Annotated in this window: 53 protein-coding genes and 3 tRNA genes (2 of these 56 cut by a window edge); 19 read left to right on the top strand and 37 right to left on the bottom strand. The window is 68.2% G+C overall.

From position 1 onward, the window contains the following. The 14 genes from FPY90_RS02365 to FPY90_RS02300 form a co-directional block, all read right to left on the bottom strand. Positions 1–174 carry the start of a DUF898 family protein gene (locus FPY90_RS02365; protein WP_498683616.1) on the bottom strand. The gene continues 195 nt to the left of window position 1, outside the view, so 174 of the gene's 369 nt are visible here — the first part of the coding sequence; its start codon is at positions 172–174; its stop codon lies off the left edge, out of view. 157 nt (positions 175–331) lie between these two features. Then, positions 332–1,846 carry an FAD-dependent oxidoreductase gene (locus FPY90_RS02360; RefSeq protein ID WP_498683615.1) on the bottom strand — a complete coding sequence of 505 codons (1,515 nt, stop codon included), beginning with the start codon at positions 1,844–1,846 and terminating at the stop codon, positions 332–334. A 74-nt stretch (positions 1,847–1,920) separates the two neighbouring features. Then, on the bottom strand, positions 1,921–3,183 hold the full coding sequence (gene cobA, locus FPY90_RS02355) for a uroporphyrinogen-III C-methyltransferase (RefSeq protein ID WP_498683613.1): 1,263 nt from the start codon (positions 3,181–3,183) through the stop codon (positions 1,921–1,923). A gap of 71 nt (positions 3,184–3,254) precedes the next feature. After that, positions 3,255–4,229 carry an ABC transporter permease gene (locus FPY90_RS02350; protein ID WP_498683611.1) on the bottom strand — a complete coding sequence of 325 codons (975 nt, stop codon included), beginning with the start codon at positions 4,227–4,229 and terminating at the stop codon, positions 3,255–3,257. Then, positions 4,219–4,941 (bottom strand): ABC transporter ATP-binding protein, encoded by a 723-nt coding sequence (locus FPY90_RS02345; protein ID WP_498683609.1) that lies wholly within the window; start codon positions 4,939–4,941, stop codon positions 4,219–4,221. The genes FPY90_RS02350 and FPY90_RS02345 overlap by 11 nt, the downstream gene beginning before the upstream one ends. Then, positions 4,938–6,065, bottom strand: coding sequence for an ABC transporter substrate-binding protein (locus FPY90_RS02340; RefSeq protein WP_498683607.1), 1,128 nt, complete (start codon positions 6,063–6,065; stop codon positions 4,938–4,940). The genes FPY90_RS02345 and FPY90_RS02340 overlap by 4 nt, the downstream gene beginning before the upstream one ends. An 88-nt stretch (positions 6,066–6,153) precedes the next feature. Next, on the bottom strand, positions 6,154–7,548 hold the full coding sequence (locus tag FPY90_RS02335) for a sulfate adenylyltransferase subunit 1 (protein WP_083411487.1): 1,395 nt from the start codon (positions 7,546–7,548) through the stop codon (positions 6,154–6,156). Beyond that, positions 7,548–8,507 (bottom strand): sulfate adenylyltransferase subunit CysD, encoded by a 960-nt coding sequence (cysD, locus tag FPY90_RS02330; protein ID WP_498683606.1) that lies wholly within the window; start codon positions 8,505–8,507, stop codon positions 7,548–7,550. The genes FPY90_RS02335 and cysD overlap by 1 nt, the downstream gene beginning before the upstream one ends. Positions 8,508–8,568: 61 nt before the next feature. Beyond that, entirely contained in the window at positions 8,569–9,291 is a 723-nt protein-coding gene (locus FPY90_RS02325; RefSeq protein WP_498683604.1) for a phosphoadenylyl-sulfate reductase, read from the bottom strand. Then, a complete protein-coding gene (locus tag FPY90_RS02320) occupies positions 9,288–11,012 on the bottom strand; it encodes a nitrite/sulfite reductase (RefSeq protein ID WP_498683602.1) in 1,725 nt (574 codons plus the stop codon). The genes FPY90_RS02325 and FPY90_RS02320 overlap by 4 nt, the downstream gene beginning before the upstream one ends. 77 nt (positions 11,013–11,089) lie before the next feature. Further along, on the bottom strand, positions 11,090–11,827 hold the full coding sequence (locus tag FPY90_RS02315; RefSeq protein ID WP_498683601.1) for a sirohydrochlorin chelatase: 738 nt from the start codon (positions 11,825–11,827) through the stop codon (positions 11,090–11,092). After that, complete coding sequence (locus FPY90_RS02310; protein ID WP_498683599.1) at positions 11,824–12,594, bottom strand: SDR family oxidoreductase; 771 nt, start codon at positions 12,592–12,594, stop codon at positions 11,824–11,826. Before FPY90_RS02310 ends, FPY90_RS02315 begins: the two co-directional genes overlap by 4 nt. Positions 12,595–12,684: 90 nt before the next feature. Next, a complete protein-coding gene (locus FPY90_RS02305; RefSeq protein ID WP_498683597.1) occupies positions 12,685–13,050 on the bottom strand; it encodes a DUF488 domain-containing protein in 366 nt (121 codons plus the stop codon). Positions 13,051–13,154: 104 nt separating this feature from the next. Beyond that, complete coding sequence (locus tag FPY90_RS02300; RefSeq protein ID WP_498683596.1) at positions 13,155–14,354, bottom strand: ROK family protein; 1,200 nt, start codon at positions 14,352–14,354, stop codon at positions 13,155–13,157. 138 nt (positions 14,355–14,492) lie between these two features. Between FPY90_RS02300 and FPY90_RS02295 the strand changes: the two genes are divergently transcribed. The 6 genes from FPY90_RS02295 (at position 14,493) to valS (ending at position 24,219) form a co-directional block, all read left to right on the top strand. Further along, positions 14,493–16,640: an alpha-galactosidase gene (locus tag FPY90_RS02295; protein WP_498683595.1), complete on the top strand. Its 2,148-nt coding sequence runs from the start codon at positions 14,493–14,495 to the stop codon at positions 16,638–16,640. Positions 16,641–16,649: 9 nt separating this feature from the next. Continuing rightward, positions 16,650–17,945 (top strand): ABC transporter substrate-binding protein, encoded by a 1,296-nt coding sequence (locus FPY90_RS02290; RefSeq protein ID WP_498683594.1) that lies wholly within the window; start codon positions 16,650–16,652, stop codon positions 17,943–17,945. Positions 17,946–17,947: 2 nt separating this feature from the next. Continuing rightward, positions 17,948–18,862, top strand: a complete 915-nt coding sequence (locus tag FPY90_RS02285; protein WP_498683593.1) for a carbohydrate ABC transporter permease — start codon at positions 17,948–17,950, stop codon at positions 18,860–18,862. Next, positions 18,859–19,758 carry a carbohydrate ABC transporter permease gene (locus tag FPY90_RS02280; RefSeq protein ID WP_498683592.1) on the top strand — a complete coding sequence of 300 codons (900 nt, stop codon included), beginning with the start codon at positions 18,859–18,861 and terminating at the stop codon, positions 19,756–19,758. Before FPY90_RS02285 ends, FPY90_RS02280 begins: the two co-directional genes overlap by 4 nt. Beyond that, on the top strand, positions 19,758–21,446 hold the full coding sequence (locus FPY90_RS02275; RefSeq protein WP_498683590.1) for a glycoside hydrolase family 13 protein: 1,689 nt from the start codon (positions 19,758–19,760) through the stop codon (positions 21,444–21,446). The genes FPY90_RS02280 and FPY90_RS02275 overlap by 1 nt, the downstream gene beginning before the upstream one ends. 145 nt (positions 21,447–21,591) lie before the next feature. Then, entirely contained in the window at positions 21,592–24,219 is a 2,628-nt protein-coding gene (gene valS / locus FPY90_RS02270; RefSeq protein ID WP_498683589.1) for a valine--tRNA ligase, read from the top strand. Between the two features lie 439 nt (positions 24,220–24,658). On the opposite strand, the gene FPY90_RS02265 is transcribed toward valS, so the two are convergent. From FPY90_RS02265 to FPY90_RS02215, 11 genes are all read right to left on the bottom strand, one after another. Then, positions 24,659–25,306, bottom strand: a complete 648-nt coding sequence (locus tag FPY90_RS02265) for a mycothiol-dependent nitroreductase Rv2466c family protein (protein ID WP_071216423.1) — start codon at positions 25,304–25,306, stop codon at positions 24,659–24,661. A gap of 71 nt (positions 25,307–25,377) precedes the next feature. After that, positions 25,378–26,670, bottom strand: a complete 1,293-nt coding sequence (clpX, locus tag FPY90_RS02260; RefSeq protein ID WP_071216422.1) for an ATP-dependent Clp protease ATP-binding subunit ClpX — start codon at positions 26,668–26,670, stop codon at positions 25,378–25,380. A 164-nt stretch (positions 26,671–26,834) separates the two neighbouring features. After that, on the bottom strand, positions 26,835–27,497 hold the full coding sequence (locus FPY90_RS02255; RefSeq protein ID WP_071216421.1) for an ATP-dependent Clp protease proteolytic subunit: 663 nt from the start codon (positions 27,495–27,497) through the stop codon (positions 26,835–26,837). Between the two features lie 44 nt (positions 27,498–27,541). Next, on the bottom strand, positions 27,542–28,135 hold the full coding sequence (locus FPY90_RS02250; protein ID WP_071216420.1) for an ATP-dependent Clp protease proteolytic subunit: 594 nt from the start codon (positions 28,133–28,135) through the stop codon (positions 27,542–27,544). A gap of 275 nt (positions 28,136–28,410) precedes the next feature. Continuing rightward, complete coding sequence (gene tig / locus FPY90_RS02245; protein ID WP_498683588.1) at positions 28,411–29,793, bottom strand: trigger factor; 1,383 nt, start codon at positions 29,791–29,793, stop codon at positions 28,411–28,413. 81 nt (positions 29,794–29,874) lie between these two features. Continuing rightward, positions 29,875–29,949, bottom strand: a tRNA-Pro gene (locus FPY90_RS02240). A gap of 334 nt (positions 29,950–30,283) precedes the next feature. After that, positions 30,284–30,357, bottom strand: a tRNA-Gly gene (locus FPY90_RS02235). Between the two features lie 319 nt (positions 30,358–30,676). Next, positions 30,677–31,645, bottom strand: coding sequence for an Fpg/Nei family DNA glycosylase (locus tag FPY90_RS02230; protein WP_498683586.1), 969 nt, complete (start codon positions 31,643–31,645; stop codon positions 30,677–30,679). Between the two features lie 17 nt (positions 31,646–31,662). Continuing rightward, positions 31,663–32,136 carry a ribose-5-phosphate isomerase gene (locus FPY90_RS02225; RefSeq protein ID WP_307580776.1) on the bottom strand — a complete coding sequence of 158 codons (474 nt, stop codon included), beginning with the start codon at positions 32,134–32,136 and terminating at the stop codon, positions 31,663–31,665. Positions 32,137–32,205: 69 nt separating this feature from the next. Continuing rightward, positions 32,206–33,246 (bottom strand): DUF1648 domain-containing protein, encoded by a 1,041-nt coding sequence (locus FPY90_RS02220; protein WP_498683583.1) that lies wholly within the window; start codon positions 33,244–33,246, stop codon positions 32,206–32,208. A 99-nt stretch (positions 33,247–33,345) separates the two neighbouring features. Continuing rightward, positions 33,346–34,197: an aspartate dehydrogenase domain-containing protein gene (locus FPY90_RS02215; protein WP_498683582.1), complete on the bottom strand. Its 852-nt coding sequence runs from the start codon at positions 34,195–34,197 to the stop codon at positions 33,346–33,348. A gap of 185 nt (positions 34,198–34,382) precedes the next feature. On the opposite strand from FPY90_RS02215, the gene pepN reads away from it, so the two are divergent. From pepN to FPY90_RS02195, 4 genes are all read left to right on the top strand, one after another. Beyond that, positions 34,383–36,941: an aminopeptidase N gene (gene pepN, locus FPY90_RS02210; RefSeq protein WP_498683580.1), complete on the top strand. Its 2,559-nt coding sequence runs from the start codon at positions 34,383–34,385 to the stop codon at positions 36,939–36,941. 68 nt (positions 36,942–37,009) lie between these two features. Then, on the top strand, positions 37,010–37,483 hold the full coding sequence (locus FPY90_RS02205) for an OsmC family protein (RefSeq protein WP_071216790.1): 474 nt from the start codon (positions 37,010–37,012) through the stop codon (positions 37,481–37,483). Between the two features lie 3 nt (positions 37,484–37,486). Then, positions 37,487–38,179, top strand: coding sequence for a DNA alkylation repair protein (locus FPY90_RS02200; RefSeq protein WP_217641949.1), 693 nt, complete (start codon positions 37,487–37,489; stop codon positions 38,177–38,179). A gap of 275 nt (positions 38,180–38,454) precedes the next feature. Further along, entirely contained in the window at positions 38,455–38,883 is a 429-nt protein-coding gene (locus tag FPY90_RS02195; RefSeq protein WP_498685489.1) for a globin, read from the top strand. A gap of 34 nt (positions 38,884–38,917) precedes the next feature. On the opposite strand, the gene FPY90_RS02190 is transcribed toward FPY90_RS02195, so the two are convergent. Continuing rightward, positions 38,918–39,577, bottom strand: coding sequence for a DUF8185 domain-containing protein (locus tag FPY90_RS02190; protein ID WP_071216789.1), 660 nt, complete (start codon positions 39,575–39,577; stop codon positions 38,918–38,920). A 165-nt stretch (positions 39,578–39,742) separates the two neighbouring features. On the opposite strand from FPY90_RS02190, the gene FPY90_RS02185 reads away from it, so the two are divergent. Further along, entirely contained in the window at positions 39,743–40,630 is an 888-nt protein-coding gene (locus FPY90_RS02185) for an acyl-CoA thioesterase (protein WP_071216788.1), read from the top strand. A gap of 129 nt (positions 40,631–40,759) precedes the next feature. On the opposite strand, the gene ettA is transcribed toward FPY90_RS02185, so the two are convergent. The 3 genes from ettA to FPY90_RS02170 form a co-directional block, all read right to left on the bottom strand. Further along, positions 40,760–42,442, bottom strand: coding sequence for an energy-dependent translational throttle protein EttA (gene ettA, locus FPY90_RS02180; RefSeq protein WP_071216787.1), 1,683 nt, complete (start codon positions 42,440–42,442; stop codon positions 40,760–40,762). Between the two features lie 150 nt (positions 42,443–42,592). Beyond that, positions 42,593–43,087, bottom strand: coding sequence for a single-stranded DNA-binding protein (locus tag FPY90_RS02175; RefSeq protein WP_071216786.1), 495 nt, complete (start codon positions 43,085–43,087; stop codon positions 42,593–42,595). 121 nt (positions 43,088–43,208) lie between these two features. Beyond that, positions 43,209–44,144 carry a CPBP family intramembrane glutamic endopeptidase gene (locus FPY90_RS02170; RefSeq protein ID WP_498683575.1) on the bottom strand — a complete coding sequence of 312 codons (936 nt, stop codon included), beginning with the start codon at positions 44,142–44,144 and terminating at the stop codon, positions 43,209–43,211. A gap of 307 nt (positions 44,145–44,451) precedes the next feature. Here FPY90_RS02170 and FPY90_RS02165 point away from each other — a divergent pair, with 307 nt between their 5' ends. After that, entirely contained in the window at positions 44,452–44,679 is a 228-nt protein-coding gene (locus FPY90_RS02165; protein ID WP_139195001.1) for a hypothetical protein, read from the top strand. A gap of 250 nt (positions 44,680–44,929) precedes the next feature. Here FPY90_RS02165 and FPY90_RS02160 read toward each other — a convergent pair. Together FPY90_RS02160 and FPY90_RS02155 are read right to left on the bottom strand one after the other, a co-directional pair. After that, positions 44,930–45,005 (bottom strand) — tRNA-Arg (locus FPY90_RS02160). Positions 45,006–45,100: 95 nt separating this feature from the next. Then, a complete protein-coding gene (locus tag FPY90_RS02155; RefSeq protein ID WP_175475561.1) occupies positions 45,101–45,478 on the bottom strand; it encodes a hypothetical protein in 378 nt (125 codons plus the stop codon). Here FPY90_RS02155 and FPY90_RS02150 point away from each other — a divergent pair. After that, positions 45,477–46,448 (top strand): MFS transporter, encoded by a 972-nt coding sequence (locus FPY90_RS02150; protein ID WP_175475560.1) that lies wholly within the window; start codon positions 45,477–45,479, stop codon positions 46,446–46,448. The two genes, FPY90_RS02155 and FPY90_RS02150, sit on opposite strands and share 2 nt — an antisense overlap. Here the strand turns inward: FPY90_RS02150 and FPY90_RS02145 are convergent. Further along, complete coding sequence (locus FPY90_RS02145; protein WP_498683573.1) at positions 46,445–47,236, bottom strand: aldo/keto reductase; 792 nt, start codon at positions 47,234–47,236, stop codon at positions 46,445–46,447. The genes FPY90_RS02150 and FPY90_RS02145 overlap by 4 nt on opposite strands. Before the next feature lie 111 nt (positions 47,237–47,347). Then, on the bottom strand, positions 47,348–47,794 hold the full coding sequence (locus tag FPY90_RS02140; RefSeq protein WP_498683570.1) for an Lrp/AsnC family transcriptional regulator: 447 nt from the start codon (positions 47,792–47,794) through the stop codon (positions 47,348–47,350). A gap of 184 nt (positions 47,795–47,978) precedes the next feature. Between FPY90_RS02140 and FPY90_RS02135 the strand changes: the two genes are divergently transcribed. Further along, on the top strand, positions 47,979–48,755 hold the full coding sequence (locus FPY90_RS02135; protein ID WP_498683568.1) for a LysE family translocator: 777 nt from the start codon (positions 47,979–47,981) through the stop codon (positions 48,753–48,755). Between the two features lie 87 nt (positions 48,756–48,842). Continuing rightward, positions 48,843–50,291: a DUF5129 domain-containing protein gene (locus FPY90_RS02130; RefSeq protein WP_498683566.1), complete on the top strand. Its 1,449-nt coding sequence runs from the start codon at positions 48,843–48,845 to the stop codon at positions 50,289–50,291. Positions 50,292–50,404: 113 nt separating this feature from the next. On the opposite strand, the gene FPY90_RS02125 is transcribed toward FPY90_RS02130, so the two are convergent. The 3 genes from FPY90_RS02125 to soxR all read right to left on the bottom strand — a co-directional run bounded on the left by FPY90_RS02125 (position 50,405) and on the right by soxR (position 52,164). Beyond that, complete coding sequence (locus FPY90_RS02125; RefSeq protein ID WP_498683564.1) at positions 50,405–51,034, bottom strand: superoxide dismutase; 630 nt, start codon at positions 51,032–51,034, stop codon at positions 50,405–50,407. 56 nt (positions 51,035–51,090) lie between these two features. Then, positions 51,091–51,609, bottom strand: coding sequence for a flavin reductase family protein (locus tag FPY90_RS02120; protein WP_498683562.1), 519 nt, complete (start codon positions 51,607–51,609; stop codon positions 51,091–51,093). A 75-nt stretch (positions 51,610–51,684) separates the two neighbouring features. Then, a complete protein-coding gene (soxR, locus tag FPY90_RS02115) occupies positions 51,685–52,164 on the bottom strand; it encodes a redox-sensitive transcriptional activator SoxR (protein WP_498683560.1) in 480 nt (159 codons plus the stop codon). 122 nt (positions 52,165–52,286) lie between these two features. On the opposite strand from soxR, the gene cls reads away from it, so the two are divergent. The 4 genes from cls to FPY90_RS02095 all read left to right on the top strand — a co-directional run bounded on the left by cls (position 52,287) and on the right by FPY90_RS02095 (position 55,896). Continuing rightward, entirely contained in the window at positions 52,287–53,741 is a 1,455-nt protein-coding gene (gene cls, locus FPY90_RS02110) for a cardiolipin synthase (RefSeq protein ID WP_498683558.1), read from the top strand. 150 nt (positions 53,742–53,891) lie between these two features. After that, positions 53,892–54,506 (top strand): biotin transporter BioY, encoded by a 615-nt coding sequence (locus FPY90_RS02105; protein ID WP_498683556.1) that lies wholly within the window; start codon positions 53,892–53,894, stop codon positions 54,504–54,506. A gap of 53 nt (positions 54,507–54,559) precedes the next feature. Then, a complete protein-coding gene (locus tag FPY90_RS02100) occupies positions 54,560–55,273 on the top strand; it encodes an energy-coupling factor ABC transporter ATP-binding protein (RefSeq protein ID WP_083411532.1) in 714 nt (237 codons plus the stop codon). After that, positions 55,270–55,896 (top strand): energy-coupling factor transporter transmembrane component T family protein, encoded by a 627-nt coding sequence (locus FPY90_RS02095; RefSeq protein ID WP_083411531.1) that lies wholly within the window; start codon positions 55,270–55,272, stop codon positions 55,894–55,896. Before FPY90_RS02100 ends, FPY90_RS02095 begins: the two co-directional genes overlap by 4 nt. A 41-nt stretch (positions 55,897–55,937) precedes the next feature. Here the strand turns inward: FPY90_RS02095 and FPY90_RS02090 are convergent, their stop codons facing one another. Next, positions 55,938–56,508 carry the 3' portion of an SDR family oxidoreductase gene (locus tag FPY90_RS02090; RefSeq protein ID WP_498683553.1) on the bottom strand. 323 nt of this gene lie beyond the right edge of the window, so only the last 571 of its 894 coding nucleotides appear in the window; its start codon lies beyond the right edge, outside the window — the gene reads right to left on this strand; its stop codon occupies positions 55,938–55,940.

Genomic DNA, 56,508 nt, shown 5'->3' with positions numbered 1-56,508 from the left:
CACGGCAAAGGGGTAGCAGATCCCCAACGTCAGCACCGTGATGAGCATCCCGAGCAGCTGGGTGCCGAACCAGGTTGCGGCTCCGCCGCGGAAAACGAAGATCGGTGCGCCCGGCGGAATGCTGCCCAATGCGGCGAGGCCCGGTCCCGGTTGGCTGTTTCCACTGGTGTACATGCCCATGATGCTTCTCCCCCTGGTTGGTGCACGGGTTCGGGACGGATGCCGGAAGTGCCGTGGCGGTCCTTGGAGCGAACCCGTGAGCCCCGACGTTTTACGTGCAAGACGGCCGGGGCCGGGGACGCCGCGGGACCGGACACCTGGTTCGCCACCCCTATTGGGTGCGGGCGCCGGCGGTCTGCTCCGCCGTGCGCGAGACGGCGACCATCTCCTTGCGATCCACGACCTTGATGCGTTCGCGCACCACGGGACCTGCCGGGGTGGGTGCCGGGGCGGCCGCGGCACCGAGGCCCTGCTCGTGGGCATCCAGCGCGAGCCAGCCGTCCCAGCCGGTGTAGGCGACGCCCTTGGCCTCAAGCAGGGCCGGCACGGCCTCGGGTGCGGGGTTCGCGGCCACCGGCAGCTGGTTCAGGTCCGCGAGCAGGTGGGCGATGGTTTCGGCGGCGTCGGACTTGGTGTGCCCGATCAGCCCGACGGGTCCGCGCTTGATCCAGCCGGTCGCGTAGAGCCCGGGGACCTGGGTGCCGGCGGCGTCCAGCACCTTGCCCTCGAGGTTGGGCACGGTGCCGGTGCGCCCGTCGTATTCGATCTCCGGCAGCGCCGAGCCGAAGTAGCCGATGGCCCGGTACACGGCCTGGACGGGGTAGTCGACGAGCTCGCCGGTGCCGCGCGCGTTCCCGGTGCCGTCGAGTTCCTGGCGCTCGAACCTGATGCCGGCGACCTTGCCGTCGGTCCCGGTGACCTCCACCGGGGAATGCAGGAAGTGCAGGTGCAGGCGGCGGCGCGGGCGCCCGGATGCGGTGGCGGCGGCGCCCTGGCCGCGTTCCTCGCGTTCCTCCTGCTCGATCAGCCAGTTGGCCAGCGTGCCGACCATGGTCTTGACCTGGTTGTTGGACTTGATCAGGGCGTCGGAGGCCGCGTCGAACTCGAAGTCCTCCGGGTAGAGCACGATGTCCACGTCCCGGCTGTGGCTCAGCTCGCGCAGCTCCAACGGGGTGAACTTCACCTGGGCAGGTCCCCGGCGGCCGAAGACGTGCACGTCGGTGACCGGGGATGCGGCCAGGCCCGCATGGACGTTGTCCGGGATCTCGGTGGCCAGCAGGTCCTCGGGGTGCTTGGAGAGCACGCGGGCCACGTCCAGGGCCACGTTGCCGTTGCCCAGCACCGCGATGTCCGTGGCCTCAAGCGGCCAGCTGCGCGGCACGTCCGGGTGCCCGTCGTACCAGGAGACGAAGTCCGCGCCGCCGTGGGAGCCCTCCAGCTCGATGCCGGGGATGTTCAGGTCCGCGTCGTTGACGGCGCCGGTGGCGAAGATGACCGCGTCGTAGTGCTCGCGCAGCTCCGCGATCGACAGGTCGGTGCCGTAGTCGACGTTGCCGAAGAAGCGGATGTCCCCGCGGTCCAGCACCTTGTGCAGCGCCTTGACGATGCCCTTGATGCGCGGGTGGTCCGGGGCGACGCCGTAGCGGATCAGACCGTACGGTGCCGGGTAGCGGTCGAAGAGGTCGATGGCGAGCTCGAAACCGCGTTCGGCCTTGGTGAGGATGTCCGCGGCGTAGACGCCGGCGGGGCCCGCGCCGATGATGGCCACGCGCAGCGGGCGGGAAGCGAAGGCGGCGGGGGTCGGGACGGGCGTCGCGACGGGGGCCGGCGTGTTTTTTTCGGTCATGGGGGGGTCCTCCTGGGCGTGTATTTGGGGGTGTAGCTGGATGCGTGGCGTGCGGGGTGTGCTCGGCCGGCAACTCAGCCGGCGGGCAGCAACTGCCGGGTGTTCGCGGCCGGGGCCAGGGCCGCTGCGGCGTGCGGGCTGATGCGCACCACGTCGCCGATGACGATCACCGCCGGGTTGGCCACGCCGATCCGCGCCGAGGTGGCGGCAATGGCATCTAGCCTGTCGATGGTGATGCGCTGGTCCGGGCACCAGCCGCGCTCGATGACCGCGACCGGGGTGTCGGGCCGCAGCCCGCGGCCCAGCAGCGTGGCGGTGTTGCGTGCCAGCCGGGCCACGCCCATCAGCAGCACCAGGGTGTGGTCGGGGCGGGCCGGCAGTTCGGCCAGTTCCTCGTGCCCGGTGGCCATCGAAAAACCGGTGGCCACCCCGCGGTGGGTGACGGGGATCCCGGCGGCGGCCGGGACGGAGATGGCGCTGGTGACCCCGGGGACGACGGACACCTCGATGCCGTGCGCGCGGCAGTGGGCGGCTTCCTCGCCGCCGCGGCCCAGCACGAACGGGTCCCCGCCCTTGAGCCGGACCACGCGGTTACCCGCCCGGGCCTCGGCGACCAGCACCGCGTTGATTTGGTCCTGCGTGGCCAGGTGGTCGCCGGGGGCCTTGCCGACCTCGATGATGCGCACGGACGGGTCGAGTTCGCCCAGCAGCCCGCGCGGGCCCAGCCGGTCGGCGACCACCACGTCGGCGGCGGCCAGCAGCCGGCGCCCGGTGACGGTGATCAATCCCGGATCGCCCGGGCCTCCCCCGACCAGGGCCACGGAGCCGGGCCCGGAGCGGCGGCGGCGCAGCGGCAGCAGCCCGGTGTCCGCGGCCAGCGCGATGGCGTTGCGCAGCCCGGCGGCGCGGCGCGGGTCCCCGCCGGCGGTGACCGCCACGGTGGTTCCCTCCCCGGTCCGGGCGACGGCGGGGGTCCAGGCGCTGGAGGCGGCGTGGTCCGAGGCGTTGACGCACCAGGTCTGCCGGGCGTCGGCATCGGCCGCGACCCGCGCGTCGAGCACCTTGTTCCCGGTGGCGGTGTGGGCCAGCCACATGCCCGACAGGTCCCCCGGCTCGTAGCCGCGCCGGCGCCAGCGCAGCTTCCCGGCGGCCGCGGCCTCGGCGATCGGCCCGACGGCCTCCGGGGCGATGACGGTGATCCTCGCGCCGGCCTCGAGCAGCTGGGCGATGCGTCGTGCCGCCACCTTTCCGGCGCCGACGCAGAGCACGTCCTTGCCGGAAAGGCGCAGCGCCAGCGGGTGGATGGGTGCCTGGCGGGTTGTGGTGGACTGGCTCATGCTCGGCTCCTGGGGGTGGCGGGTGGCGGTGGGTCGGCGGCGCGGGGCCGGTGGATGGGTCGTTTGGCGGTTCATCGGCCGGCTCCGGGCGCCAGGCCGCGGCGGTGCAGCAGCCGCCGCTCCAGCGGGGTGAAGACCAGCAGTTCGACGGCGATGCCCACGGCGAGGATGGCCAGGATGGCGGCGACGACCACGGCCATCTGCGACAGGTCGCGGCCCTGCTGCAGCAGCGAGCCCAGGCCGAAGCCGATGGACCCGCCGACCGCGATGATCTCCGCGGCCATCAGCGAGCGCCAGGAAAACGCCCAGCCCTGCTTGAGCCCGGCCAGGTATCCGGGCAGCGCCGCCGGCAGCACAATGCGCAGCAGTTGCTGGGTGCGCGAAGCGCCCAGCACGGTGCCGAGCCGGCGGTATTGCGGCGGGACCATGTCCACGCCGGACAGGAACCCGTTGGCGATGGAGGGGGTGGCGCCCATCAGCACCACGAAGAAGACCGTGGCGTCGGTCAGGCCGAACCAGATGATCGCCGCCGGAACCCAGGCGACGGACGGGAGCACCTGCAGGCCGGAAACCAGCGGTCCCAGGCCGCGGCGCAGGGTGGTGGAGGCCGAGAGCAGCAGCCCCAGCGGCGTGCCGATGGCCAGGGCCAGCGCGAAGCCGAGCACCCCGCGCTGCAGCGAGGTGGCCACGGCCTCGGCCAGCCGGCCGTCGGCCGCCAGCGCCCCGGCGGTGCCCAGCACCTCGAGCGGGCCGGGGAACAGGTCCGTGCGCGGGGAACCGAACCAGGCGGCCAGCTGCCACAGGCTCAGCAGGGCCGCGAGGGTGCCCAAGGGCAGCAGGATCCGCCCGGCCGCCGGCCGGGAGGCGGCGGGGGCGTCCTGCAGGTTGTCCAGGCCGGCCTCGAGCTCGCCGAGGGAATCCGTGGTGGCCTGGGATCCCGGGCCCGCGGGCAGCGCCGCCGGGTCCGGGTCCGGAGCGGGGTTCGCGGCGCGGGCGGTGGCCCGTTCACGGGCAATGGCGGTGGCTGAAGTGATGCTAGTTGGCATGGTGGCGGATCTCCTCGCGTAGCCTCTGGGTGATGTCGCCGGTCAAGGCGGCCTGCGCGGCCGGGTCGGTGCGCACGTGCCCGGGGATCTTCCACTCGGCGGCGATCCGCCCGGGACGGGAGGAAAGCAGCAGCACCCGCTGGCCCAGGCGCACGGCCTCGCGGACGTTGTGGGTCACGAAGAGCACGGTGCGCCGGTGGGCGCGCCAGATCCGTTCGAGTTCCTCGTGCAACAGGTCCCGGGTGATCGCGTCCAGCGCCGCGAACGGCTCGTCCATCAGCAGCACCGGACGGTCCTGGCCCAGGGCACGGGCCAGCGAGGCGCGCTGGCGCATGCCGCCGGAGAGCTCGTGCGGGCGCTTGTCCCCGGCATCGGCCAGGTGGACCAGCTCCAGCAGCTCCCCGGCCCGCGCCCGGCGTGCGTTGCGCGGGATTCCGCGCAGTTCCAGGGCCAGTTCGATGTTGGCGCGGGCCGTGAGCCAGGGCAGCAGGGCAGCGTCCTGGAACATGAACGCCGCGCCTCCCGCCGGGACGCCCACGGATCCGGCCGATGGCGGCTCGAGCCCGGCGATGACGTTGAGCAGCGTGGACTTCCCGCAGCCCGAGGCACCCAGCACCGCGACGAATTCGCCCGTCACGATGGTGGTGGTGATGCCGGAGAGCACCGGGGCCGCGCCGTAGTCCTTGGAGAGGTTCTCGATGGCGATGCTCATGCGCCGGCCCCGGCCTGGGTGGTGCTGGCGGCGCGGGCCGCCTCCAGGAACGAGGTGTCCACGAGCCCGTCCAGGCTCGCCGGTTCGGCAAGCGACGCGGCGACGGCGTTTTCCAGCAGCCGCGGGTAGGCCCCGGCCAGCGGATCCGCGGTGAATTCCAGCTTTCCCAGCGCGCGGGCCAGCACGTCGGTAGCCAGCGGGGCACCGGCGGTCTCGGCGAGCCGCGCGTTCAGCACCGCCAGCACGTCGGCTTCCCTGGCGGTGTTGATCCAGTCAAGCGCCGCCAGGTGGCCGCGCAGCAGGGCCTCGACGGTGCGGGGGTGGCGGGCGGCGAAGTCCGGGGACACCGCGAGCACCGTGGTCGGGAACAGCCCCGGCGCACCGGTCTCGGTCCCGTCCCACAGCTCCGCCTCGTCGAGGAGCACCATCGCGCCGGCCTCGAGCACCAGCCGGGAGGCCCACGGCTCGGGCAGCCAGGCCCCGTCGATCTTTCCGGCGCGGAAAAGTTCCAGGCTCTGGGCGTTGGACGTGGGGGTGATGGCCACCGCCCCGCCGCGCAGGTCGGTTTCCAGCCCCTGGGCAGCCAGCCAGGTGCGCAGTGCGACGTCCTGGGTGCCGCCGAGCTGCGGGGTGGCCAGGGTGGTGCCGCGCAGCGCCGCGGCCTCGGCGATGCCGGCGCGGACCACCAGCTGCGCTCCGCCCGCCGCGGCACCGGCCAGCACGCGCAGCCCCGCGCCCCCGCTGGAGGCAAAGGCGGCGATCGCGGGATTCGGCCCCAGGTAGGCGGCATCGATGGCCCCGGCGTTCAGCGCCTCGACGGCGGCGGGACCGGCGCCGAAGACGCTGGTGGCCAGGCTCGTGCCGGAGCCCCCGAGCTCGGCGGCGAACAGCCCCTTGGCGGTGCCGACGAGCGCCGGCGCGTGGGTGAGGTTGGCGAAGAAGCCCAGCCGCAGCGTGGCCGCGGGCCCGGTGGGTGCGGTGCCGGCCGTTCCCGGGCGCGGCACCGTGGTGGTGGCGGCGGCGCCGAGCACCAGCAGGCCCAGCAGCCCGGTGCCGCCGGCGAGCAGCGCCCGCCTCCCGGGGCCGCGCTGCGGCCCGTCGGCGGTGTACCGGATGGTGTCCATGGGAGGTGTCCTTGTCTGTGGGTGCGGCATGGGGGTGGTACGGCATGTGTGCTGCGGCGGGGACGGTGCCCCGCCCGGGGGTTCGCCGCTAGGCGGCGGAGTTGCGCTCTGCGATGAGTCCGGCGGCCAGCGTATTGCCGTCCTGCGGGTCGATCACCAAAAACGCCCCGGTGCGGTGGTGGCGCGCGTACGGCTCGGTGGGAAGTTCGGCGGCCAGGCGCAGCACCACGGTGCCGATGTCGTTCAGTTCCAGGCTGGCGGCGGGCAGCAGCCCGAAGTCCTCCAGGTCCAGCCGGCCCTCGATGGCGGTGACCTTCGCCCGCACCGTGGCCGTGCCGTGCTTGATGAGCACCGCGGCCCCGGGGCGCAGCGGGGCCGGCGAGAGCCAGCACAGCTGGGCCAGCAGGTCCGCGGAGGAATCGGGCAGCGTGCCGGCGGCGGCGATGGTGTCCCCGCGGGCGATGTCCAGCTCGTCGGCAAGCCGCAGCGCCACCGACGCGGGTGCCGTGGCGGTATCGAGCCGGACCCCGGCGGCGTCGATCCCGGTGACGGTGGTTTCCCGGCGCGGGGCGCCCGGGGACGCCACGGTGACCCGGTCCCCCACGGCGATGGTTCCGGCGGCAATGGACCCGGCGTAGGCGCGGTAGTCGCGGAACGCCTCGGCATCCAGGCCCGGGGCCAGCGCGCCTTGGGGGCGCAGCACCAGCTGGACCGGGAAGCGGAAGTCCTCGGCCGCGGCGGCCGCCTCGTCGCGGGTTGGCAGGGATTCTAGCAGCCCCAGCAGCGTTTCCCCGGTGTACCAGGGGGTGTGTGCGGAGCGCTCCACCACGTTGTCCCCGCGCAAGGCGGAGACCGGCAGGACGTGCGGGGTAGGCAGGCCCAGCCCGGCGGCCACCCGTGCCACGTCGGCGGCGATGTCCGCGAAGCGCTGCCCGTCGTAGCCGATCAAATCGATCTTGTTCACCGCGATGACCACGTTGGGCACACGCAGCAGGCCGATGACGCCCAGGTGGCGGCGGGTCTGCTCGAGCACCCCCTTGCGGGCGTCGATCAGCACGATGGCCGCGTCGGCGGTGGAGGCGCCGGTGACGGTGTTGCGCGTGTACTGCACGTGTCCGGGGCAGTCGGCCAGCACGAAGGAGCGCTCACCGGCGCTGAAGTAGCGGTAGGCCACGTCGATGGTGATGCCCTGTTCGCGTTCGGCGCGTAGCCCGTCGGTCAGCAGCGCCAGATCCAGGGTGCCGTCCCCGCCGCCGAAGCCGGTCTCCGCGGAGGTGCGGGCCAGGGTCTCGAGGGTGTCGGCGAGGACCACCTTGGCATCGTGCAGCAGCCGGCCGACGAGCGTGGACTTGCCGTCGTCCACGGAGCCGGCCGTGGCGAAACGGAAGAGCCCGCGGGTGCCCAGCGCCGGTGCGGCATGGCCACGTGCGGCCTCGTCACATGCGGCGGTGTCCGCGGCGGTGTCCAGGTTCGTGGTGCTCATTAGAAATACCCGTCCTTCTTGCGGTCTTCCATGGCCGCCTCGGAGATGCGGTCGTCCGCGCGGGTGGCCCCGCGTTCGGTGATGGTGGTGGTGGCGACCTCGGCGATGACCTTCGCGACCGTGTCGGCCTCGGAGAGCACCGCCCCGGTGCAGGACATGTCCCCCACGGTGCGGTAGCGCACCCTGCGGCGCACCGTGGGCACCCCGTCGCCGGGCCGGCTGAATTCGCCGGTGGCCCGCCACATGCCCGAATGCTCGAAGACCTCGCGCTCGTGGGCGTAGTAGAGCGGGGGCAGCGCGATGTTTTCGCGTTCGATGTAGCGCCAGATGTCCAGCTCGGTCCAGTTGCTGATCGGGAAGGCGCGCACGTGCGCACCCGGGGTGTGGCGCCCGTTGTACAGGTTCCACAGTTCGGGGCGCTGGTTGCGCGGGTCCCACTGGCCGAACTCGTCGCGCAGCGAGAGGATGCGTTCCTTGGCCCGGGCCTTGTCCTCGTCGCGGCGCCCGCCGCCGAAGAGCACGTCAAACCCGTTGTCCTCGATGGCGTCGAGCAGCGGGGTGGTCTGCAGCGGGTTGCGGGTGCCGTCGGCGCGCTCGGCCAGCCGCCCGTCGTCGATGTAGTCCTGCACGCTGGCCACCTCCAGGCGCAGGCCCAGCCGCTCGACCGTGGCGTCGCGGAAGGCGATGACCTCGGCGAAGTTGTGCCCGGTGTCCACGTGCAGCACCGGGAAGGGGACAACCCCGGGCCAGAAGGCCTGGGTGGCCAGATGCAGCATCACCACCGAGTCCTTGCCGCCGGAAAACAGCATCGCGGGGCGTTCGAACTCGGCGACGACCTCGCGCAGGATGTGGATGGATTCGGCCTCGAGCGCATCGAGCACGTCGGTTTCGTGCGTGCTGCCGGGTGTGCCGGGTGCGGCGGGGACCGGCCGCGCGGGGGCGGGTGCGGTGGTGCTCATCTCTGGCTCCTTCGTGGGTGTGTTGTGGCGGGCATGCGGCGCGGCGCCGCTGCTGCGGGGCTCATCGGTGGATGCCGCATTCGGTCTTGGCGACCCCGGCCCAGCGGCCGGTGCGCGGGTCTTGCCCCTCGGCCACCGGCAGGGTGCAAGGTGCGCAGCCGATCGAGGGGTAGCCGTTGGACAGCAGCAGGTTCACCGGGACGCTGTGCACGGTGGCGTGGGAAATCAGCTCGTCGAAGCTCCATCCGGCCAGCGGGTTGACCTTGACCAGCCCGTGCGCAGCATCCCAGGTGACCAGCGGGGTCTTGGTGCGGGTGGGGGCCTCCTCGCGGCGGACCCCGGTGAACCAAAGCCGGTATCCGGACAGCGCACGGGCCAGCGGCTCCATCTTGCGCAGACGGCAGCAGGCACCGGGGTCGCGTTCATGCAGCCGGGGCCCGAACTCGGCGTCCTGTTCCTCGACGGTGCGTTCGGGGAGCACGTCGACGATCCGCACGTCCAGGGAGGACGCGACCTCGTGGCGCGTCGCGTGGGTCTCGGCGAAGTGGTAGCCGGTCTCCAGGAAGAGCACGTCGACCCCGGGCAGCTGCTCGGCGACGACGGCGGGAAGCACGGCGTCGGCCATCGAGCAGGCGACGGCGACCTCGGCGGTCGCGAAGTTCGCCGCCACCCAGGCGATCACCTCGGTGGCCGGCGCGTCGAAGCCCAGCTGCGCGGCGCCGGCCTCGGCCAGCGCCCGGTCGGCTCTCTTCCGATCCGCAATGACCGTATCGGCGGCCCTCACAGGACGTCCTCGTCCGCGGCGCGGTGCGACCACGCGGCGAAGGACTCGCCGTCCGCGGACCCGGCCGCGTAGTTCTCCAACACCCGCTCGACGTAGTCGGGCAGGTCCCGGGCGGTGACCTTCAGGCCGCGCACGGTGCGGCCCAGCCCGGCCTCCCCGCGTTCGGTTGAGGCCAGTCCCCCGCCCAGGTGGACCTGGAAGCCGGGGGTCTGCCCGCCGTTGCCGTCGGGCAGCAGCTGGCCCTTCAGGCCGATGTCCGCGGTCTGGATGCGGGCGCAGGAGTTCGGGCAGCCGTTCACGTGCAGGCTCAGCGAGGGCGGCAGCCGCACCGCGGACTTGGCCGCGAAGCGGGTCTCGAGCTCGGCGACCGCGGCAATGGTCGTGTCCTTGGTGTCGACGATCGCGAGCTTGCAGTATTCGATGCCGGTGCAGGCGATCGCGGAGCGGCGGAAGATGCTCGGCGTGGTTTCCAGGCCCAGCGCATCCAGTTCCGCGGCGGCCGCGGCCACCGATCCGGCCGGGATGTCCAGGGCCAGCAGCTTCTGGTGCGGGGTGGTGCGCAGCCGCTTCGAGCCGTGGCGCTCGAGCAGGTCCGCCAACTCCAGCAGCAGCGTGCCGGAGAGCCGCCCGGCATTCGGGGACGCGCCGATGTAGTGGCGCCCGTCCTTCTGCTCGTGGATGCCCACGTGGTCCCCGGGGGTGGTGGGCTTCTCGGGGGCGGGCCCGTCGGGCAGTGCGTAGCCCAGGTACTCGGTTTGAAGCACCTCGCGGAAGCGCGCGGGCCCCCAGTCGTTCATCAGGTACTTCAGCCGCGCCTTGTTGCGCAGCCGCCGGTAGCCGTAGTCGCGGAAGATCGACACGACCCCCAGCCACACCTCGGCGGCGCGCTCCTCGCTCACAAAAGCGCCCAGCCGTTCGGCCAGCCGTGCGCTGGTGGACAGGCCGCCGCCGACCCACAGGTCGTAGCCCGGCCCGTGCTCGGGGTGGCGCACCCCGACGAGGGAGATGTCGTTGATTTCGTGCACCACGTCCTGGGAGGGGTGCCCGGTGATGGCGGTCTTGAACTTGCGCGGCAGGTTGGCCAGCTCGGGGTCGCCGATGAAGCGCTCCCGGATCTGAGCGATGACCGGGGTCGGGTCCAGGATCTCGTCCTTGGCGATCCCCGCGACCGGGGAGCCGAGGATGACCCGCGGCACGTCCCCGCAGGCCTCGGTGGTGTCCAGGCCCACGGCTTCGAGCCGGCGCCAGATCTCCGGGACGTCCACCACGTCGATCCAGTGCAGCTGGATGTTCTGCCGGTCGGTGACGTCCGCGGTGTCGCGGGCGAAGTCGCGGGAGATCTGCCCGATGGTGCGCAGCTGGTCGGTGCTCAGCGTGCCGCCGTCGATGCGCACGCGCAGCATGAAGTAGCGGTCCTCGAGCTCGTGCGGCTCCAGGGTGGCGGTGCGCCCTCCGTCGATGCCGGGCTTGCGCTGGGTGTAGAGGCCCCACCAGCGGAAGCGGCCGTGCAGGTCGGTGGGGTCGATGGAGTCGAAGCCGCCGCGGGCATAGACGGTCTCGATGCGCTCGCGCACGTTCAGCCCGTTGTCGTCGGCCTTGAACGCCTCGTTGGGGTTCAGCGGGGCGGTGCCGTCGATCTTCCACTGTCCGTGCGGCTTGGCCGCCGGGCGGGCTGGCCGGGCGGTGCCGGTGCTTGCCGGGGTGTCGGTTGCCTGTGTCATGGCTACGACAGTAGGGCGGGTCGGAGACGGCCCGCCAGCGGCCCCCGACCCGAAACGTCATGCCGTAACGCGGCGACCTATTCGGTGTCGGAGGGCCCCGCCGCGAGGGCTTCGGAGAGTCTTCCGGCGACACATTTAGCGATTGTGACGCCCGGCAGCAGCGCCGCCGTCACCTGGTCGGCGCCGGCTCCGGCCAGCCGGTCGTGGAAGAATCCGGGGGCCAGCAGGAAGGCGGCAATGCCCACGCGCTTGGCGCCCGCGGCATGTGCCGCAGCCACCGCGTCGGGCACCGACGGATCGGCGGCCGAGCAATAGGCCACCGTGACCTCCTGGCCCAGTTCCGCGGCGAGGGCCTCGGCCATCCGGGCCGCCTGCCGTTGCCCGGCCTCGAGGCGCGTGCCTGCTGCGGCCAGCACCACCGCGTCCCCGGGGCGGTGTCCGGACTCGGCCAGCCGCGCCGCCAGCACTTCGGCCAGGCGCGGGTCGGGGCCCATGGGGCCGGCCACGAGGGTGTGCGGCCGGGCGGCCGCCGCCTCGGCGATGTCCACCGAGGTGTGGAAGCCCTCGGAGAGCAGCAGCGGGGCGACGATGGCATCCTCGCCGGGCGGCAGGGCGGCGAGCACCGATTCCAGCCGGGGTTCCTGCACGTCGACGTAGGCCTCGTGGATGACCGCGTCGATGCCGTCGGCGGAAAGCACCTCGGCCAGGTCCCCGCGCAACCCGTTCACGAGCCGGCGGCCTTCGGGGTTCTCGGTGCCGTGGGCGCAGGCCACCACGTGCAGCGGCCGTGCCGCCCCTGGCGCGGCGGGGCTCACGCCTGGCCGCGGATCAGCTTGTGGGCAGCGGCCTGGGCGACCGGGCGGACGACGATCTCGTCGAGGTTCACGTGGTGCGGGGCGTTGACGGCGTAGGAGACGATGTCTGCCACGTCCCCGGCGGTGAGCGGCTTGGCCACCCCGGCGTAGGTCTTCTGGGCCAATTCGCGGTCCCCGCCCAGCCGGCGCAGGGCGAATTCCTCGGTCTGCACCAGGCCGGGCAGCACCTCGATGACCCGAATGTTGTGCTCGACCTCTTCCAGGCGCAGGGCCTGGGTGAGCGCGCGCTGTGCGGCCTTCGCGGCGTTGTAGCCGGATCCTCCCTCGTAGCTGACCAGCCCGGCGGTCGAGGTCAGGTTGAGCACGGTGCCTTCGCCGTGGGCGCGGAGCATCGGCAGGAAGGCGCGGGTGATCTTCATGGTGCCCATGACGTTGGCCTGGAGCATGAAGTCCCAGTCCTCGTTCTTGGCCTCGGCCAGGTGGTCGGCGCCGCGGGCGCCGCCGGCGATGTTGACCAGGGTGTCGATGCCGCCGGCGGCCTCGACGGCCGCGAGCAGCGCCGCGACCTGGGCGTCGTCGGTGATGTCGGCGGCGACGGGGATCGCGCCGGTCTCCTGTGCGAGCTTCGCCAGCCGGTCGGCGCGCCGGGCCACGGCAAAGACCTTCCACCCCGCGGCGGCCAGGGTGCGCGCGGTGGCCTCCCCTATTCCGCTGGAGGCTCCGGTGACGACGGCTGCATGCTGGGGGCGTGGATTCGATGGCGACATGGACAAATCCTAACCAGCGGGGGCACCTGCCCCCAACCGCGATGTCGTTTCATGGCTCGGGGTTCGACCGCGGCGCCCCTGGCCGCGGCCTCATGATTCCTGCTGTGCCCCGGCCAGGAAATCGATGAGCACCACTGCGTGGTTGTGGACGGTATCGCGGGCGCCGTAGACCAGCACGACGTCGTCTTCCTCGCGGGCGATCTCCAACAGCCGTTCGGCACCCTCCGCGGCGGAACCCACCTCCAGCTCCTGGCGGTAGTGGTCGCTGAACTCGGTGAACCGCTCGGCCTTGTGGCTGAAGGCCACGCGCAGCTGGGGCGAGGGGGCCACGTCCTTGGCCCAGTCGTCGATCGCCGCACGTTCCTTGCTCAGTCCCCGCGGCCAGAGCCGGTCCACCAGGATCCGGTAGCCACCGTCGGCAGGTTCGTACGCACGCAATAATCGAAAACTTCCCATGCTTCAATTTTAGGCCTGTTTAGGCACTTCTTCCAGAGGAGGTGGCACCGGCCCGGGGAGGACGGCATGCATGGGTTTCCGGTCAGCACGGTTGCCCCTGAGGCCTACTGCGAGAATGCATACTCCTGGATGGCCACCGCGGCAGCACCCCGGGCCCACTGGTCGAATTCCCCTGCCAGCACGGTGATCCGGACCTCGCCCGCCTCCGGGTCCCGGTCCCCCGCCAGGGCGGCACGCACGGTCGGCCCGTACTTCTCGAAGAGCTCGATCCCTTCGCCGCCCAGGGCCACCGTATTGACCATGGTCAGGTTCGCGGCCGCTGCCAGGAAGTGTCCCAGGGCCCGCGCAGCGGCCTGCAGCACCGAGTGGGCAACCTTGTTCCCGGCGGCTGCCAGCCCGAAGGCCTCTTCGTAGGTGACCTCCCGCTGCAGCGACGTGGAGATTTGAGCACAAATGCTGGGAATCGTGAGCATGGCGGTGGAACACCCGCGGTGCCCTTCAAGGCACAGCGGGCCGTTCGGATCCAGCGGGAAGTGCCCGCCCAGCCCCAACCCGGTGTCCGGACCTCGGACCACGCGATCATGGATGGCAAGCCCGTAGCCCACGCCCGCACCGACGGTCACCACGGCGAAGTCGGCGACCGACCGCCCCACACCGAACCACTGCTCGGCGGCAACGAGTGCCGTCACGTCATTCTCGAGCAACACCGGAAGTCCGGTGCGTTGACGCAGCAGGTCCCCCAGCGGGACATTGCGCCAGTCCAGGAACGGGGCGCGGTCAATGGCCGTCCCGCCGGATATCTGGCCACCTATGGAGATGCCCACCCCCGACACTTGAAGTCCGGACCGCTCGCGGAGCTCGCCGACCAGCTCCACCAGGACCTCAACCACGTCCGCAACCTCGTGGGTCGGCAGCTCGCGCGAGGCGCTGACCCGGGAAATCGCGCGCAGGTCGGTGAGCACGCCTTGCGCCATCGTTCCGGTGATCTTGATGCCGACGAAGAACCTGGCCTCCTGGCGGATGTCGAGCAGCCGAACGGGGCGCCCCACGCTCCCGTCGAGGACCAGGTCACTTTCGCTCACGATTCCCGCATCCAGCAACGGCTTGCTCAGCCGGGTCAGGCTGGCGGCGCTGAGCTTCAGCCGCCGGGAAAGCTCACCGCGGGAGCTGGGGCCATGGATCAGGATGGCGCGCGCCACTTCCAGTTCCGGCTCGCTGAGCAACGGCGCCCATGCTGCCGTCCGCCCAAGGGACCGGTTCCGCGTGGCGCTTGGTTCGCTGTTCGTCGTGGCTTCAATTGACATGCAACCAGTTTATTTCATATCGGTCATAAATATCGACCCAACTCGCCACCGGATCGACGCCCAAACGACGCCAGGCCCAGGTTCCCTCGGATCCTGTGGTGCTTGACACGTCGATTAGTTTTGAAGTAAAAATAATGAATGACCTCGACAGCTCACCCCTTCGCGCCCTACCACCAGCTCCACCGCGGGGGCACCTCCGTCATCGTTGATGCCACGACCGCCGGGATGCCAACGATCATCCACTGGGGCCCGGCGACCGGTGAACTCGGCGAAAGCGAGCTGCGTGACCTGGCCAGCGCGGCCCGCCCGCAACGCGTCTCCGGCGGGATCGACCAGCCAGCCCGATTGGACCTCTTCCCCCAGGAACGCTTCGGCTGGCAGCACTCCCCCGCGCTCGAGGGCCACCGCGATTCCCTGTCCTGGGCCAGCGCCCTGAGCGCCACCGACATCCAATCCAGCGCACACAGCCTGGCCATCAGCGCCACCGACCCCGTCGCCGGCCTCGAACTTCTCACCGAACTGCAGCTCAGTGCCAACGGCGTTCTCTCCCAGCGCCACACCCTGAGTAACTCCGGCTCCGGTTCCTACCTGGTCAACCGGCTCGCCACCGTGTTCCCGCTGCCGCACACCGCAACCACGATCCAGGACAGCACCGGCCGCCACCTCAAGGAACGCAGCGCCCAGCGCCGTCCCTTGACGGTCGGCTCGCACGTGCGCGAATCCCGCCGAGGCCGCCCCGGCGCCGATGCCAGCCTGCTGATGCTGGCCGGCGAGACGGGCTTCGGACACCGCTCGGGCCTGGTCCACGGCGTCCACCTGGCCTGGAGCGGCAACCACCGGCTGAGCGCCGAGCGGACCATCACCTCCGACAACTTCATCACCGCCAGGGAACTCTTGCTGCCCGGGGAGCTGGTCCTCGAACCGGGGACCAGCTATTCCACCCCGTGGGCGCTCGGCTCCTGGGGCCACGGCCTCGACCAGCTCTCGGCCCGTTTCCACCGGGACCTGCGGGCACGGCCGCAGCACCCGGCCAAGCCGCGCCCGGTCACCTTGAACACCTGGGAAGCGGTGTACTTCGACCACGACCTGGGCACCCTCACGGACCTTGCAGAGAAGGCCGCCACCGTGGGAGTTGAACGCTTCGTGCTCGACGACGGCTGGTTCAACGGCCGCCGCGACGACACCGCGGGCCTCGGCGACTGGTTTGTCGATGCGCAGGTGTGGCCGCAGGGCCTGTCCCCGCTCATCGACCACGTGACGGGGCTCGGCATGGAATTCGGGCTGTGGTTCGAACCCGAGATGGTCAACCCGGACAGCGACCTGGCCCGCAACCATCCCGACTGGATACTGCATACCGCCGACCGCTGGCCGGTGAGCGCACGCCAGCAGCAGGTGCTAAACCTGGCCCATCCCGGGTGCTACGCGTACCTGCTGGAGCGCATCGACGCCCTGCTCACCCAGTACCCGATCGGCTACATCAAGTGGGACCACAACCGCGACCTGCTTGAGGCTTCCCACGCGCACAGCGGAACCGCGGCGGTGCGGGAAACCACCCTTGCGCTCTACCGGCTGCTTGCCGAGCTCAAGGCCCGGCACCCGCACCTGGAAATCGAAAGCTGCGCCTCGGGAGGCGCCCGCGTGGACCTGGGCATCCTTCAGCACACCGACCGCATCTGGACCTCCGACTGCATCGATCCGATCGAGCGGTTGGACAACCAGGAAAACACCAACCTGCTGGTCCCCTACGAGCTGATGGGCGCCCACATCGGCGGTCCGCGCTCCCACTCCACCGGGCGCAGGCACGAGCTGGGGTTCATGGCACGCACCGCGATCTTCGGGCACTTCGGGATCGAATGGAACATCGCCGGCATCGGCGAGTCACTCACCACCGAGCTCGCACGGTGGGTCGACTTCCACAAGGAAAACCGGAGCCTCTTCCACTCCGGGGACAGCGTCCACGCAGACCATCCGGACCCCGCCCTCGACATCCGGGGAGTGGTTGCCGCCGACGCCTCCCGCGCGGTCTTCGCCTTCACGCAGCGCCAGGCATCGATCACCTACCCCGCAGGACGCTTCACCCTGCCCGGGCTGGACCCCGAGGCCAGGTACACGGTGCGGCTCAGCGAACCGCTGAACGATTCGGTCGGCAACGGCCAGTCCGCGCTGTCCTGGTCGCAAACCCCGCATGTCCTCAGCGGCACCACCCTGGGAACCATTGGGCTGCAGTCCCCCGTGCTCTTCCCCGAGCAATCGGTACTGATCATGCTTGACCGGACCGACGGCTAAGGAACACCTGTGAACACCGCAAAATCCCGTCCGAGCACCTGGCGCCGCCTCGCCGGCGCCGCCCTGGCCGTGGCCCTGGGTGCTTCGTTGGCCGCCTGCGCCCCGGCGGACGCCGGCCGCGTGAAACTGGACTTCTTCCAGTTCAAGCCCGAGGCGGTCGCCAATTTCCAGGGGCTGGCCGCGGAGTTCGAGGCGAAGAACCCGGGCATCGATGTGGTCATCAACTCGGTTCCGGACCCCGACACCGCAATCCGCACCCTCCTGGTCAAGGGCAAGACACCCGATGTGCTCACACTCAACGGCAACGGGAACTTCGGCGACCTGGCCGCATCCTGCGTGTTCGCGGACCTTTCGGCCTTCCCCGCGGCCTCCCGGACCAAACCCGAGATCCAGGAAATCCTGGATTCCCTGGGGACCTGCCACGGCAGCGAGACCAACGGCCTGCCCTTTGCCAACAATGCCAGCGCCATCCTGTACAACCCCGACATCTTCGCCAAGTACAACGTCGCGGTGCCGCGCACCTGGGACGAGCTCATTGCCGCGGCAGACACCTTCAAGGACAACGGGGTGGCACCGTTCCACATGACCCTCAAGGACGCGTGGACCGTTCTGCCCGCCTACGTGAACCTCGCCGGGAACCTCAAGCCGGCCGGGTTCTTCCAAGACATCCGCTCCTCCGCGTGGACACCGCAGAACGGGACGCATTCCTTCGCGGCGGACGGGGTGGAAGCCGCCGAAAAGCTCAAGAAGCTCTTCAGCTACCGCCAGCCCGGCGCCGACAGCGACGGCTACAACGACGGGAACGCGGCCTTCGCCGCGGGAAAATCGGCCATGTACCTCCAGGGCAGCTTCGCCATTCCCGCCATCCGGGCAGCCAACCCGGAGGCAAGGATCGCCTCGTTCCCGTACCCGACCACCAACAACCCTGCCGACACGACCCTGGTCACGGGTGTCGACGTCACCCTCGCGATGGGACGGGACACCAAGCACCCGACCGAAGCCGCGGCATTCATTGAGTTCCTGATGCGCAGCGAGTCGATGAAGGACTACGCCGAGGCGCAATCCGCACTCGTGCCGCTGAAGGACGCCGGACCCATCGTCGACCCGGCGTTGGCCGGGGTCCAGGACATCTTCGAGCGGGGCCGGCTGATCGGCTACTTCGACCACCAGGTGCCCACCAGCATTCCGTTCACCGCAATGCTGCAGCAGTTCATGCTCGACGGCGACACCACGGCATTCCTCGACCGGGCCGACCGCGAGTTTGCCAAGGCCGCAGCACGCACAGCAACGAAGAAAGGGGAATGACCATGGGCGCACCACGCCTCGCCACGGGCCCTTCCAGGAACAAACTGCGCAGCGAAACCGTGAACCGGACGTTCTACTGGATGGTGATCCCGGCCCTCCTGCTCTTCCTTGTGCTCCACACGGTCCCGGCACTGACCGGGATCTTCTACAGCTTCACCAACTACGCGGGTTACGGCGAATGGGATTTCGTCGGCCTGGCCAACTACGCGAACCTTTTCAGGGACGACCGGATCCTGGCCTCCTACGGGTTCACGTTCCTGTTCGCCGTCACCTCCACCATCGTGGTGAACGTCGGCGCATTGTTCATCGCCCTGCTGCTGAATGCGAAGATCAAGTTCCAGACGGCGTTCCGTGGAATCTTCTTCATCCCCAACGTGCTTTCGGTGCTGATCGTCGGCTACGTCTTCAACTACCTGCTCTCCAACAACCTTCCGCTGATCGGCCAGGCACTTGGCCTCGAATGGCTCTCCTCCTCGATCCTCACCAACCCGGATCTCGCCTGGCTGGGCATCGTTGGGGTGACCGCCTGGCAGTCGATCGCGTTCAGCGTGATCATCTACCTGGCGGGGCTGCAAACGGTTCCGGCCGAACTCTACGAAGCGGCAAGCCTCGACGGGGCATCACCTTGGCGACAGTTCACCGCCATCACCTTTCCCATGATTTCCGCGTTCTTCACCATCAACATGGTCCTTGCACTCAAGGGCCTGCTGCAGGCCTTCGACCAGATCGTGGCGCTGACCGGCGGCGGACCGGGCACCAGCACCGAATCCGTGGCCATGGTCATTTACCGGGGAGGCTTCCAGGGCGGGGAGTACGGCTACCAGATGGCCAACTCCGTGGTGTACCTGATCGTCATCGTGGTCCTTTCCCTGCTGCAGTTGCGGACCCTACAACGCAAGGAGGCTGATTTCTCGTGACCCTGCAAAAGCTGGCCGAACCGGCCGAATCAGACAAAGCCGGCTCCGCGCCGCTCCCTGGCCCGTCAGGCAAACGACGGATCTCGTCCTTCAACATTCCCGTCACCATCCTGGTGGCAGTGCTTTCGCTGACGGTGCTCATCCCGTTGTACTTCACCGTGGTCACCGCGTTGAAGTCCCCCGACCAGCTCGGCGGCACCGGCTTCGAGCTGCCCACTTCCATCCACCCGGAAAACTTCTCCAAGGCGTGGGAACTGACCAACTTCCCCCACGCCCTGCTGGTTTCCGGAATCGTCACGGCCTGCGCCGTGGTCCTGACGATCATCACCAATTCCATGGTTGCCTACGCGATCGCACGCAACATGAACAGGCCGTTTTTCAAGGCCCTGTACTATTTTTTCATCGCAGCGCTCTTTGTCCCGTTCCCCATCATCATGCTCCCGGTGACCAAGGAAACCGCGATGCTGGGTCTGGACAACCCGGTCGGGCTGTTCCTGCTCTACACGGTCTATGGGCTGAGCTTCAACATCTTCGTCTACACCGCATTCATCAAGTCGATCCCCCCGGAGCTCGAGGAGGCGGCGATCATGGACGGGGCCAGCCACTGGACCACCTTCTGGAAGGTGATCTTCCCGCTGCTGACGCCCATGAACGCCACGGTCGGGATCCTGACCTGCCTCTGGGCCTGGAACGATTTCCTGCTTCCCCTGGTGATTCTTTCCGATCCGGCCACCCGCACCCTGCCCCTGGTCCAGTACGTCTTCCAGAGCCAGTTCAACACCGACTATTCCACCGCCTTCGCCTCCTACCTGATGGCGATGGCCCCGTTGCTCCTGGTCTACCTATTTGCACAGCGCTGGGTTATTTCCGGTGTCATGAGAGGATCCATCAAATGATGAACGAGAACGTTTCGACCGCCGCACTCGACGCCGATTGGTGGCGCCAGGCGGCCGTCTACCAGATCTACCCGCGCAGCTTCGCCGACGCCACCGGCGACGGCCTGGGCGATTTGCCCGGGGTGACCTCGCGCATGGGCTACCTGGCGGAGCTGGGCATCGACGCCATCTGGCTCTCTCCGTTCTACCCCTCGGCCCTGGCCGACGGCGGGTACGACGTGGACGACTACCGCAACGTGGACCCGCGTCTGGGAACCCTCGAAGACTTCGACGCCATGGTCGCGGCCGCCCATGCGGCGAACATCAAGGTCATCGCCGACGTGGTGCCCAACCACTCCTCCAACCGCCACGAATGGTTCACCGCCGCCCTTGCGGCAGCCCCCGGCTCCCCCGAACGGGCCCGCTACCATTTCCTCGACGGACTGGGCGAGAACGGAGAGATTCCCCCCTCGGACTGGCCATCGCACTTTGGCGGGCCGGCCTGGACCCGCATCACCGAAACCGCCGGGCCCAACGCCGGGGCGCCGGGGCAGTGGTACCTGCACCTTTTCGCCTCCGAACAGCCGGACTTGAACTGGGACAACCCCGAGGTGCGCGAAGACTTCCACACCACGTTGCGCTTCTGGGCCGACCGCGGCGTGGACGGCTTCCGCGTCGACGTTGCCCACGCCCTGGTCAAGGACATGAACCTGCCGCTGCGTTCCAAGCCCTCGCTGGAGATCACCGTCGATGACGGCACCGACGCGCTCTTCGACCGCGACGAGGTCCACGAGATCTTCGCCGGCTGGCGCGAGGTGCTCAACGAATACGACCCGCCGCGCATCGCCGTCGCCGAGGCATGGGTGCCGTTCACCCACCGGCGCCTGCTGTACGCCCGTCCCACCGGGCTCGGGCAGGCGTTCAACTTCGACCTGCTGCAGGCTCCCTTCGCGGCACGGGAATTCCGTGACATCGTGGCCCGGTGCCTAGACGAGGCCGAAACCTCGGGTGCGTCGTCCACCTGGGTGTTCTCCAACCACGACGTGGTCCGCCACGCCTCGCGCTATTCCCTGCCCGACGGCACCGACGCCGCCGCCCAGGACGCGTGGCTGCTCTCCGGCGGCCGGGAACCTGCCGGCGATCCGGAACGCGGTCTGCGCCGGGCCCGGGCCGCAACGCTGTTCATGCTGGGGCTGCCCGGCTCCGCCTACCTCTACCAGGGCGAGGAACTTGGCCTGTTCGAGGCCGCGGACCTGCCCCTGGAATCGCTGCAGGACCCCACGTGGTTCCGCACCGGAAAGAAGGCCAAGGGCCGCGACGGCTGCCGCGTGCCGCTGCCGTGGAACTCAGCCGAGGAACACCTCGGGTTCGGCGGCTCGCCATGGCTGCCGCAGCCCGGGTGGTTTGCCGCCCACGCCGTAGACACCCAGGACGGCGTATCCGGTTCCACCCTGGAGTTCTACCGCAGCGCCCTGGCCTGGCGGCGCAAGCTGCAAACCACCGAGGCGCTCCAGTGGGTTTCGGCGCCCGATGCCACGCTGGCGCACTACCGCCGCCCCAACGGCTGGGAAGTGCTGACCAACTTCGGCACCACGCCGGTTGACCTGCCCGCCGGCCTCGATCCGACCCGGATCGTCGTTGCCAGCGGCGCGATCACGCGGGAGACGGCGCCCATCCCGGGGGAAACCACCCTCTGGATCGCCCCGTAGCACCACCCGGCAGGCTCCCGACGGATCCCGGACCGCGCCACGGGGGCGCACGCGGCGTCAACCGCGTGCGCCCCGGGCGTGCCTGTGGCGGGCATCAACGTGGCACGACTGGGGGTAATGCCGCCGGCATGGAAGAATGGAAACCATGGCAGAAGACACCTTGGGCACAGACACGCCCGTCATCGTTTCCGTTCCGGACAAGCCCGTTCTCGAGGGCCTGGAGGAACGCCTTGGCGCCCGCTGGCGCGAACAAGGCACCTACAAATTCAACGCAGAGACCACGCGCGAGCAGGTCTACTCCATCGACACTCCCCCACCAACGGCCTCGGGCTCGCTGCACGTGGGACACATGTTCTCCTACACGCAGACCGACGTACTGGCCCGCTACCAGCGCATGCGCGGCAAGAACGTGTTCTATCCGATGGGCTGGGACGACAACGGCCTGCCCACCGAGCGCCGCGTGCAGAACTACTATGGCGTGCGCTGCGACCCTACCTACTCCTACATCGAGGGCTACCGTCCCCCGGCGACCCCGGCGAAGAACCAGCGCGACTGGGACGTCGTGAGCCGCAAGAACTTCATCGAGCTCTGCGAGGAGCTCGCGGTCGAGGACGAGAAGGTCTTCGAGCACCTCTTCTCCACCCTGGGCCTGTCCGTCGACTGGGATTTGACCTACCGCACCATCGACGACGTGTCCCGTGCCGTCTCGCAGCGCGGCTTCCTGGCCAACCTGAACGCCGGCGATGCGTACATGGCCGAGGCCCCCACCCTGTGGGACGTCACCTTCCGCACCGCGGTGGCCCAGGCCGAGCTGGAGGACCGGGAAATGCCCGGCGCCTACTACCGCTACCCGTTCACCGCGGAGGACGGCACCGAGGTCTTCATCGAGACCACCCGCCCCGAGCTGCTGGCCGCCTGCGCCGGCCTGGTCGCGAACCCCGAGGACGAGCGCTACAAGCCGCTCTTCGGCAAGACCGTCACCTCCCCGCTGTTCGATGTCCCGGTCACGGTCTACCCGCACGCGCTGGCCAAGGTCGACAAGGGCTCGGGCATCGCGATGGTGTGCACCTTCGGCGATTTGAACGACGTGACCTGGTGGCGCGAACTGCAGCTGCCCACACGCACCATCATCGGCCGCGACGGCCGCGTCATCGCCGAGACCCCGGAGTGGATCACCACCGACGCCGGCAAGGAGGCCTACGCCGCGATCGCCGGCAAGACGGTGTTCTCCGCCAAGGAGGGCGTTGTCGAGCTGCTGGCCGCCGCGAACCTGCTCGACGGGGAACCGAAGAAGATCACCCACCCGGTGAACTTCTTCGAAAAGGGCGACAAGCCGCTGGAGATCATCTCCTCCCGCCAGTGGTACATCCGCAACGGCGGGCGCGACGAGGAACGCCGCACGCGACTGATCGAGCGCGGCAAGCAGATCGAGTTCCACCCCGCGTTCATGCGCTCGCGCTACGAGAACTGGATCTCGGGCCTGAACGGCGACTGGCTGGTGTCCCGCCAGCGCTTCTTCGGCGTCCCGGTTCCCGTCTGGTACCCGCTGGATGCCTCCGGCGAGCCCGACTACGAGCACCCGATCCTGCCCTCCGATGAGATGCTGCCGGTCGATCCGGCCGCGGACACCGCCCCGGGCTACGAGGAGTCGGCGCGCAACACCCCCGGCGGCTTCATCGGGGATGCCGATGTGCTCGACACCTGGGCCACCAGCTCGATGACCCCGCAGATCGTGGGCCGTTGGTCCCGCGAGGAAGGCTTCTTCGCCAAGGTCTTCCCGTTCGACCTGCGTCCGCAGGGCCACGACATCATCCGCACCTGGCTCTTCTCCTCCGCCGTGCGCGCCGACGCGCTGCACGACGTCGCCCCGTGGAAGCACGCGGCGATCTCCGGCTGGATCCTTGACCCGGACCGCAAGAAGATGTCCAAGTCCAAGGGCAACGTCGTGGTTCCCACCGACGTGCTCAACGACTACGGCTCCGATGCCGTGCGCTACTGGGCAGCCAGCGCCAAGCTGGGTGCCGACACCGCGTACGAGATCAACCAGATGAAGATCGGCCGCCGCCTGGCGATCAAGATCCTCAACGCCTCGAAGTTCGTGCTGAACCTCGGCGCCACCGAAGCCAACGTCATCTCCGGGGACGCCGCGGTGGTCACCAACGGCCTGGACAAGTCCGTGCTGGCCCGCCTGTCCCAGGTCATCGACGACGCCACCCGCGCCTTCGATGCCTATGACTACGCCCGCGCGCTGGACATCACCGAGTCGTTCTTCTGGTCGTTCACCGACGACTACGTCGAGCTGATCAAGGACCGTGCCTACGGTGCCCGCGGCGAGGCCGAGCAGGCCTCGGTGCTGACCACCCTGGCCACCACGCTGGATGCGGTGCTGCGCTTGTTCGCCCCGTTCCTGCCGTTCGCGACCGAAGAGGTCTGGGGCTGGTGGCGTGCCGGTTCGGTGCACACCGCGCAGTGGCCCGGAACGGCCCACCTGGCCGGTGCCATCGAGGGCGCCAACACCGCGGTGCTCCCGGTGGTCGGCGAGGCGCTGTCGGGCATCCGCAAGGCCAAGTCCGAGGCCAAGGTCAAGCAGCGCACCGAGGTGCTCTCCGGGGTGATCTCCGCACCGGAGGCCACCCTGGAGCTGCTGCGGGCCGGGCTGGGCGACCTGCTCGCCGCCGGCAACGCACACGATGTGGAGCTGGTGGCCGCCGAGGGCGACCTGGTCGTCAGCGACGTGGTGCTGGCCCCGGCCGAGGACACCGTCCAGGCCTAGCAAGCGTCCGTTGCCGCGACAGGCAACACACAACGAGGGCGTCGTTCCCATCCCCGCGGGGAGTGGAACGGCGCCCTCGTCGTATCATCCGTCGAAGCAGCGCTTCCCCTGCGTTCGGTCACGCCAGCTGGTGGCGGACAGAGGGGAAGCCCCTTCGGCTGACAAAACTACTGTCGGAGGGGCTTCGACTCGGTGTTGGTTCTCGTACAGCGTTGACTTTGAGAACCGGACAAAATCCTCGTTGCGCGGGTCTTGCTGCATCGCTGTTACAGCCGGGCTAGAAGAGATTCCAATAGTCCGTCACCACGAATTCGGTTTTTGTTCGGCATCATTCCGGTAGTGATGCGTATCTCTTTTATACGCGCCGGCCCCTTAACGGGCAAGGGGCCCGGGAAAACTCTGTGGTTTTCCCGGGCCCCTCGCATCGAATGTTGGCGCTTTAGGCCATTGACACGTTTTTGCCGCCGGCCGCTTCGAGGTCAAACTGCGGGTTTTCGGTCCGGGACCGCTTGATCTCGAAGAAGTACGGGAACGAGGCCAGGGTGACCGCGGCGTCAAAGAGCTTTCCGGCCTCCTCGCCCACGGGGATCCGGGTGATGACCGGTCCGAAGAATGCGGTGCCGTTCAGTGCGATGACGGGGGTGCCGACGTCCTGGCCCACGCGGGAAATCCCGTCGTTGTGGCTGGCCTTGAGTGCCTCGTCGAACTCGGTGCCAGTGGCGGCGTCGGCCAGTTCCGGCTCGAGTCCGGCCGTGGCCAGGGCGCGGGAAATGACCTCGCTGTAGTCTTCGACCTTTTCGTAGTGCAGCAGCTCGCCCATGGCGGTGTAGAGATCGCCCAGCACCGCGTCGCCGTGCTTCTGCGCGGCAGCGATCAGCACGCGCACCGGTCCCCAGCCCTTGGCCACGAATTCGCGGTAGTGCTCGCTCAGGTCCTCACGGCCGTCGTTGAGCACCGAGAGCGACATGACGTGCCACGCCACCTCGATGTCGCGCACCTTCTCGACCTCGAGCACCCAGCGGGACGTCGCCCAGGCAAAGGGGCAGGCCGGATCGAACCAAAAATCAACGTGCGTCTTCTCGGACAACGTACTTCTCCTTCAGTTGGATAACAGGGCAATCGGGACGCCGCGCTTCACGGTGGCGTCCAACTGCATGGCTAGGCGGACTTCTTGCCGCGTTTGTCGGCGACCTGCGCGGAGATCAAGGTGGGTTCGGCCCCGTTGAGCACCACGTCGGCGGTGATGACGACCTCGGCGACATCGTCGCGGCTCGGCATCTCGAACATGGTGGAGCTCAGGGTTTCTTCCAGGATGGCGCGCAGCCCGCGGGCACCGGTGTCCCGGGCAAGTGCTAGGTCCGCAATGGCCTCCAGCGCGCCCAGCTCGAAGGACAATTCCACCCCGTCCATGCGGAACATCTTCTGGTACTGCTTGATCAGCGCGTTCTTCGGCTCGGACAGGATCTTGATCAGCGCCTCGCGGTCGAGCTTTTCCACGGTGCTGATCACCGGCAGGCGGCCGATGAACTCGGGAATGAGCCCGAACTTCAGCAGGTCCTCGGGGCGCACATCCGAGTAGGAGGCTTCCTCGGACTTCAGTGCCGAGAGCGGGGCGCCGAATCCGATGCCCTTGCGTCCGGCGCGGGAGGAAATGATTTCCTCGAGCCCGGCGAAGGCGCCGGCGACGATGAACAGCACATTGGTGGTGTCCAGCTGGATGAACTCCTGGTGCGGGTGCTTGCGTCCGCCCTGCGGCGGTACCGCGGCGACCGTGCCCTCGAGGATCTTCAGCAGCGCCTGCTGCACGCCCTCGCCCGAGACATCCCGGGTGATCGAGGGGTTTTCGCTCTTGCGGGAGATCTTGTCGATCTCATCGATGTAGATGATGCCCTGCTCGGCCTTCTTGACGTCGTAGTCGGCGGCCTGGATGAGCTTGAGCAGGATGTTCTCGACGTCCTCTCCCACGTAGCCGGCCTCGGTGAGCGCGGTGGCATCGGCGACGGCGAAGGGGACGTTCAGGCGGCGGGCCAGCGTCTGGGCCAGGTAGGTCTTGCCGCAGCCGGTGGGGCCGATCAACAGGATGTTGGACTTGGCCACCTCGACCTCGTCGAGGGAATTGGCGTCGGAGAGCGTCGAGACGGACTTGGCCGCGGCCCCGCCCTGGATGCGCTTGTAGTGGTTGTAGACCGCCACCGCGAGCGAGCGCTTGGCGCCCTCCTGCCCGATGACGTATTCCTGCAGCGAGTCGAAGATTTCCTTCGGCTTGGGCAGCTCGAAGGCAACGCCCTCTTCGACCTCGGCGAGCTCTTCCTCGATGATCTCGTTGCAGAGCTCGATGCATTCGGTGCAGATGTAGACGCCGTGGCCGGCGATCAGTTTGCGAACCTGCTTCTGGCTCTTGCCGCAGAAGGAACACTTGAGCAGATCAGACCCTTCACCCATGCGTGCCATCGTGTTGGTCCCCTATCTGGTACCGGTAAGACCGGCCCGAGAGACCGGAAGTGCTTAACTGTCTTAACTCTATGACAGAGCGCCGTCAGAATGGACGAACGGGCGGCCCTTGGTGCGCATATTTCGCGCCGCGACGCGGGCCGCCCGTTCGTCAAGTCCCGTCTTTAGCGGGTGATGGTGCCCTGGGGCTTGATCTTGCGCGGGGACAGGACCTCGTCGATCAGGCCGTATTCCTTGGCCTCGGCCGCGGTCATGTACAGGTCGCGCTCGATGTCGTTGCCGACCTCTTCCGCGGTCTTGTTGCTGTGCCCGGCGAGGGTGTTTTCCAGCCAGGAGCGCATGCGCATGACCTCTTCGGCCTGGATCTGCAGGTCCGAGGCGGTGCCGCGTTCGCCACCGCCCATGGCCGGCTGGTGGATCAGCACGCGGGCGTTGGGCAGCGCCAGGCGCTTGCCCGGGGTTCCGCCGGCAAGCAGCACCGCAGCGGCGCTGGCTGCCTGGCCCAGGCACACGGTCTGGACCTCGGGGCGGATGAACTGCATGGTGTCGTAGATCGCGGTCATCGCGGTGAAGGAACCACCGGGCGAGTTGATGTACAAGGTGATGTCGCGTTCCGGGTCCATGGACTCGAGGACCAGCAGCTGCGCCATGACATCGTCGGCCGATGCGTCGTCCACCTGTGTGCCAAGGAAGATGATGCGGTCTTCGAAAAGCTTCGCGTACGGGTCCTGGCGCTTGAACCCGTACGGGGTGCGCTCTTCGAACTGCGGAAGGATGTAGCGTGCCGAGGGCGTTTCGCCGGAGGTGGCATGCGGGGTGAAATTCATCGTTTCTCCTGGGAAATCAGTTAGGTCTGCCGGGTTCCGTCGCGTTACTTCGCGACCCCGCCGCCACCGGAGACGATGCCGGAGGACTGGGCGATGTGGTCAAAGAAGCCGTACTCGAGGCCTTCAGCGGCGGTGAACCACTTGTCGCGCTCGTTGTCCTTGAGGATGGTCTCGACGGTCTGGCCGGTCTGCTGTGCGGTCAGCTCGCTCATGACCTTCTTCATGTGAAGGATCAGTTCGGCCTGGATGCGGATGTCCGAGGCGGTGCCGCCGATGCCCCCGGAAGGCTGGTGCATCAGGATGCGGGCGTTCGGGGTTGCGTAGCGCTTGCCCGGGGTGCCGGAGGACAGCAGGAACTGTCCCATGGACGCGGCCAGGCCGGTGGCGACGGTGACGACATCGTTGGGGATGTACTGCATGGTGTCGTAGATGGCCATGCCGGCGGTGATCGATCCACCCGGGGAGTTGATGTACAGCCAGATGTCCTTGTCCGAGTCCTCGGCCGAGAGCAGGAGCAGCTGGGAGCAGATGGCGTTTGCGTTCGCGTCGCTCACCTCGGTGCCGAGCCAGATGATGCGCTCCTTGAGGAGCCGGTTGTAGATGTAGTCCTCACGCTGGGCCGGATCTACCGAAGCCATTGTGGGAGTGCGGGAGTCACTGGACATGTTCTGATACCTCTCCGTGATGCCGTGGCCCGATGTTCTGTCCGTCGGGCCATTGGCTCTTTACTTCCTTGAACATTACTGCCTTGGCCAGTGACTTTGGCAGTGCAGGGGCAACTGTTCGCTGTCGGCGCATGGTCGCCGCCGCGGGCATCGCCGTCGGCTTAAAAGAGGGATTAAAACACGCGTGGAGCCACCCTTGACGGGTGGCTCCACGCGTGGAAGTCAATGCCGCACGAGGCGGCGCCGGACTACTTGGCCGATGCTGCCGAAGCTGACGAGGCCGAGGAAGCGGACGATGCGGAAGAGGCCGACGATGCGGACTCGCCCTCTTCATCACCCTCGGCGCTGACGAACGAGGACAGGTCCACGACGTTGCCGTGGGTGTCGGTGACGACAGCCAGCTCCAGGACCTTGGCAAGTGCCTTGCGGCGGCGGACTTCGCCAACCAGCATCGGGACCTGGCCGGCGCCGTCGAGCATCTGCGCGAACTGGTTCGGGTCCATGCCGTACTGGCCGGCGGTCTGGACGATGTAGTCGATCAGTTCGGACTGGGCAACGCCGATCTTCTCTGCTTCGGCCACGGCGTCGAGCACGATCTCGTTCTTGAAGGCCTTGGCGGTGTTCTCGCTGACCTCTGCACGGTGCTCTTCGGTGTCGTGCTCTTCACCTTCGGTGTGCGAGCCCTGCTCGAAGTGCTGCTCAACCTGCTCGGTGATGACGGATTCCGGAACCGGAACCTCGACGAGCTCCATGAGCTTGTCCAGGACCAGGTCGCGGGCGGCGACGCCCTGCTCCATGACCTTGGACTCGGCTGCGTCCTTCGCGAGGGATTCGCGCAGCTCGTCCATGGTGTCGAATTCGGAAGCCAACTGGGCAAAGTCGTCGTTGGCCTCGGGAAGCTCGCGCTCCTTGACGGCGGTGACGGTGACCTTGACCTGTGCGGCGGCACCTGCGTGCTCACCGCCGGCCAGCTTGGTCTCAAAGGTGGCGTCTTCGCCTGCGGACAGGCCGGTGACCGCCTCGTCCATGCCCTCGAGCATGGTGCCGGTGCCAACCTGGTAGGACAGGCCGGTGGCCGAGTCGACCTCTTCACCGTCGACCGAAGCGGTCAGGTCAAGGGTGATGAAGTCCTGGTCGGCGGCCGGGCGCTCGATGGCCTTGAGCGTGCCGAAGCGGCCGCGCAGGTCATCCAGTGCCTTCTCGATGTCGGCTTCGCCGGCTTCGGTGGCGTCAACGGTGACTTCCAGGCCCTTGTACTCCGGCAGTTCGATGCTCGGGCGGATGTCGATCTCGACCTGGAAGGCCAGCTGGCCTTCGCCTTCGGTCTCGGCCGACGGGGTCTCGGTGATTTCCACCTCGGGGCGCGAGAGCGGAACGATGTCGTTCTCGGTCACGGCGGCCTGGTAGTAGGTGTTCATGCCTTCGTTGATGGCAGTTTCCAGGACGTAGCCACGGCCGACGCGCTGATCAATCAAGCGGGACGGGACCTTGCCGGCGCGGAAGCCGGGAACCTGGATCTGCTTGGCGATGGTCTTGTAGGCCTCAGCAATGCGCGGCTTCAGTTCCTCGTAAGGAACTTCAACAGTGAGCTTGACCCGGGTGGGGGTGAGGGTTTCGACGGCGCTCTTCACAGCGGTGTACTCCTGGTGTGTTGTTTGGTCTGACTGGACTTCAACCCCGTAACGGAATCCGTTACGGGGTTGAATACAGAGTCGGGGTGACAGGATTCGAACCTGCGACCTCACGCTCCCAAAGCGCGCGCTCTAGCCAAGCTGAGCTACACCCCGATTAGTGCAGAAACAGTCTATGCGGAATAAACAAATTTCTACTAATCGGCCCGTCAACCAGAAGTTTGGAATTCGTCGACGGCGCGGAATAACCATACAAGCATTCGCGGGAAAACAAAATTCATACTCAAGGGAGGGGGAAAGCCGCGTGTTTTCATGGAATTCGACGGTTCACGGACCCCGTTGCGCCGACATTTTGCCCCCCGACGCGGGCGATCCCCCGGAAAGGGACGCACGTCACATGGCCCGAACCGTGGAAAGGAAAACGTGGAATGCCATTGCTTGGACAAAAGAAAAGAACGACCTGATTCCTTGGAATCAAATCGCTCTCAATTGGAGGGGATGACGGGAATCGAACCCGCGTAATCAGTTTGGAAGACTGAGGCTTTACCATTAAGCTACATCCCCGCATTTGCTACACCTTGTCGGTGGCAACGGATAAAATCTTAGCACCCCAAATCAGCACCGTGCAAATCCATGCCTCCAAACGACTCGATCCTTGTCATCACGGAAGTTCCCAAGACCCCGCGCCCATGTGGATCACGCCAAGGCAGGTGCCATTTGCTGCACCGCTGCGGTGTCTGCACCCCTCATGCCCGCGGAATTTGGCCTGCTGCCTGTCATCGCTGAGCAATGCGGCACCGGGCCTCTGGATGGGAGGCCGTCGGGATCCGGTGCACGGCGGTCCCGTCGGGCCGAGCGGTCCGTTTCCGGCGGACGAGTGCGGCTAGGTTCCGCCGGGGCGGGCACCGGCCCGCCGCTGGCAGCCGGGGCACCAGTAGAGCTTGCGTCCGGCGACCTCGCTCAGGGAGATCGCGGAGGTGCACAAGCGGCAGGTGCGGCCCTGGCGCTGGTAGGTGTAGTAGGCGTTTTGGGGCCAGACCGGGCCCGGTCCGCGGTGCTCGGGTCGGGTGGTGATGATCTTCCCGTCGCGCACCCCGTCGGCCATGATGGAGACGATGTCGTCCCACAACACACCGGCCTTGCGCGCCGAAATGTCGCAGCTGGGCGTGAACGGGTCAAGGCGCGTGCGAAAGAGGGTTTCTGCGCGGTAGATGTTGCCAACCCCTGCCAAGACCGCTTGGTCCATCAGCGCGGTGCCCACGGGCGTCTTCTTGCCGGCCAGGCGCGAGACGAATTCCTTGCGCGCAGCGCGTGCGGCCCGCTGGTGCGCGAGGGCGGTGCCGCGCCCCTTGGCCAGTTCGAATTCCCCGGCCGCGGCCGTCAGCGGGTCCGGGCCGAGCTTGGCACGCACGCTGCCCGCCTCCTGGGGCGTGAGCACCTCGCAGGCACTGGGTCCGCGCAGGTCGGCCCACCCGTGGGCGGAGACCAGCCGGGCGCGGACCTGGCCCACGGGTTCGGGAGGGCCCTGGTAGGGGCCGGCATCCGCGTCGGGCCCCTGCTCGGTCTCCCCCACCTTGCGCGGCGCGCCGATGGAGGAGGCCCCGGTGAAGTGCTCGTCTCCCCCGAAGCTCCAGGCCCCGTAGAGCCCCAGGTGCACGCGCAGCACCAGGTCGTTCTCGAATCCCAGGAACAGCTGCTTGCCGTGGGCGTGCGAGGTGGCAAGCCTGGCCCCGTCGATCAGCCGGGCCGCGGGCGCGAAGCGGCCCTGCGGGGAGGATACGGCCAAAACCTGCCCGCCAAAGACGTCGTCGAATTGGCGGGCAAGGCGGTGTACGGAGTGGCCTTCGGGCATGGTGCTGGCGGCCTTCGCTAGGCCACGACCTCGCCGGTGGTCTCATAGGTGGCGATCTTGCCGATGCGGCGGATGTGGCGCTCCACGTTGGAGAACGGCTCGGCCAGGAACGCCTCGATGATTTCGGTGGCTTCTTCCAGCGAATGCTGGCGGCCGCCCACAGCCACCACGTTGGCGTCGTTGTGCTCGCGGGCCAGGCGTGCGGTGTCCAGGTTCCAGGCCAGGGCGGCGCGGATGCCGACGACCTTGTTGGCGGCGATCTGTTCGCCGTTGCCCGATCCGCCCAGCACGATGCCCAGCGAGTCCAGCCCGGTGGCGCGGTCGGCGACCACGGCCAGGGCCGCGTTGATGCAGAACGAGGGGTAGTCGTCCTCGGCGTCGTAGGCGGTGGGCCCGTGGTCGACCATCTCGAAGCCCTTGGCGGCGAGGTGGGTGATCAGGTGGGCGCTGAGCTCGAGGCCTGCGTGGTCTGTGGCAATGTGAACGCGCATGTGATTTGTCCTTAGGCGGTGGTGAAGGCGGGATGCAGGAACCAGCCTAGCGGCGGGCCCGGCCGGGGACTAAGTTGATGACCCGGCCTGGCGCCGTCCGGCGGCCAGCGAGTTGAGCAGCCCGGCCATCGCCTGGGCGTCGGCCATGGTGGCCACCGAGTAGATGCGCGCTCCCCCGCGCGGGCGCTGCACGATCACGCCCGGGCCGGCTCCCATGATGAAGGCGATGCCCGCGCCGCTGACCCGCAGGCCCCAGCCGCCGAATTCGGCCGGGGTGATCTCACGTGCCTCGGCCTGCTCGATGTCGGAGGGCTTGACGTGCAGCATCTTGAGGAACCCGCCGCCGTAGACGCGGATGCCGGCATCGTTGGCCACCACCTTTCCGGCCAGGCAGGTTGCGCCGGCCCCCAGCACGATGGCGATGCCGGGCACCATGGACCAGAGGGCGACCGGACTGTCCCTCCCTGCGGTGATTCCAAGCGCTGCCATGCCCACGGCCAGGACCGGCATGAGGCCCAGCATCCAGGCTGGTCCGCGCACCGTGGAAGCAATCACGGTCCCGGGGGCAAACGCGTGTGCGGCTGACTCCGCGCTTGGCGACGCGGAGCCCTCCGCAGGGGCCCTGGGCGGCAGTGCGGAACGGACCAGCAGTGCGGAGCCGATTCCCCACAGCACGCCCAGCACGATGCCGGCAACCAGCATCGTGCCGTCCATCCGGGTGCCCAGTGCCGCGGGTTTGTCCGGCTGGCCGACCAGTCCGGAGAGGAACATCCCTCCGATGCCGACCACCAGGCAATTGCCCAGGCCCGCCATCAGCGGGACCCCGCTGCGGCCCGCGGCCCCCGCGAGACTGCTTGCAGAGACCGGCATGAGGATGCCCAGCAGCACGAGGGTGAAGGCGCCAACCAGCACGTGGGTGGTGAGGCTGCCGGTCCCGTCGGCCACCCCGGAACCGCCCCAGTGGGTGGCCACGGGGTCCGACAACCGCGAACGCCACAGCAGCGAGCTGCCCAGGTGGGCCGCCAGCACGATGCCCAAGGTCGACAGCGAGAGCGGCCAGACCCGGGGCGTGCGGACCCTGGCCGGCGGCGGGTTCGGCGATGCGGTCATGGGTTCGGATTCCCCTTTGGTGGTGCGGACGCGGGACTGCCTCGAGCATATCCAGTTCACCGCACGGGTTTCATCCCTGCCGCGCGGGTGCCGGGCATGCTAGATGAAGTGGGGCCCGCGCCCGGCCAGGCGCAGCACGCCCGAGACCATCGAGCGGGCGGTCAGCGCGCTGGTGGCCGGGTTGGCGGGATCCGGGAAGTTCTCGATCCCGAAGCGGTAGTTCCCGCCGTCCCCGCGCACGGTGATCTCGTGGCGGGTCATGGCTGCGGCCGGGTCGGCGATGATGTCCACCGCCACCAGGTCCAGGTCCCCGGCGGCCAGGCCCAGGGCGGCGGCGACGTTGATGTTGGACGGGAAGTCCCGGATGGCCTCGGCCACCGAGCCGGAGAAGACGCGCGCCGCGGTTCCGGATTCGGCCGCCCGGGCGATCGCCGAGCGCAGTGTGCCGGGCAGCCCCGGATGCAGCAGCGCCTCGGGCAGCTTGCGGGTGCGCAGCTTGATGGCGTTGATGGTGCCGGCCGAGGCGCGGATGAGGTCCAGTCCGCCGATGGCTCCGGTGGAGTAGTGGCAGCGTCCGGGGCCGGCCTCCAGCGCGGCGCGCAGCCGGCCATCGGCCAACGCCCCCAGCGAGGCCACCAGCAGGTCGGTTCCCGCGCCGGTGATCGCCGGCCCGTGGGCACGCACCGCGGCCGGGGAGGCGCATTCGATGACCAGGTCGGCCCGTTCGATGGCGGTGGCCAGGTCAAGCACCGGCAGCCTCGGCGCGGAGCCGGGCTCGGCCGGGCCGGTGGTCCGTGCCGCAGGTGTCGCCGGATCGGGGTCGGCCAGGGACGCGCGGTCCAGTACCCCGAGCACCCGCACCTCGCCGTCGTGTGCGCCGAGCATCCGGTGGACCGCCTGCCCGATCGCGCCGTATCCCAGCAGCACCACATCAATTCCCATGTCATCCATCCAACCAGCATCCGCGTGCACTTGCGGGAGGCCGGGGTGGTGGTGAGAGAATGGGCACACTGTTCAAGGCTTGTTTCACACTCTGAAGGTGTTGTGGCATGCCGTGCCGCATCGCCAGGCTCCGTTTCGGGCCCGGTGCAGCCCACAGATTTCAGCTCGGCAACCATCGAAAGGCACGTCAGACCATGCCAGGAATGAACCTCACCCGCGAAGAAGCCCGCATCCGTGCGGAACTGATCCACGTGCACTCCTACGACGTCGAGTTGGACCTCACCGGCACCGGCACCGTCTTCTCCTCCCGCACCACGGTGCGCTTTTCCGCCTCCGCGGGTTCGGCCACCTTCATCGACGCGGTCACCTCGGCCGTGCGCTCGGTGAACCTCAACGGCGTGGAGCTGGACCCCTCCGCGGTGTCCGACGGCGTGCGCATCGCCCTGGAGGACCTTGCGGAGGAGAACACCCTGGTCATCGACGCCGACGCGCTGTACATGAACACCGGCGAGGGGCTGCACCGCTTTGTGGACCCGGTGGATGACGAGGTCTACCTCTACTCGCAGTTCGAGGTGCCCGACTCCCGCCGCATGTTCGCGGTCTTCGAACAGCCCGACCTGAAGGCGACCTTCGCCTTCACGATCACCGCCCCGGAGCACTGGGACGTCATCTCCAACGCCACCACCCCGGAACCGGTGCCCGCCCACCGGGGCGCCAAGACGTGGGCCTTCGCCCCGACCGCGCGCATCTCCTCCTACATCACCGCACTGGTCGCCGGCCCCTACCGGTCCGTCCGCTCCGAGCTGACCAGCAGCGACGGACGGGTCATCCCGCTGGGCGTCTTCGCCCGCGCCTCGCTCATGGAGCACCTGGATGCTCAGAACATCTTCACCCTCACCCGCCAGGGCTTCGAGTTCTTCGAGGAGCAGTTCGGCACCCCGTACCCGTTCGAGAAGTACGACCAGCTCTTCGTGCCCGAGTTCAACGCCGGCGCCATGGAGAACGCCGGCGCGGTGACGTTCCTGGAGTCCTACGTCTTCCGCTCCCGGCCCACCGATGCGATGGTCGAGCGCCGCGCCATCACGATCCTGCACGAGCTGGCCCACATGTGGTTCGGCGACCTGGTCACCATGCGCTGGTGGAACGACTTGTGGCTCAACGAGTCCTTCGCCGAGTTCATGTCCACGCTCGCGGCCGCGCAGAACACGCAATTCACCTCCTCGTGGACCACCTTCAACATCCTGGAGAAGAACTGGGCCTACCGCCAGGACCAGCTGCCCTCCACGCACCCGATCGTCGCCGAGATCCGCGACCTCGAGGACGTGCTGGTGAACTTCGACGGCATCACCTACGCCAAGGGCGCCTCCGTGCTGCGCCAGCTGGTCGCCTGGGTCGGCCAGGAGCAGTTCATGGCCGGGGTGCGGGAGTATTTCGCCAAGCACGCCTGGAAAAACACCGAGCTGCCGGACCTGATGCGCGAGCTGGAGGCCGCCTCCGGACGCGACCTGGGGCAGTGGTCGAAGCTCTGGCTGGAAACCGCCGGGGTCAACACGCTGCGCGCGCACATCGACAGCGACGATGCGGGCACCATCACCGCCTTCGAGATCGAGCAGACCGCGGTCGCCGAACACCCGGTGCTCCGCCCGCACCGCCTGGCCGTGGGCTTCTACGACCTGGACGAATCCGGTGCGCTGGTGCGGGTGCACCGCGAGGAACTCGACGTCGCGGGTCCCTCCACCCCGGTGCCCGCGCTGGTGGGACGCCCGCGCCCCGCGCTGGTGCTGGTCAACGACGACGACCTGGCCTACACGAAGATCCGCCTGGATCCGGCCTCGCTGGACACCGCGACCGAGCACCTGAAGGACTTCGCCGACTCGCTGCCGCGCACCCTGGTGTGGTCCGCGGCCTGGGATGCGGTGCGCGACGCCGAGACCGGAGCCCGCAACTACATCGAGCTGGTGCTCAAGAACATCGGGCACGAATCCGATTCCACCGTGATCATGGTGCTGCTGCGCCAGCTGAACACCGCACTGGACTTCTACGTGGCCCGCGAGCACGCCCCGGCCGCCCGGCTGGCGGCCGCGGACAAGCTCTGGGAGCTGGCCCGGGAGGCCAAGGCCGGATCGGATGCGCAATTGCAGTTCACCGGCGCCTTCGCCAACCTGGCGCACACCGATTCCCAGCTCGACGCCGTCGCCGCCCTGCTCTCGGGCGACGGCGCGCTCGAGGGGCTGGCGGTGGACGCGGACCTGCGCTGGGACCTGGTGGTCTCGCTGGCCGCCGGGGGCCGCGCCGACGTGCCGGCCATCGAGGCCGAGCTGGCGCGCGATGCCACCTCCACCGGGCAGCTGGCCGCCCACACGGCGCGGGCCGCGATTCCCACGCCCGCGGCCAAGCGCGCCGCCTGGGATGCGGTCGTCGCCGGGAAGCTGTCCAACCTGGAACAGCGCGCGGCCATCGCCGGGTTCAACCGCGTGCACGACGCATCGCTGATTTCCGCCTACGCGGGCGAGTACTTCGACTCCGCCCGGGTCGTGTGGGAGTCCAAGAGCTACGAGATCGCCCAGCAGATCGTCACCGGGTTCTACCCGGCGGCGCAGACCAGCCAGTCCACGCTGGCCGCGACCGATGCGTTCCTGGCCGAGCTGGGCGAGGATTCCCCGGCACTGCACCGGCTGGTCATCGAGTCCCGCGAATCGGTGGTCCGCGCCCTGGCCGCGCAGGCGGCCGACGTGCACGGCGCCGGCGCCTAGCCGGACCGCCTGCGGAAAGCGGTGGTGCCGGCGTGCGCCGGCACCACCGCTTGGGCGAGAATGGTTGCATGAACCTGGCACTGCACGAATATCGCGTTGACATCTCCTGGACCGGCAACCGCGGCGAAGGAACCTCCGGCTACCGCAGCTACGGACGCGACCACGTGATCCGCGCCGCCGGGCTGCCCGACCTTCCGGGCACCGCCGACCCGACGTTCCACGGGGACAAGGACCGCTGGAACCCCGAGCAGCTGCTGCTGGCCGCGCTGTCCCAGTGCCACATGCTCTCCTACCTGCACGTGGCGGTGCAGCACGGTCTGGTCGTCACCGGGTACACCGATGCCGCCTCCGGGGTGCTGCGGCTGAACCGCGACGGCAGCGGGGAATTCCTCGAGGCGAACCTTGCCCCGCGCGTTGAGCTGGCCGACGAATCCCAGCGGGAGCTGGCCGATTCCCTGCACCCGGCGGCCAACGCCGTGTGCTTCATCGCCCGCAGCGTGAACTTCCCGGTGCACCACGCCCCGGTGGCCCCAAGCGCCTGAGCCGTGGACACCGGCACCCCGGCGGTTCACCTGCTGACCGCGATGCTGCTGCCGCTGGCCGATGCCGGCCGGGCAGCGAGCGCGCAGGCCTACATGAAGACCACGCAGCCGTTCCTGGGCGTTCCGGTCCCCGTGCTCCGGCGCACCACCCGCGAGCTGGTCCGCCGGCTTGGCGCCGCGAGCGCTCCGGAGCGGCTGGAGCTGGCCACCGGGATCTGGTCGCAGGCCACGCACCGCGAGCACTGGTACGCCGCCCAGGAAATCTGTGCGGCGGCCGCCTGCCGCGGCCGCTTGGAGTTCCTGCCGCTGTATGAGCGCATGATCCTCGAGGCCGCCTGGTGGGACATCGTCGATGGCTGCTCCCGGCCCCTGGGGCAGCTGCTGCTCGCCCACCCGGAACCCCTGGCCGCGCAGATGCTCCGCTGGAGCACGGATGAAAACATGTGGAAGCGGCGCCTGTCGATGATCTGCCAACTGCACCTGCGTGCGGACACCGACACCGTGCTTCTCGACGAGGCGCTGCGCGCCAACCTGGGCGACCGGGAGTTCTTCATCCGCAAGGCCATGGGCTGGGCGCTGCGGCAATACGCGAGGACCGACCCCGGGTGGGTGCGTGCCTGGGTGCAGGCGCACCGGGAGAACATGAGCCCGCTGGCGGTGCGCGAGGCGCTCAAGCACCTGGGCCAGGCGGCGTAGGTCCCCTTCGACAGGGGCCGGCATCTCACGCCCTGCGCGAAAGCCGTGCGGCCTTCGCGGAGCCCGCGGGATAATGGGCACAAAGGGTCCCGGGCCGCAGCCGGGAACTGAAAGGACACCGAACCGTGAACGAGAACCGCCCCGCCCCCGAGTCCACCCCCGAGCCGGCACTGCTGCCGGTGCCCACCCGCTTCGGCGAGGGCATCGGGCAATTGCGCCCCTTCGGCGAGGAACCGGGCCAGTTGCGCCCGGTCGGCGCCTCGCTGAGCAACGCCCTGCCCGAGGGCAAGCTCTCGCCCAACGACGACCACGATCCGGCCGCCTACGAGGGCACCTTCTACGCGCAGGTCGGCGGGCGCGAGACCTTCGCCAAGCTGGCCGAGGCCTTCTACGACTCGGTCGGGCAGGATGTGGAATTCCGGGCGATGTACCCGGAAACGGACCTGCGCCCGGCCACCATGCGCCTGCAATTGTTCCTGGAGCAGTACTGGGGCGGGCCCAAGACCTACTCCGAGCGCCGCGGGCACCCGCGCCTGCGCATGCGCCACGTCCCGTACACGATCAATTCGCACAACCGCGATACCTGGCTCAAGCACATGCGCATTGCCGTGGACTCGCTGGAGCTGCCGCCGCTGCAGGAGGAAACCCTCTGGGACTACTTCGACCGGGCCGCCCACTCGCTGATGAACGCGCCCGACCAGTAACGACGCCGGGGCACGCCCCCGGGGTTCCGGGCGGCTAGCCCAGGATGCCGCCTTGGCGTGCCACCACGTGTCCTCCGGTGCTGCCCAGCCGCAGCCAGGCGCCGGAGGAAAACAGCGTGGAGCTCTCCCCCTCGCGCAGGAACCCCAGTGCGTGTGCGCCGAAGGCCATGGCCAGCGGCATCGCAGCTTCCACCCCTTCGACGGGCGAGGACCAGATCCTGGCTCGGACGGTCTTGAGCACCGGGCGCCCGGCGTTTTCGGGCAGGGCCTGGGCCACCACGCCCATCCCGCGCACCGCCTCGGCCACCAGTGTGTCGTCGGACAGCGTCGCCACCGCGTCCCAGCCGCCGCGCGGGACCTGCTGGCCTGCCCACGACGCGTTGACCTCAGCCGGGGGAACCGAAAGCTCCAGGGACCCGGACCCCAACCGGGCCAGCCGTTCGGTCAGCGCCGAGAGCGCATAGACGCCCTCCGCCTTGGCCGGGATCGAGAGCCGCACGGCGCGCATCCCCAGCACCGTGGGAACCGAATCGCCCAGGAACTCCGGGTAGAGCACCGGGACATACAGGGCCAGGGCGTTGCCGGCCGCCTGCATCATCACCGCGCCGTCCTCGATCGAACGCGCGCGGGAAAGGAACGTGGCCAGGTCCGCAACGGTTTCCTGGTCCTCGAGTACTACGAATTCACTTGCCATGCCTTCATACTTCCATGTCCGGTGCGTGCCGGCCCATTGCCGCGGTCCCGCGGAGACACACGACACCGCGGCGCGGGGAGGCGGCGGGTGCGAATACGGCGAACGGCACACCGGGGCGATAGTGTCTTACCAGATCCATTTTTCTCCCCTCCAAGGAGCAGACACGTGAGTACCCAAGACACCACGACCCCGAAGCTCATCGAGCTGCTGGACCTCTCCGGCGACCCCGAGGCCCGCACCGACGAGGACATCTTCGTCGGCCACACCCCGCCGCAGGCCAGGAACCGCGTCTTTGGCGGCCAGGTGCTCGGCCAGGCGGTGGTGGCCGCCTCCAAGACCATTGCGGAGGAGCGCCCGATCCATTCGATGCATGGCTACTTCCTGCGCGCCGGGGACGCAAGCCTGCCGATCACCTTCGGGGTGCAGCGGCTGCGCGACGGGCGCTCGTTTTCCGCCCGGCGGGTGCACGCCTACCAGAACGGCGTGCCGATCCTCTCAATGATCGCCTCGTTCCAGGCGCACTCCGAGGGGGTCGACCACCAGGACGCCATGCCCGAGGGCCTCCCGGATCCCGAGTCGCTGCCCACCACCGCCGAGCTGATCGGCAACCTTGACCACCCGGTGGCCAAGGAGTACGCGTTCGACAGGCCCTTCGACATCCGTTACATCAGCGAGCCGCTCTTTCTCAAGGGCCCGGCCAGCCGTCCGGCAACAAACGCGGTGTGGATGAAGACCAACTCCGCCATGCCCGACGACGACGCCATGCACCGTGCCGCGCTGGCCTATGCCAGCGACTACACGCTGCTGGAGCCGGTGCTGCGCCGCCACGGGCTGACCTGGATCACTCCCGGCATGTCCGTGGCCAGCCTGGACCACGCGATGTGGTGGCACCGCCCGTTCCGCGTCGATGAGTGGCTGCTCTACGTCCAGGAGTCCCCCAGCGCCTCCGGCGCGCGGGGGCTGGCCACCGGGCGGATCTTCAACCGCGCAGGAGAACTGGTGGCCACCGTCGCCCAGGAAGGCATGATCCGCCTGCCCCTGGACGAAGACTAGCCCCGGGGGCGGCCGCGGCGCACGCGCGGCCAAAAACAGCAAAGGCCCGGATCCCGCCAGAAGAAATTCCGGCGGGATCCGGCCCTTTGTCGTGGACCGAACCGAAGCGCCCGAAAGGCGCGTCGGCTGCTAGTCGCGGGTCAGGCGGCGGTGGGTGACGCGGTGCGGCTTGGCAGCCTCCGGGCCCAGGCGCTCGACCTTGTTGGCCTCGTAGGAATCGAAGTTGCCCTCGAACCAGTACCAGCTCGACGGATCCTCATCGGTGCCCTCGTAGGCCAGGATGTGGGTGGCCACGCGGTCCAGGAACCAGCGGTCGTGCGATACGACCACGGCGCAACCCGGGAATTCGAGCAGCGCATTTTCCAGCGACGAGAGGGTTTCGACGTCGAGGTCGTTGGTCGGTTCGTCAAGGAGCAGCAAGTTGCCGCCCTGCTTGAGGGTCAGCGCCAGGTTCAGGCGGTTGCGCTCACCACCGGAGAGCACGCCTGCCTTCTTCTGCTGGTCCGGGCCCTTGAAGCCGAATGCCGAGACGTAGGCGCGCGTGGGAACCTCGACCTGGCCGACGTACATGTAGTCGTTCCCCTCGGAAACAACTTCCCACAGGGACTTCTCCGGGTCGATGCCGCCACGGTTCTGGTCGACGTAGGAGATCTTGACCGAGTCGCCGATCTTCAGCTCGCCGCCGTCGATCGGCTCCATGCCGACGATGGTCTTGAACAAGGTGGACTTGCCCACGCCGTTCGGGCCGATGACACCGACGATGCCGTTGCGCGGCAGCGTGAAGGACAGGTTGTCGATCAACACGCGGTCGCCGTAGCCCTTTTTCAGGTCCTTGGCCTCGATGACCAGGGAGCCCAGGCGCGGGCCCGCGGGGATCTGGATTTCCTCGAAGTCCAGCTTGCGGGTGCGCTCGGCCTCCGACGCCATCTCCTCGTACCGGGCCAGACGGGCCTTCGACTTGGTCTGGCGGCCCTTGGCGTTGGAGCGAACCCATTCGAGTTCTTCGCTCAGGCGCTTGGCAAGCTTCTGGTCCTTCTTGCCCTGGACCTCGAGACGCTCGCGCTTCTTCTCCAGGTAGGTGGAGTAGTTGCCCTCGTACGGGATCAGGCGCCCGCGGTCGACCTCGGCAATCCACTGGGCCACGTGGTCCAGGAAGTACCTATCGTGGGTCACGGCAAGGACGGCACCGTGGTATGCCTGCAGGTGCTGTTCGAGCCATGACACGGACTCGGCGTCCAAGTGGTTGGTGGGCTCGTCAAGGAGCAGCAGGTCAGGCTTCTGCAGGAGCAGCTTGCACAACGCCACGCGGCGGCGTTCGCCACCGGAAAGGTGGGACACCGGGGAATCGCCCGGCGGGCACTGCAGGGCATCCATGGCCTGTTCCAGCTGGGAGTCGATGTCCCACGCGTCGGCCGTGTCGATGGCTTCCTGCAGGTGTCCCATTTCCTCGAGCAGCGTGTCGAAGTCCGCGCCGTCCTGGGCCATCTCCTCGGAGATCTCGTTGAATCGGGTGATCTTTTCATAGATCTCCCCGACGCCTTCCTGGACGTTGCCCAGAACGGTCTTTTCTTCGTTCAGCGGCGGTTCCTGCAACAGGATTCCAACGCTGTATCCCGGGCTGAGGCGTGCCTCGCCGTTGGAGGGTATGTCCAACCCCGCCATGATCTTCAGGATCGTGGACTTGCCGGCACCGTTCGGTCCAACCACGCCAATTTTTGCACCTGGATAGAACGACATGCTGACATCGTCGAGAATGACTTTGTCGCCAACGGCCTTGCGAGCCTTGGTCATCGTGTAAATGAATTCCGCCATGCCCACAAGGCTAGTGCCTTGGGCGGACTTCCTCACAATTTCAGCGGCCGGTTTCCCCCAAGCAGGCATGTTCCTGCACACATTGGGCGGCCACGGCATCCGATGCCGTGGCCGCCCACACACTCCCTGCCAGTTTGTTGCCCGGGACCTTCAGGCCGCCTCGGTGTCGGTCGCGGGCTCGGCGTCCGGCCAGCCGGTCACCGGGAACCCGTCGTTGGACTCCTCGCGTCCGTGGACCGTCTCGCCGGCACGGGTGCGTCGCGCTCCGTTGTCCTCGCCCCCGGCACCCCGGATCCGCTCGAAGCGGCTGACCCCGAAACGGACGTCGTGGCCCAGAGCCATGGCCTCGATGTCCACGCTGAAGCCGCGTGCCCCGTCCTTCCGGTCGTACTCGCGGACCTGCATCTTGCCGTAGACCACCACGTGGTCGCCCATGTGGATGCTGGCGAGCAGGTTGGTGGCCATGGCCCTGAAGCAGGAGACGGTGTACCAGTTGCTGTGGACGTCCGCCCACTGTCCCGTGTCGGGATCCTGTCGCCGTTCGTTGCTGACCAGGCGGAATTTTGCGATGACCGTGCCGCTGCTTTCCCCGCTCTGGCGGGGTTCGGTTCCCACCACACCGCGCAACGTAATGTGGTCCGTCATGGTGCACTCCAATGTTCGGATGTTGGCGGGCAGTTCCCGCCTCGTCCTCCCAGTGTGGCGCTGTCCGCGAGGCGTGCTGCCCGTCCGGATCCCGGTTGTGGAGATGCCCCGGTGCCGTAAGCTAACCGACCGCCGGTGGTTGTGCGGAGAACTCGCCGGACCGGTTCCCGCCTGCGGGCCCCTCGCGGAACTGCTTGGTGGCGACCAGCACGATGACCAGCAGCAGCGGGACGATCCATCCGGACCAGCCAAGGATCGTCGCGTTGACCGTGTTGATCGGGGCGCCGGCCGCGGCAAAGACCATGGAGAAGCCGGCCGCGGCATTGAAGGTTCCGTGGGCCAGCGCGGCCGGCCACACCGAAGCCGAGCGAAGACGCAACCACCCGAAGACTGCGCCCACGAGAATGCACATGCCGATCATCATGAACACCCCCAGCCACCCCGGAGCCAAGGGGTAGTTGTAGCCCAGCAGGACCAACGGCGCATGCCAGGTGCCCCAGATGATGCCCGACACGACGATCGCCCGCACCGGGCCGTAGGGCATGAGCTTGGGCAGCAGCCAGCCGCGCCAGCCGAGTTCCTCGCCCAGGGCAGGAAGCAGGTTGATGAGCGCACCGATCAGCACGTTGACAAACTGCAGCGCCACCAGCGTTTCGATGTGCAGGGGCAGCTCGCCCTGGCCGGCTGCGGCCAGTATCGCCTTGAAGGCGGAGAAACCGGTGAAATCCGCCGGGTAGACCCCCAGCGCAGCCCCGACGGGAAGTGCCGCCAGGATCAGTGCCACCGGGACGGTCAGGGCCAGGACCAGGTACATCAGCAGGCGGCCGGCGGGTTTCAACGGCCACAGCCCCAGCGAGCGAAACTTGGCAGCGGGCCGTTCGATGAAGAAGACCATGGCCAGTGCAGCGACCGCCGGCGTGAACATCATGGCCAGGGCAACGACCCCGAACCTGGTGTCAAACAATCCGTCGCCCTGCCACAGCGGCCAGGCCACCAGCCACGCCAGCCCGCAGGAGATGGCCGTGAAGTACAGGATTGCTCGCAGGTTGCGGTCCACGTCCGAAAACGCCTTTCCTCGTGGGCGGTTTGGGTTCCCCATGACCCGGTGAGGCCCATGCGGGTCTCCCTAAACCCTGCCATGCCCTCCCGGACCCCGGCATCATTCGTTGTGCGGATCTTCCCGCGGCAGGAAGCGACCGCCCCGATTTGGGCCGCGCCCCGGTCACGCCTGACGGCTATTGCGAATTCGACCCGGCTACGTGAAGCTGGGGAAACCACGGCAAGTGCTTGCGACAGTGGGCAACGGCGATCAAGGATGGAACCATGGAAACCCGAGAACTGCCAACGGACGCGGAAGCCCGCTCATGAACTCGGTTCGAGTCGTGCTGCGTGGCGGTCCATTTGACGGCCGCGAGATGACGGTTTCGGATTGGCCGGAAGACCTGGTAGTTGAATCGATGCCGGAGGACCTGCATCTAGAAGCCAGGGTCCGCGCGCGCTATCTGGCCAAGGCCCCGGATGCTGTGGCGCAGGGGCCTCGTGAAATGGTGTGGGACGGCGCCCACAGGGTCGGTGGGATCCACCACGCCTGACGAATCCACATTCCCAAGACGCTGCCGGCCTGACGCCTGGGAATCGATGCCCGAACGGCGTCGAGCGAGGTGGCGTTCGATTCTTTACGGCGCCGCCAACGAAGAAACCAGCGATCCGGCTGACCCACAAGCCGACCGGCTGAGGGCGTCGTGCATCAATACTGCCCCCAAGCTGCCCTCGGAGCGGCATTTTCCTCACCAAACAAAAGCGGCACTCACCAGGAATATCAAAGTGAGTGCCGCTTTTGCGTGGTGCCCCCGGCGCGATTCGAACGCGCGACCGACAGATTAGAAGGCTGTTGCTCTATCCACTGAGCTACGGAGGCAAGTGCACAAGAATCATAGCCCAAACCATTAGTGGTCTCACATTTCACCCGGGGCGATACCGGGCCGCCGGGGCGCGTTGGGCGATGAAAAACAATTACTCCGGACGTATGATGAACATGTCAGCCAGCGCATGCTTGGGGAGGTTGACACCCACCGCAAAGATCCACCGCTTTAGCGTCGAAAGGCTGCCGTTGCACAGCAAATCCGAAGCACCCGTCGAAGCGACGCGGTTGCCCACAAACACGGCGTGGCGCAACTCCATCTTTGGCATTTTCTTTTTATGCGGCTTCGCGTTTGCCACCTGGGTTGCCCGGCTTCCGGCCGTTCGGGTGCAGCTCGAACTTTCCACCTCCGATGTCGGTATCCTTCTTTTCTCCCTGGCCATCGGATCGATCGGAGGCTTGGCGTTCGCCCCCGGAATCTTGGCGAGGCTCGGAATCCGCCGCGGGATCACGCTCGGACTGCTCAGCATGGGCGCTGCCCTGGCCGTCCTGGGCGGCATGACCGAGGTGCTCGAGAGCACCGTGGGCGCCATGGCGATCCTGGTCTTCTACGGTTTCGTCTTCAGCGCCACCGACGTGATGATGAATGTCGACGGCGCCGCGGTCGAACGCTCCCTGGGCAAAACCGTGCTGCCGATGATGCATGCCTTCTTCAGTTTCGGGACCATCATCGGCGCCGTCCTGGGCGCGGGGGCCTCCCGCCTGGACATCGACGTGATGTGGAACTTCGCGGTCGTCGGAGTCCTGATCATGGGCCTTGGCGTCTACTTCGTCCGCAACGTTTCCGGCCTTGAACCGCCGCCGGTCCAAGGCTCCGCCACGGGTCCCGCCGCCGACACCTGGTGGCAGCGCCTCATGGCCTTGTTCCGCGACGGGCACCTGATGTTGATCGGCCTCATGGTCGCCGGGCTGGCGTTTGCCGAGGGCACGGCCAACGACTGGCTCACCATTGCCTCGGTGGACGACCACGGATTCACCGAGGCCACCGGAGCCCTGGTTTTCGGCGCATTCGTCGCGGCCATGACGGCGGGACGGATTTTCGGCGGCCCGCTTATTGACCGGCTCGGGCACAAGCGGGTCCTGGTGACCATGGGGATCCTGGGTCTCGCCGGCATCGTCTTGTTCATCCTGGCCCCGGCGCCGTGGGCGGTCTTCACCGGGGCCCTGCTGTGGGGCCTGGGCGGGTCGCTCGGGTTCCCCGTGGGCATGAGCGTCGCGGCGGCGCACCCCACCGACGGACCCCGACGCGTGGGCATCGTTGCCGTGTTCGGCTATTCCTCGATGCTGATCGGGCCGCCTGTCCTGGGCTTCCTTGGCGAACATTTCGGGGTGCTGAATGCATTCATCCTGGTCGCGGCCATTCTGTTGCTGACCCTGCTGATCACGCCGAAGGCCACGAACGTTCCGGGACCGCGTCCGGTCCCGGAACGGATCGACTAGTGCCCGAAGCGCATGGGGTCCAAGCCTTCTCCCGCCGTGCCGTCCAATTCGTCGATGGCCAGCACCTCCTCCGCTGAGAGGTTGAACGCAAAGACATCGAGGTTCTCGGCCATTCGGAGTGGGCTTGTCGTCTTGGGAATGGGGACGGCGCCGCGCTCGATCTGCCAGCGAAGCACCGCCTGGGCCGGGGTGACCTTGTGGGCAGCGGCCGCGGCCAGCACCGGGGCGGCGTCCAGCAGGTCGTTTTCCCCGCGGCCCAGCGGCGCCCACGCTTCGGTGACTATCCCGTGTTCGGCATGGAACGCTAGCCGCTCGTCGTCAAGCCAAAACGGGGAGTGCTGGATCTGGTTGACGTCCGGAACCACGCCGGTGGCGTCGATCAGCTCCTGCAACTGCGGAACCGTGAAGTTCGAAGTGCCGATGGCCCGCACCCGCCCGCGCTTGAGCAGCTTCACCAGACCCTCCCAGGCCTGCACGTAGTTGCCTTCCTTGGGGTTCGGCCAGTGGATCAGGAAAAGGTCAAGGTATTCCAGCCCCAGGCGCTTGCAGCTGTTTTCCCAGGCGTCCATGACTCCCTGGACCGAATGCCACTGCACATTGAACTTTGAGGTGATGAACAGTTCCTCGCGGGGAACCGACATCGAGCCGATGCCCTCCCCGATCCCTTCCTCGTTTCCGTAGTTTTCCGCGGTGTCGATGAGCCGGTAGCCGGCCTCCAACGCGTGGGCCACCGCCGCCCCGGCCTGGATGTCGTCGAGCGGCCACGTTCCAAGGCCAATTGATGGCATGAAAGCGCCATTGTTGAGTTCACGTAACGGGACCGATGCGTAGTTATCTGACATTTGGCCATGCTATGGCATGGGAAGGATTGCCGATAGGGGCCGGCGGGGCGGCGCCGCCTAGATCGGCAGCCTGCCGCCGGACTTGAGGTTCTTCATTACGATGGTGCTGGTCAGCTTTTCCACACCGGGCAGAACCACGAGCACGTCGTCGTAAAAGCGCTGGTAGGCGGGCAGGTCCGCTGCCATCACCCGCAGCAAGAAGTCCGGTTCGCCAAAGAGCCGCTGGGCGTCGATGATCTGCCCGATCCCTCCGACCTCGCGTTCGAAGTCCTTCATGGTCGAGCGGTCCCTGAGTGTCACAAACACCAGGGCTTCGAAGCCGAGTCCGACCTTCGCCGGGTCCACGTCGACCCGGTAGCCGCGGATCACGCCGCTGTTTTCCAGCTCGCGCAGCCTCCGGTGGCAGGGGGCCAGGGTGAGTCCGACATCCTCAGCCAGGGCGGTGGCGGTCATGCGCCCGTCACCCTGCAGGCGACGCAGGATCGCGCGGTCAATTCCGTCCATGCGGCAGCCCCTAATCGTGAAGTTTTCGACGAGTCGAAAGTGGCACGCAATATTCTTGCGCTTGACCAACCATATCAATTACATCCTTGCGCAAGCGTCCTGGGGAACGCGAGAACACGCAAGCACATTTCCCCGTTTTCTTCCTAAACTTGCCGGTACACCCACAGCAGGAAAGAGATCGATCATGGACATCCAAACCATCCTTGGCTTCCTCGGGGTGTCTTTTGCTCTGGCCATGACTCCCGGTGCCGACTGGGCCTACGCGATCTCCGCGGGCCTCGGCCGCCACAAGGTCTCTGCTGCCGTGGCGGGGTTGTGCAGCGGCTACGTCTTCCACACCGTCTTGATTGTCGCCGGCATGGCGGCGCTGGTTGCCAGCAATCCTCGACTGCTTTCCTGGATCACGCTGGCAGGTGCGGCCTACTTGCTCTGGCTGGGCTTCAGCACCGCCAGGTCCTGGCGCGGAGCCGGGTTCAGCGCCGAAGGCGGCACGCCCGCGGAAGCACCTGGCGCCGCCGTGGCCCCACCGCTCTCGGCCGGTTCAAGCGGCGGGGCGGACACCATGGTTCGCTCGGCCGTCGAAACCGCGGCACCCCCGCACCCCCGTGAACGCTTCTTCGGGCCGGCATTCTTCCGCGGCCTGGGCACCAGCGGATCAAACCCCAAGGCGTTGCTGCTCTACCTGGCGCTGATCCCCCAGTTCATCCATGCGGAGGCGGCCTTCTCCGTCCCGGCGCAGACCGCGCTGCTGGGCCTGAGCCACATGGTGCTCTCGATCTTCGTCTACTCGGGCGTGGCGCTGGGAGCCCGGGCATTGTTGCGCCAGCGTCCAACCGCCGCTCGCTTCATCACCCTGTTCAGCGGGTTGGTCATGATCGTCCTCGGGCTGCTGCTGGTCGCCGAGCAGGCACCAATGCTGCTCGCTTCCATCCAGATGCTGATGGCCCTGCTTGGCGGCTGACACACCCGGGGACGCATGCAGGATCGATCGATTGGGTAAACCCCGTTAGGGTTCAAGGGAAGACTGCAATCGACGAACGGCATACGCATGCGAAAGCTTCTGTCCATCCTGGCCCTGGGTGCCCTGCTGCTGGTCGGCGGTGCCCCGGCGGCACTCGCCGCACCGGCAACGGACATCGTCATCGAGGACGCCGCCGGAACGCTGGATCTGAACACACTGGTCCCGGCCCTCAAAAAGATCTCGTTCAACGAGCCGACCAAGGTTGCCGTCTACACGCGGGACGGCGAGTACAACGACAACCTCAACGAGGAAGTGCTGCGCTTCGCACGCCAGAAGCACCCCGAGTGGTTGAGCGCGGATGGGCAAAAGTGGGCCGACTCGCTGTTCGTCTTTGCGCTGGATCCCACCGGCCGGCAGGTGGGCACGTACTTCGGCGAGGACCGGAAGGTCTCCCCCGCCCAACGCGATGACATCCAGAACGCCACCAAGGACCTCTACCGGGAGGCCCAGTGGACCGACGGGACCATCGCCGGGGTCGAGCGTGCCGCACAATTGATGAACCGCCCCTGGTACAAGTCCCCCAAGCTTTACGCTTGGAGCGGCGGCATCCTGGTGGTCGGCGGCATCAGCCTGGGCAGCACCCTGTATGTGCGCAGGACCTACCGGAACCGCTCCCTGAAGGCCCTGGACATCGGCAACGCCAGCTACTCGAACGTCAGCCTGGACCTCGAGGCCACCGAGTTGAACGCCAAGACGATCAACGACAGCTCGCGCTACGGCAGCCTCGTGCTGGAAAAATACCGCGGATTCATGGCCGCCTACAACGAGCTCGCCGCGCAGGGCAACAAGGCCAACGGCATGGACCCGAAGTCGCACGTACGCAAGGAAACCGCGCTGTTCATGGAGAAGTACGCGGCCAAGGCGACCGACCTGGACCGCCTGGACGACGTGATCGCCGACACGAACATGCTCCTGAATCTGGGATCGGGCTGGGCCGCTGCGTGGGAACGCCAGCTCGCCCCGTTGCGCGAGGATCTGGCCGAAATCGACTCTTTGGTGATCGGCAAGCATTCCGCACCCGAGGCACCCTCGGCCATTGCCCTGGGCCGCTTCAAGTCCATGACAGCCGCCGACATGGAAAAGTGGGGTGCTGCCCTGCAGGCCAGGCAAATCGGCCCCGAGGAAGCCCTGGACAAGATCGCCGAAGCCCGCGAGCAGCTTACCGGGTTGCTCAAGGAGTACTCGGAGGCGGTGATCGCGAAGTTTGCGAAGGACAAGGAAGAAGAGAAGCTGATGCGGGCGGCCATGCGCACCCCCGAGGCCCGCGGTTCCAGCTATTCCTCGAACCACAGCATTCTGGGCACCGTGTACCCGGCCAACAGGTTCTGGTCTGTCGTGGGGTTCAGCGCCGGCTACAACTCCGGGATTTCCAGCGTGCAGGAAAGCCGCAGCGCCAGCTCGTCCTCGGGCGGCAGCACCGGATACGGCTCCAGCGGCGGTAGTTTCTCCGGCTCCGGATCCTCGTCGCGCTTCTGATCCGCCGCGGCGCCACTCCGCGGTGCGATCCGGCAACAGCGCGGAAAAGGGGCGGGTATCGACTCGGTTCCAGACCGAGCCGACACCCGCCCCAGCGTGTTTTTCGGGTTTTGTTACTTGCCCGGGACGATCAGCGCCGCGGCACCCTTGCGGGCCGCCTCGAAACGCGCCGAGACATCGGCCCAGTTCACGATGTTCCAGAACGCCTTCACGTAGTCGGCCTTCACATTCACGTAATCCAGGTAGAACGCGTGCTCCCACATGTCCAGCATCAACAACGGGGTCGTCGCCACCGGCACGTTGCCCTGCTGGTCGTACAGCTGCTCGATGACCAACTGGCCACCGAGGCCCTCAAAGCCCAGCAACGCCCAACCCGAGCCCTGCAGGCTCATCGCCGCCGCCGTGAAATGCGCACGGAACGCGTCAAACGAGCCAAAGGCGTCGTCGATCGCCGCGGCCAGCTCCCCCTCGGGCTTGTCCCCGCCCTCCGGGGACAGGTTGTTCCAGAAGATCGAGTGGTTCGTGTGCCCGCCCAGGTGGAACGCCAGGTCCTTGGACAACTTCGGGACATTCCCGAACTCGCCCTTCTCCCGCGCCACGGCCAACTGCTCCAGGGCCGCGTTCGCCCCGGCCACATAGGCCGCGTGGTGCTTCGAGTGGTGCAGCTCCATGATCCGCGCCGAGATGTTCGGCTCCAGGGCCGCGTAGTCGTACTGCAGCTCGGGCAAGGTATAAATAGCCAAAATGACTCCTCATTTTCGTGGTTCAGGGATCCGGTGCCCGGTTTTCCGGGAGCCGGTCAAGCGGTGAGGCGTGAGTGCTCACCGATGCTGTGGTAGCCGCGCCGGTGGTAGACCAATGGCGCTGCCATGGATTGCCCGCCGATGACCTCGAGGACCGAGGCGACCACGAGGGTTGCCGGGCCGGCGGGGACCCGCGACTCGATCTCGCAGCGCATGGCCACTCCGAGTCCGTGGATCAGCGGTTCGCCGGTGGGCAGGTGTTCCCACCCCGCCAGCCTCGCGAAGCGTTCCTCCCCGGGACCGGCGAACAGCGCCGCGACATCGGCGTTGCGGTCAGTGAGCAGGTGCACGACGATGGTTCCGGACCCCAGGATGGCCGCGGCGGCGCCGGAGCTGCGGGCGATGTTGAAGGCCAGGTAGGCGGGGTCGGCCGACACGGAGATCAGCGAGGAGGCGGTGATGCCGACCGGTCCGCGGGATCCGGCCGCGGTCACGACGGCAACGCCGGCGGGATGGTTGCCGAAGGCAAGGCGAAATTGCTCCGCAACGGTGGCGGCCGGAAATTGGGTCTGCACGGCGGGTGGAGGTTCCTCTCATCACGAGGCCCGTGGCGGTGCCGCGGGCTGTCCTTTGCTCCCCACGCTAGAACCTCAACCTTGGTTGAGGTCAAATTCGGTGTCGTCCCGGAACAACAGGGCACCGCCGCGGTCGTCGGCCAGCTTGTCGTTGGGGTTCACGAATCCGCATTCGGCCAGCGACAGGCAGCCGCAGCCGATGCATCCGCCGAGTCCGTCGCGCAACGACTGCAACTGGTGGATCCGCTCCTGCAGGTCCTCGCGCCAGGCCGCGGAGACCGCCTGCCAGTCCTCCTTGCGCGGGGTCCCGTCGGCCGGAAGCCCGGCAAAGATTTCGGCAATGGAGCGCAGCGGGATGCCGGCGCGCTGGGCCGCGCGGATCACTGCAACGCGCCGCAGCACGCCGCGGTCGAACCTGCGTTGGTTCCCGGTGGTGCGCCGGGAGGAGATCAGTCCCTCCCGCTCGTAGTAGTGCAGTGCCGAGACCGCGACACCGGAGCGGGCCGCCACCTGGCCCACGCTGAGGTCCTGCGCCGCGTTTTCTCCCGTGTCCATCGCTCCATTCTGCCTTCTTCCACCCCTGCCGCGCCAAAGGCTGCCGGTCGGGGGAGCATCGCCTAGAGTCGGCAGTGACAACCCGGCGATGTGCGCCGGACCCGCGGCTTGCGAAAGGGCACATGAGCGATCTTGACATCTGGGCACTGGCCCTGGGAGCCGGGCACGTTGCCCTGGGCCTGTTGGCGACGATCCTGGTCTCGCGCAACCGCAAGCCGGCCGAGGCCATCGCCTGGGTCATGGCGATCGTGTTCGTCCCCTTCCTGGGCGCGGCCGCATTCCTGCTCGTCGGCTTCGGCCGCCTGCCGGCACACCGCCGGGCCAAGCAACGCGAGGTCAACGAACTGATCCTCGAGCGCACGCGCGGCCCCTGGCTGACCAGCCACGAACCGGACTGGCCCGCCTGGCTGGCCCCGGCCACCGCGCTGAACAAGGCCCTGGGCGCGCTGCCGATGGTGGGCGGGAACAAGATCACGCTCAACGACGACTATGCCGGAACGATCGCGCAGATGGCCCTGGCCATCGATGCGGCCCGGCACCGGGTGCACGTGCAGTTCTACATCGGGGTGCACGACGAGGCGACGGCGCCCTTCTTCGAGGCCCTGGCCCGGGCGCGCGGGCGCGGGGTCGAGGTCAGGGTGCTGCTGGACCACCTGGCCTCGCTGATGTACCCGCGGCGGAGGGAAACCACCGCGTTCCTGGAATCCATCGGCGCGCAGGTGCACCACATGCTGCCGCTGCGCCCCTGGCGCGGGCAGTGGCAGCGCCCGGATTTGCGCAACCACCGCAAGATCCTGGTCGTCGATTCCTCCACGGGCTTCACCGGGTCGATGAACCTGATCGAGCCGCGCTACCACAAGGCCAAGAACATCCGGCGCGGCCTGTCCTGGCACGAGCTGATGATGCGCATCGAGGGCCCGGCGGTGCGCGAGCTCGACGCGGTGTTCATCACCGACTGGTACTCGGAGACCGGCCAGCTGCTGGACCTGGACACCACCGCCATCGAGCTGGAGGGCGCCACCGAGCTCATCGACGCGCAGGTGCTGCCCAGCGGGCCGAGCTTCGAGAACGACAACAGCCTCAAGCTCTTCACCATGATGATCCACCAGGCCACCAAGCGGGTCTCCATCACCAGCCCCTACTTCGTGCCGGACGAGTCGATCCTGCTGGCGATACTCACCACCGCCGCGCGCGGGGTGCCGGTGGAGCTGTTCGTCTCGGAGATCGGCGACCAGGCGATGGTCTACCATGCGCAGCGTTCCTACTACGAGGCGCTGCTGCGGGCGGGGGTGCGGATCTACCTGTACCGCGCGCCGAAGGTGCTGCACGCCAAGCACTTCTCCATCGACGACGAGGTCGCCGTCATCGGGTCCTCGAACATGGACATGCGTTCGTTCTCGTTGAACATGGAGATCTCGGTGCTGCTGCACGGCCCGGAACTGCTGGCGGACCTGCTCCGGGTGGAGGACAGGTACCGCGAAAACTCGCGGGAGCTTGAGCTCGGGCCATGGCTTGCCCGGCCGTTGCGCGAGCGGGCGCTGGACAACCTCGCCCGGCTGACCTCGATGCTGCAGTGACGGTTTGTGACGCGGCCCGCGGCCGGTGACCAGGCCCCGGGCATGGTGGCCAAGACTTTTGAACGGTGTTCAAGTATTGTTTTCGGTAACGCAGCCGCGCGGCCCGTCCACGACGCCGCCAACTTCACGAACCGACAGGAACACCCAGACATGAGCACCACCGGCCCGCGCCTCGAGGCGCACTCCCCCGCCCGGATCGGGGCCCGCGACCTCGCCCTGGTCTCCGTCTTCGCCGCGCTCATCGCGGTGCTCACCCTGGTCCCGGCCGTTCCGGTGGGCGCCCTGGGCGTGCCGATCACGCTGCAGACCATGGGCGTGGCACTCACCGCCATGATCCTGGGCTCCAAGCGCGGCGGCTCGGCCGTCGCCCTCTACCTGGTGGTGGGGCTGGCCGGGGTGCCGATCTTCGCCAAGTTTTCCGGCGGCCTGGGGTCGCTGGCCGCCCCGAGCGCCGGCTACCTGCTTTCCTTCCCCGTTGCCGCCCTGGTGACCGGCGCACTGGCCACGCTGGTGCTGCGCAAGGTCGCCCGCAGGCGCCGCTTCGCCTGGCTGTTCCTGGCCGGGCTGGCCGGCTCGATCCTCGTCGTGCACCCGCTGGGCATCCTGGGCATGAGCCTGAACGCGCAGATCCCGCTGGGCCAGGCCTTCGTCCTGGACATGGCCTACTGGCCGGGGGACGTGGTGAAGAACCTGCTGGCCGCGGCCATCGCCGTCAGCGTCTTCAAGGCCTTCCCCGCCTTCGCGGCCCGCCGCTTCCAGGCCTAGCTCCGGCCGCAGCCGGATTCGATCCACGACACCAGCAGGGAATACCGTTAAGCGTGATCCGATTCAACAATGCCGGGCTGATCCTGCCCGCCGACGACCCGACCCGGCAGGGGCGCACCGTCCTGGAACCGTGCACCCTGGAACTGGCCGAGCGGCGCATCGCCGTGATCGGCGCCAACGGGTCGGGAAAATCCACGCTGCTGCGCATGCTCAACGGGCTGGTGTCCCCCTCGACGGGCTCGGTCGCGGTCCACGGCTTCGACACCGTGCGCCAGGCCAAGTCCGTGCGCCAACGCGTGGGCTTCCTGTTCACCGACCCGCTCTCGCAGCTGGTGATGCCCATCGTCTCCGAGGACGTCGAGCTCTCGCTCAAGGCCAGCCACAGGGACCGCGGCGCCCGGGCCGCCGCCGCCCTTCGCGCGCTGGCAGCGCTGGGCCTGGACCACCTGGCCCAGCGCAGCATCTACGACCTCTCCGGGGGCGAGCGGCAGCTGGTGGCGCTGTGCAGCGTGCTGGCCGCCGGACAGGACATCCTGGTGGCCGACGAGCCGACCACGCTGCTGGATTTGGCCAACAACGAACTGCTCCAGGCGACGCTGGGCGCCCTGGACCAGCAGGTCATCTACGCGACCCACGACCTGGACTTCGCCGCGGCCGCCGACCGCGCGCTGCTGGTCGCCGGCGGGAAGATCGCCTTCGACGGCCCGGCCCCCGAGGCCGTGGCAGCCTACCGCCGGCTGGTCCGGCAGGGAAGCCCGGCCTCGTGAGCGCCGCGCACCAGATGCTGCTGGGCCACTACCTGCCCGGGACCAGCATCGTGCACCGCGCCCCGCTGGCCGCCAAGTACCTGGTGGTGCTGGCCGTCGGGGCCGCGGTGCTCATCTGGCGCATCCCCGCCGTGGGCCTGGGCGCGCTCGCGCTGGGCACGGGCCTCTTCGCCCTGGCCGGACCCCGGGTGCTGCGCGCCTGGGCCGCCCCGCTGCGCCAGCTGTGGTGGATCTTCGCGATCCTGGGGATCCACCAGTCGATCATCAACTCCCCGCTTTTCGCCCTGACCCTGGTGTCCGGGATGCTCGCGGTCATCCAGTGCGGGCGCCTGGTGCTGCTGACCACCACCCAGGCGGCCCTGCTCGACGGGCTGGAGCGCGCGGCGGCCCCGGTGCGGCTGCTCGGCGGGAACCCTGCCACCGTCGCCCTGGCCGTGGCGCTGATGCTGCGCAGCATCCCGGCGATCGCCACCTCGGTGCAGGAGCTTTCAGACGCCGCCAAGGCGCGCGGCATCGGCCGCAACCCCGCGACGCTGGCCGCACCGGTGGTCATCAACACCGTGGCCTACGCCCAGCGCACCGCCGACGCGCTGGCGGCCCGCGGCATCATGGAGCGCAACTAGCCACGGCCCGGCGACCACGCACTCGGTTCCCGCCCGCGGGATCAGGCCGTTCGCGCCCGTTCACTCTCTCCCGCCGCCTCGACGACGCCGTGCACGAAGTCATCAAGCGATGTCGGTACCACCGAGTACCGCCGGGCCAGCCCGCTGGAATCCAGCGGGGAATCGTAGGTCTCCAGCGCGGCGAGCAGCCCGGCAAGCATCTCGGGCATCGAGTCAATGGGCTGCCCGGGCGCGACAAAGCCAACCGGGATTTTCCGCCCGAGATGCCGCTCGAAGGCCTTGAGGACATCGCGCCACGACACCGCCTCGGGACCGCCGAGCTGCAGCACCTTCCCGATGGCGCCATCGCTGTGCAACGCCGCAACCGCATAGTCGGCGACGTCCTTCATGGCGATGATCGAGTGCCGCCGCCGGCCCTCTCCCACCAGCGTGACGGTTCCGCCGGACAGTGCCGGGGCGCCGATCACCGCCATCGGCAGCATGTCCATGTAGAAGTCCGGTTGCAGGACGGTCCAGTCCAGGGTGCTTTGCCCCAGGCGCACTTCGGTCTCGCCCTTGGCCTGCAACAGCGGCATCGGATGGTGCGGATCGGCGCCGAGCGCGGAGATGAAC

Source organism: Arthrobacter sp. C2, from assembly GCA_024207135.1.
Taxonomy (GTDB): Bacteria; Actinomycetota; Actinomycetes; order Actinomycetales; family Micrococcaceae; genus Paeniglutamicibacter.
Note: the sequence above shows the minus strand (reverse complement) of the source record. Positions and strands in the feature narration are given on the sequence as shown.

Excerpts from the sequence above, each read along its gene's own strand:
- cysD (WP_498683606.1), bottom strand. The coding sequence starts at position 8,507 with ATGAGCACCACCGCACCCGCCCCCGCGCGGCCGGTCCCCGCCGCACCC.
- cobA (WP_498683613.1), bottom strand. The coding sequence starts at position 3,183 with ATGAGCCAGTCCACCACAACCCGCCAGGCACCCATCCACCCGCTGGCG.
- FPY90_RS02310 (WP_498683599.1), bottom strand. The coding sequence starts at position 12,594 with ATGTCGCCATCGAATCCACGCCCCCAGCATGCAGCCGTCGTCACCGGA.
- FPY90_RS02250 (WP_071216420.1), bottom strand. The coding sequence starts at position 28,135 with ATGGCTTCGGTAGATCCGGCCCAGCGTGAGGACTACATCTACAACCGG.
- FPY90_RS02215 (WP_498683582.1), bottom strand. The coding sequence starts at position 34,197 with ATGGATGACATGGGAATTGATGTGGTGCTGCTGGGATACGGCGCGATC.
- FPY90_RS02130 (WP_498683566.1), top strand. The coding sequence starts at position 48,843 with ATGCGAAAGCTTCTGTCCATCCTGGCCCTGGGTGCCCTGCTGCTGGTC.
- FPY90_RS02205 (WP_071216790.1), top strand. The coding sequence starts at position 37,010 with ATGAACCTGGCACTGCACGAATATCGCGTTGACATCTCCTGGACCGGC.
- FPY90_RS02140 (WP_498683570.1), bottom strand. The coding sequence starts at position 47,794 with ATGGACGGAATTGACCGCGCGATCCTGCGTCGCCTGCAGGGTGACGGG.
- FPY90_RS02285 (WP_498683593.1), top strand. The coding sequence starts at position 17,948 with ATGGGCGCACCACGCCTCGCCACGGGCCCTTCCAGGAACAAACTGCGC.
- FPY90_RS02335 (WP_083411487.1), bottom strand. The coding sequence starts at position 7,548 with ATGAGCACCACGAACCTGGACACCGCCGCGGACACCGCCGCATGTGAC.
- FPY90_RS02320 (WP_498683602.1), bottom strand. The coding sequence starts at position 11,012 with ATGACACAGGCAACCGACACCCCGGCAAGCACCGGCACCGCCCGGCCA.
- FPY90_RS02300 (WP_498683596.1), bottom strand. The coding sequence starts at position 14,354 with ATGTCAATTGAAGCCACGACGAACAGCGAACCAAGCGCCACGCGGAAC.
- valS (WP_498683589.1), top strand. The coding sequence starts at position 21,592 with ATGGCAGAAGACACCTTGGGCACAGACACGCCCGTCATCGTTTCCGTT.
- FPY90_RS02175 (WP_071216786.1), bottom strand. The coding sequence starts at position 43,087 with ATGACGGACCACATTACGTTGCGCGGTGTGGTGGGAACCGAACCCCGC.
- clpX (WP_071216422.1), bottom strand. The coding sequence starts at position 26,670 with ATGGCACGCATGGGTGAAGGGTCTGATCTGCTCAAGTGTTCCTTCTGC.
- FPY90_RS02275 (WP_498683590.1), top strand. The coding sequence starts at position 19,758 with ATGAACGAGAACGTTTCGACCGCCGCACTCGACGCCGATTGGTGGCGC.
- FPY90_RS02225 (WP_307580776.1), bottom strand. The coding sequence starts at position 32,136 with ATGCGCGTTCACATTGCCACAGACCACGCAGGCCTCGAGCTCAGCGCC.
- FPY90_RS02155 (WP_175475561.1), bottom strand. The coding sequence starts at position 45,478 with ATGCTGAGCAGTCCGAGCGTGATCCCGCGGCGGATTCCGAGCCTCGCC.
- FPY90_RS02295 (WP_498683595.1), top strand. The coding sequence starts at position 14,493 with ATGACCTCGACAGCTCACCCCTTCGCGCCCTACCACCAGCTCCACCGC.
- FPY90_RS02255 (WP_071216421.1), bottom strand. The coding sequence starts at position 27,497 with ATGAATTTCACCCCGCATGCCACCTCCGGCGAAACGCCCTCGGCACGC.
- FPY90_RS02220 (WP_498683583.1), bottom strand. The coding sequence starts at position 33,246 with ATGACCGCATCGCCGAACCCGCCGCCGGCCAGGGTCCGCACGCCCCGG.
- FPY90_RS02190 (WP_071216789.1), bottom strand. The coding sequence starts at position 39,577 with ATGGCAAGTGAATTCGTAGTACTCGAGGACCAGGAAACCGTTGCGGAC.
- FPY90_RS02230 (WP_498683586.1), bottom strand. The coding sequence starts at position 31,645 with ATGCCCGAAGGCCACTCCGTACACCGCCTTGCCCGCCAATTCGACGAC.
- FPY90_RS02345 (WP_498683609.1), bottom strand. The coding sequence starts at position 4,941 with ATGAGCATCGCCATCGAGAACCTCTCCAAGGACTACGGCGCGGCCCCG.
- FPY90_RS02105 (WP_498683556.1), top strand. The coding sequence starts at position 53,892 with ATGAGCACCACCGGCCCGCGCCTCGAGGCGCACTCCCCCGCCCGGATC.
- FPY90_RS02150 (WP_175475560.1), top strand. The coding sequence starts at position 45,477 with ATGGGCGCTGCCCTGGCCGTCCTGGGCGGCATGACCGAGGTGCTCGAG.
- soxR (WP_498683560.1), bottom strand. The coding sequence starts at position 52,164 with ATGGACACGGGAGAAAACGCGGCGCAGGACCTCAGCGTGGGCCAGGTG.
- FPY90_RS02340 (WP_498683607.1), bottom strand. The coding sequence starts at position 6,065 with ATGGACACCATCCGGTACACCGCCGACGGGCCGCAGCGCGGCCCCGGG.
- FPY90_RS02165 (WP_139195001.1), top strand. The coding sequence starts at position 44,452 with ATGAACTCGGTTCGAGTCGTGCTGCGTGGCGGTCCATTTGACGGCCGC.
- FPY90_RS02305 (WP_498683597.1), bottom strand. The coding sequence starts at position 13,050 with ATGGGAAGTTTTCGATTATTGCGTGCGTACGAACCTGCCGACGGTGGC.
- cls (WP_498683558.1), top strand. The coding sequence starts at position 52,287 with ATGAGCGATCTTGACATCTGGGCACTGGCCCTGGGAGCCGGGCACGTT.
- FPY90_RS02145 (WP_498683573.1), bottom strand. The coding sequence starts at position 47,236 with ATGCCATCAATTGGCCTTGGAACGTGGCCGCTCGACGACATCCAGGCC.
- FPY90_RS02135 (WP_498683568.1), top strand. The coding sequence starts at position 47,979 with ATGGACATCCAAACCATCCTTGGCTTCCTCGGGGTGTCTTTTGCTCTG.
- pepN (WP_498683580.1), top strand. The coding sequence starts at position 34,383 with ATGCCAGGAATGAACCTCACCCGCGAAGAAGCCCGCATCCGTGCGGAA.
- ettA (WP_071216787.1), bottom strand. The coding sequence starts at position 42,442 with ATGGCGGAATTCATTTACACGATGACCAAGGCTCGCAAGGCCGTTGGC.
- FPY90_RS02360 (WP_498683615.1), bottom strand. The coding sequence starts at position 1,846 with ATGACCGAAAAAAACACGCCGGCCCCCGTCGCGACGCCCGTCCCGACC.
- FPY90_RS02350 (WP_498683611.1), bottom strand. The coding sequence starts at position 4,229 with ATGCCAACTAGCATCACTTCAGCCACCGCCATTGCCCGTGAACGGGCC.